50 protein-coding genes (1 of these 50 running past the window's edge) are annotated in these 57,671 nt (G+C 44.6%); 29 read left to right on the forward strand and 21 right to left on the reverse strand.

Going from position 1 to position 57,671, the window contains the following annotated elements; all coding sequences use genetic code 11:
- Window positions 1-75 precede the first annotated feature (75 nt).
- Both R7E51_RS14845 and rne read right to left on the reverse strand, forming a co-directional pair.
- Window positions 76-1,635, reverse strand: a complete 1,560-nt coding sequence (locus R7E51_RS14845; RefSeq protein WP_005380840.1) for a SulP family inorganic anion transporter — start codon at window positions 1,633-1,635, stop codon at window positions 76-78.
- Window positions 1,636-1,967: 332 nt separating this feature from the next.
- On the reverse strand, window positions 1,968-5,042 hold the full coding sequence (gene rne, locus R7E51_RS14850; RefSeq protein WP_042523100.1) for a ribonuclease E: 3,075 nt from the start codon (window positions 5,040-5,042) through the stop codon (window positions 1,968-1,970).
- 639 nt (window positions 5,043-5,681) lie between these two features.
- On the opposite strand from rne, the gene rluC reads away from it, so the two are divergent.
- Window positions 5,682-6,626 carry a 23S rRNA pseudouridine(955/2504/2580) synthase RluC gene (gene rluC, locus R7E51_RS14855; RefSeq protein WP_206957926.1) on the forward strand — a complete coding sequence of 315 codons (945 nt, stop codon included), beginning with the start codon at window positions 5,682-5,684 and terminating at the stop codon, window positions 6,624-6,626.
- 58 nt (window positions 6,627-6,684) lie between these two features.
- Here rluC and R7E51_RS14860 read toward each other — a convergent pair whose 3' ends face one another.
- Window positions 6,685-7,266 carry a Maf family protein gene (locus R7E51_RS14860; protein WP_054577644.1) on the reverse strand — a complete coding sequence of 194 codons (582 nt, stop codon included), beginning with the start codon at window positions 7,264-7,266 and terminating at the stop codon, window positions 6,685-6,687.
- Between the two features lie 149 nt (window positions 7,267-7,415).
- Here R7E51_RS14860 and yceD point away from each other — a divergent pair, with 149 nt between their 5' ends.
- From yceD to R7E51_RS14935, 15 genes are all read left to right on the forward strand, one after another.
- Window positions 7,416-7,940, forward strand: a complete 525-nt coding sequence (gene yceD / locus R7E51_RS14865) for a 23S rRNA accumulation protein YceD (protein WP_005387307.1) — start codon at window positions 7,416-7,418, stop codon at window positions 7,938-7,940.
- 59 nt (window positions 7,941-7,999) lie between these two features.
- On the forward strand, window positions 8,000-8,170 hold the full coding sequence (gene rpmF, locus R7E51_RS14870; protein ID WP_206957924.1) for a 50S ribosomal protein L32: 171 nt from the start codon (window positions 8,000-8,002) through the stop codon (window positions 8,168-8,170).
- A 10-nt stretch (window positions 8,171-8,180) separates the two neighbouring features.
- Entirely contained in the window at window positions 8,181-9,206 is a 1,026-nt protein-coding gene (gene plsX, locus R7E51_RS14875) for a phosphate acyltransferase PlsX (protein WP_206957923.1), read from the forward strand.
- Window positions 9,207-9,211: 5 nt separating this feature from the next.
- Window positions 9,212-10,162: a beta-ketoacyl-ACP synthase III gene (locus tag R7E51_RS14880; RefSeq protein ID WP_017821385.1), complete on the forward strand. Its 951-nt coding sequence runs from the start codon at window positions 9,212-9,214 to the stop codon at window positions 10,160-10,162.
- A gap of 75 nt (window positions 10,163-10,237) precedes the next feature.
- Complete coding sequence (fabD, locus tag R7E51_RS14885) at window positions 10,238-11,161, forward strand: ACP S-malonyltransferase (protein WP_005387313.1); 924 nt, start codon at window positions 10,238-10,240, stop codon at window positions 11,159-11,161.
- Window positions 11,162-11,206: 45 nt separating this feature from the next.
- Window positions 11,207-11,941: a 3-oxoacyl-ACP reductase FabG gene (fabG, locus tag R7E51_RS14890; RefSeq protein ID WP_031781117.1), complete on the forward strand. Its 735-nt coding sequence runs from the start codon at window positions 11,207-11,209 to the stop codon at window positions 11,939-11,941.
- A gap of 246 nt (window positions 11,942-12,187) precedes the next feature.
- A complete protein-coding gene (gene acpP, locus R7E51_RS14895; RefSeq protein ID WP_004406112.1) occupies window positions 12,188-12,421 on the forward strand; it encodes an acyl carrier protein in 234 nt (77 codons plus the stop codon).
- A 93-nt stretch (window positions 12,422-12,514) separates the two neighbouring features.
- A complete protein-coding gene (gene fabF / locus R7E51_RS14900; RefSeq protein WP_005372948.1) occupies window positions 12,515-13,765 on the forward strand; it encodes a beta-ketoacyl-ACP synthase II in 1,251 nt (416 codons plus the stop codon).
- A 107-nt stretch (window positions 13,766-13,872) separates the two neighbouring features.
- Window positions 13,873-14,688: an aminodeoxychorismate lyase gene (gene pabC / locus R7E51_RS14905; RefSeq protein WP_206957922.1), complete on the forward strand. Its 816-nt coding sequence runs from the start codon at window positions 13,873-13,875 to the stop codon at window positions 14,686-14,688.
- Window positions 14,685-15,701 carry an endolytic transglycosylase MltG gene (mltG, locus tag R7E51_RS14910; RefSeq protein WP_005372950.1) on the forward strand — a complete coding sequence of 339 codons (1,017 nt, stop codon included), beginning with the start codon at window positions 14,685-14,687 and terminating at the stop codon, window positions 15,699-15,701. The genes pabC and mltG overlap by 4 nt, the downstream gene beginning before the upstream one ends.
- On the forward strand, window positions 15,698-16,330 hold the full coding sequence (tmk, locus tag R7E51_RS14915) for a dTMP kinase (protein ID WP_005387350.1): 633 nt from the start codon (window positions 15,698-15,700) through the stop codon (window positions 16,328-16,330). Before mltG ends, tmk begins: the two co-directional genes overlap by 4 nt.
- Window positions 16,331-16,354: 24 nt before the next feature.
- The gene (locus R7E51_RS14920; protein WP_206957921.1) at window positions 16,355-17,317 is read left to right on the forward strand and encodes a DNA polymerase III subunit delta'; all 963 of its coding nucleotides are present in this window, start codon (window positions 16,355-16,357) and stop codon (window positions 17,315-17,317) included.
- A complete protein-coding gene (locus R7E51_RS14925) occupies window positions 17,308-18,075 on the forward strand; it encodes a TatD family hydrolase (RefSeq protein WP_005372957.1) in 768 nt (255 codons plus the stop codon). Before R7E51_RS14920 ends, R7E51_RS14925 begins: the two co-directional genes overlap by 10 nt.
- 444 nt (window positions 18,076-18,519) lie before the next feature.
- The gene (gene ptsG / locus R7E51_RS14930) at window positions 18,520-19,950 is read left to right on the forward strand and encodes a PTS glucose transporter subunit IIBC (RefSeq protein ID WP_005372959.1); all 1,431 of its coding nucleotides are present in this window, start codon (window positions 18,520-18,522) and stop codon (window positions 19,948-19,950) included.
- Window positions 19,951-20,162: 212 nt separating this feature from the next.
- Window positions 20,163-20,564: a hypothetical protein gene (locus R7E51_RS14935; protein WP_053349624.1), complete on the forward strand. Its 402-nt coding sequence runs from the start codon at window positions 20,163-20,165 to the stop codon at window positions 20,562-20,564.
- Between the two features lie 67 nt (window positions 20,565-20,631).
- Here the strand turns inward: R7E51_RS14935 and R7E51_RS14940 are convergent, their stop codons facing one another.
- The 3 genes from R7E51_RS14940 to R7E51_RS14950 all read right to left on the reverse strand — a co-directional run bounded on the left by R7E51_RS14940 (window position 20,632) and on the right by R7E51_RS14950 (window position 23,350).
- Window positions 20,632-20,727, reverse strand: coding sequence for a MetS family NSS transporter small subunit (locus R7E51_RS14940; protein WP_005372963.1), 96 nt, complete (start codon window positions 20,725-20,727; stop codon window positions 20,632-20,634).
- Window positions 20,724-22,190 carry a sodium-dependent transporter gene (locus tag R7E51_RS14945; RefSeq protein WP_005372966.1) on the reverse strand — a complete coding sequence of 489 codons (1,467 nt, stop codon included), beginning with the start codon at window positions 22,188-22,190 and terminating at the stop codon, window positions 20,724-20,726. Before R7E51_RS14945 ends, R7E51_RS14940 begins: the two co-directional genes overlap by 4 nt.
- A gap of 569 nt (window positions 22,191-22,759) precedes the next feature.
- Window positions 22,760-23,350 (reverse strand): outer membrane protein, encoded by a 591-nt coding sequence (locus R7E51_RS14950; RefSeq protein WP_005372968.1) that lies wholly within the window; start codon window positions 23,348-23,350, stop codon window positions 22,760-22,762.
- Window positions 23,351-23,477: 127 nt separating this feature from the next.
- Here R7E51_RS14950 and cydH point away from each other — a divergent pair, with 127 nt between their 5' ends.
- Both cydH and R7E51_RS14960 read left to right on the forward strand, forming a co-directional pair.
- Window positions 23,478-23,570: a cytochrome bd-I oxidase subunit CydH gene (cydH, locus tag R7E51_RS14955; RefSeq protein ID WP_005372970.1), complete on the forward strand. Its 93-nt coding sequence runs from the start codon at window positions 23,478-23,480 to the stop codon at window positions 23,568-23,570.
- 44 nt (window positions 23,571-23,614) lie between these two features.
- On the forward strand, window positions 23,615-24,766 hold the full coding sequence (locus tag R7E51_RS14960) for a patatin-like phospholipase family protein (RefSeq protein WP_017821664.1): 1,152 nt from the start codon (window positions 23,615-23,617) through the stop codon (window positions 24,764-24,766).
- Between the two features lie 108 nt (window positions 24,767-24,874).
- Here R7E51_RS14960 and pyk read toward each other — a convergent pair whose 3' ends face one another.
- Entirely contained in the window at window positions 24,875-26,317 is a 1,443-nt protein-coding gene (gene pyk, locus R7E51_RS14965; RefSeq protein ID WP_017821663.1) for a pyruvate kinase, read from the reverse strand.
- Between the two features lie 410 nt (window positions 26,318-26,727).
- Here pyk and mlc point away from each other — a divergent pair, with 410 nt between their 5' ends.
- Window positions 26,728-27,945 carry a sugar metabolism global transcriptional regulator Mlc gene (gene mlc, locus R7E51_RS14970; RefSeq protein ID WP_005372973.1) on the forward strand — a complete coding sequence of 406 codons (1,218 nt, stop codon included), beginning with the start codon at window positions 26,728-26,730 and terminating at the stop codon, window positions 27,943-27,945.
- A 363-nt stretch (window positions 27,946-28,308) separates the two neighbouring features.
- Window positions 28,309-29,262: a chemotaxis protein CheV gene (locus R7E51_RS14975; protein ID WP_005372976.1), complete on the forward strand. Its 954-nt coding sequence runs from the start codon at window positions 28,309-28,311 to the stop codon at window positions 29,260-29,262.
- Window positions 29,263-29,334: 72 nt separating this feature from the next.
- Here the strand turns inward: R7E51_RS14975 and R7E51_RS14980 are convergent, their stop codons facing one another.
- The 4 genes from R7E51_RS14980 to R7E51_RS14995 all read right to left on the reverse strand — a co-directional run bounded on the left by R7E51_RS14980 (window position 29,335) and on the right by R7E51_RS14995 (window position 35,413).
- On the reverse strand, window positions 29,335-32,409 hold the full coding sequence (locus tag R7E51_RS14980) for an error-prone DNA polymerase (RefSeq protein ID WP_206957920.1): 3,075 nt from the start codon (window positions 32,407-32,409) through the stop codon (window positions 29,335-29,337).
- Between the two features lie 27 nt (window positions 32,410-32,436).
- Complete coding sequence (locus R7E51_RS14985) at window positions 32,437-33,840, reverse strand: Y-family DNA polymerase (RefSeq protein WP_206957919.1); 1,404 nt, start codon at window positions 33,838-33,840, stop codon at window positions 32,437-32,439.
- 4 nt (window positions 33,841-33,844) lie between these two features.
- Window positions 33,845-34,537, reverse strand: a complete 693-nt coding sequence (gene imuA / locus R7E51_RS14990) for a translesion DNA synthesis-associated protein ImuA (RefSeq protein WP_005372979.1) — start codon at window positions 34,535-34,537, stop codon at window positions 33,845-33,847.
- 129 nt (window positions 34,538-34,666) lie between these two features.
- A complete protein-coding gene (locus R7E51_RS14995; RefSeq protein ID WP_005372980.1) occupies window positions 34,667-35,413 on the reverse strand; it encodes a YciK family oxidoreductase in 747 nt (248 codons plus the stop codon).
- Between the two features lie 254 nt (window positions 35,414-35,667).
- On the opposite strand from R7E51_RS14995, the gene sohB reads away from it, so the two are divergent.
- From sohB to R7E51_RS15035, 8 genes are all read left to right on the forward strand, one after another.
- On the forward strand, window positions 35,668-36,729 hold the full coding sequence (gene sohB, locus R7E51_RS15000) for a protease SohB (RefSeq protein ID WP_005385819.1): 1,062 nt from the start codon (window positions 35,668-35,670) through the stop codon (window positions 36,727-36,729).
- A gap of 208 nt (window positions 36,730-36,937) precedes the next feature.
- Entirely contained in the window at window positions 36,938-37,618 is a 681-nt protein-coding gene (cmk, locus tag R7E51_RS15005) for a (d)CMP kinase (RefSeq protein WP_021033981.1), read from the forward strand.
- Window positions 37,619-37,728: 110 nt separating this feature from the next.
- The gene (gene rpsA / locus R7E51_RS15010) at window positions 37,729-39,399 is read left to right on the forward strand and encodes a 30S ribosomal protein S1 (RefSeq protein ID WP_005385817.1); all 1,671 of its coding nucleotides are present in this window, start codon (window positions 37,729-37,731) and stop codon (window positions 39,397-39,399) included.
- A 213-nt stretch (window positions 39,400-39,612) separates the two neighbouring features.
- Complete coding sequence (gene ihfB / locus R7E51_RS15015) at window positions 39,613-39,894, forward strand: integration host factor subunit beta (RefSeq protein ID WP_005385816.1); 282 nt, start codon at window positions 39,613-39,615, stop codon at window positions 39,892-39,894.
- Window positions 39,895-40,175: 281 nt separating this feature from the next.
- Window positions 40,176-40,472: a LapA family protein gene (locus R7E51_RS15020; protein ID WP_206957918.1), complete on the forward strand. Its 297-nt coding sequence runs from the start codon at window positions 40,176-40,178 to the stop codon at window positions 40,470-40,472.
- 18 nt (window positions 40,473-40,490) lie between these two features.
- Entirely contained in the window at window positions 40,491-41,666 is a 1,176-nt protein-coding gene (gene lapB, locus R7E51_RS15025) for a lipopolysaccharide assembly protein LapB (protein ID WP_005376665.1), read from the forward strand.
- An 84-nt stretch (window positions 41,667-41,750) separates the two neighbouring features.
- On the forward strand, window positions 41,751-42,452 hold the full coding sequence (pyrF, locus tag R7E51_RS15030; protein ID WP_017821659.1) for an orotidine-5'-phosphate decarboxylase: 702 nt from the start codon (window positions 41,751-41,753) through the stop codon (window positions 42,450-42,452).
- Between the two features lie 499 nt (window positions 42,453-42,951).
- Window positions 42,952-44,790 carry an extracellular solute-binding protein gene (locus R7E51_RS15035; protein WP_017633867.1) on the forward strand — a complete coding sequence of 613 codons (1,839 nt, stop codon included), beginning with the start codon at window positions 42,952-42,954 and terminating at the stop codon, window positions 44,788-44,790.
- 60 nt (window positions 44,791-44,850) lie between these two features.
- Here the strand turns inward: R7E51_RS15035 and R7E51_RS15040 are convergent, their stop codons facing one another.
- From R7E51_RS15040 to dsrO, 10 genes are all read right to left on the reverse strand, one after another.
- Window positions 44,851-45,090: a hypothetical protein gene (locus R7E51_RS15040; protein ID WP_005376679.1), complete on the reverse strand. Its 240-nt coding sequence runs from the start codon at window positions 45,088-45,090 to the stop codon at window positions 44,851-44,853.
- 206 nt (window positions 45,091-45,296) lie between these two features.
- Window positions 45,297-46,070 carry a hypothetical protein gene (locus R7E51_RS15045; RefSeq protein ID WP_005385811.1) on the reverse strand — a complete coding sequence of 258 codons (774 nt, stop codon included), beginning with the start codon at window positions 46,068-46,070 and terminating at the stop codon, window positions 45,297-45,299.
- Between the two features lie 102 nt (window positions 46,071-46,172).
- Window positions 46,173-46,751 (reverse strand): PqiC family protein, encoded by a 579-nt coding sequence (locus R7E51_RS15050; RefSeq protein WP_017821657.1) that lies wholly within the window; start codon window positions 46,749-46,751, stop codon window positions 46,173-46,175.
- Window positions 46,751-48,397: an intermembrane transport protein PqiB gene (gene pqiB, locus R7E51_RS15055; protein ID WP_171342887.1), complete on the reverse strand. Its 1,647-nt coding sequence runs from the start codon at window positions 48,395-48,397 to the stop codon at window positions 46,751-46,753. Before pqiB ends, R7E51_RS15050 begins: the two co-directional genes overlap by 1 nt.
- Complete coding sequence (locus R7E51_RS15060; protein ID WP_017821655.1) at window positions 48,390-49,721, reverse strand: paraquat-inducible protein A; 1,332 nt, start codon at window positions 49,719-49,721, stop codon at window positions 48,390-48,392. The genes pqiB and R7E51_RS15060 overlap by 8 nt, the downstream gene beginning before the upstream one ends.
- Before the next feature lie 303 nt (window positions 49,722-50,024).
- Window positions 50,025-51,077, reverse strand: a complete 1,053-nt coding sequence (locus R7E51_RS15065) for a c-type cytochrome (protein ID WP_017821654.1) — start codon at window positions 51,075-51,077, stop codon at window positions 50,025-50,027.
- Between the two features lie 8 nt (window positions 51,078-51,085).
- Complete coding sequence (locus tag R7E51_RS15070; RefSeq protein ID WP_370687796.1) at window positions 51,086-51,649, reverse strand: c-type cytochrome; 564 nt, start codon at window positions 51,647-51,649, stop codon at window positions 51,086-51,088.
- 277 nt (window positions 51,650-51,926) lie between these two features.
- Window positions 51,927-55,019, reverse strand: coding sequence for a tetrathionate reductase subunit A (locus R7E51_RS15075; RefSeq protein ID WP_206957917.1), 3,093 nt, complete (start codon window positions 55,017-55,019; stop codon window positions 51,927-51,929).
- A gap of 17 nt (window positions 55,020-55,036) precedes the next feature.
- Window positions 55,037-56,167 carry an NrfD/PsrC family molybdoenzyme membrane anchor subunit gene (gene nrfD, locus R7E51_RS15080; protein WP_206957916.1) on the reverse strand — a complete coding sequence of 377 codons (1,131 nt, stop codon included), beginning with the start codon at window positions 56,165-56,167 and terminating at the stop codon, window positions 55,037-55,039.
- Window positions 56,164-56,931, reverse strand: a complete 768-nt coding sequence (dsrO, locus tag R7E51_RS15085; RefSeq protein WP_017821650.1) for a sulfate reduction electron transfer complex DsrMKJOP subunit DsrO — start codon at window positions 56,929-56,931, stop codon at window positions 56,164-56,166. Before dsrO ends, nrfD begins: the two co-directional genes overlap by 4 nt.
- Before the next feature lie 180 nt (window positions 56,932-57,111).
- Between dsrO and R7E51_RS15090 the strand changes: the two genes are divergently transcribed.
- Window positions 57,112-57,671: the 5' end (the start) of a sensor histidine kinase gene (locus R7E51_RS15090; protein WP_206957915.1), read on the forward strand. The gene runs 1,276 nt beyond the window's last position; only the first 560 of its 1,836 coding nucleotides appear in the window; it begins with the start codon at window positions 57,112-57,114; its stop codon lies off the right edge, out of view.

The following is a 57,671-nucleotide window of genomic DNA, read 5'->3' on the forward strand; positions in this document are numbered from 1 at the left end:
TTAAAATACAAAACGCCCGATGAAGTACATCGAGCGTTTTAGTTAAAAAGTGTCAACCCATATCAGGACGGGTCATTAACCCGCTAGTATGTCGGTTGCGACTTTGTAGCTTGGGTCTTCCTTCACGTTAATTTCAACCAAGCTGCCAGCTTTGTCCAAAAGTTTACGACAATCTGGGCTTAGGTGACGAAGGTGCAGCGTTTTACCTTGAGCATTGTAACGCTCAGCCAGTGTTTCAATGGCTTCAATTGCAGAGTGATCAGTCACGCGAGAGTCTGCAAAATCGACAATCACATCTTTTGGATCTTCAGGCGCGTTAAACAACTCCAGGAAGTTAGCCGCAGAGCCAAAGAAAATAGGGCCGTGAATCTTGTACTCTTTTGAACCTTCCTCGTTTAAGCACGTGTCGGCATAGATGTGCTTAGCGTGTTGCCATGCAAACATTAATGCAGAAACGATAACACCAACCGCTACGGCAACAGCAAGGTCAGTAAGAACAGTAACAACTGTCACAAGAACAATAACGAAGAAGTCTTGCTTCGGTACGCGGCGTGCTAGCTTAAATGTTGCCCATTCGAATGTACCAATGACAACCATGAACATCACACCAACCAGAGCAGCGAGTGGGATCATTTCAATTAGCGAAGAAGCGAATAAGATAAACATCAATAGAGCGATAGCCGCAACGATACCAGATAGACGACCACGACCACCTGAGTTTACGTTGATCATCGACTGACCAATCATCGCACAACCACCCATTGCGCCAAACACAGAACACGTCATGTTTGCCATACCTTGACCGATACATTCGCGGTTAGATTGACCACGAGTATTCGTCATCTCATCTAAAACTGTCAGTGTTAGTAGAGATTCAATTAGACCAATGGCCGCTAGAATGATCGCGTATGGAAGAATGATTTGTAGAGTTTCTAGCGTAAATGGCACCGCCGGAATAGAGAAGGTCGGCAGTGAACCTGCGAGTGTTGCCGCTTCATCACCAGACATTGTACGCAGGAAGTCAACAACAGTACGAGTTTCCAGATCCAAACCAACCACTAAAGCAGTCACCGTTACGATTGCAACAAGTGAAGAGGGTACAGCCGTTGTGATTTTTGGTAGAAAGTGAATGATTGCCATAGTTAGCGCAACCAAACCAAGCATTAGTAGCATTTGGTCTTGTGGTAGCCAAGTAAGCATGCCGTTGATATCTGGCGCTTTAAACTGACCCAACTGAGCTAGGAAGATAACAATAGCCAGACCGTTCACAAAACCAATCATCACAGGGTGAGGCACGATACGGATGAACTTACCCAATTTAAACATACCAGCGGCAATTTGAAGTATACCAGCGAGCATGATGGCTGCGAATAGGTACTGGACACCGTGAGTCGCGACAAGCGAAACCATTACGACTGCCATGGCACCTGTTGCACCAGAGATCATGCCGGGACGACCACCGAAAATGGAAGTAATAAGACCAACGATGAATGCAGCGTAAAGACCGACCATCGGATCTACGCCTGCGACGAACGCAAATGCGACAGCTTCAGGAACCAATGCTAGCGCAACGGTTAAGCCTGATAGCACATCATTTTTTACGGAGTGCTTAGAAAATTGGGGAAATTCGAACATGTTTGTTTTTAAGTTCTCTTTGCAATGAGTTAAACCCGACACATATTCGTATTTGCACAAGCCACTGAGTGGTTGATTTCTAATCAAACATTGCAGTGTAAACCGTAGTATTAAAAGAGCAGCATCAGAATGGTGTCGAAAACTTGAGTCGGCGCATGCTACCGAAAAGTGTGATTAAGTTCAAGAATGATACGAATAATGGCGTACAAATGTGATCACGAATTGGTATTTATATGAACAATTTATTGGGCAAATATGAAGATAAAAAAGGCTACCAGATGGTAGCCTTTAATTTATTTATGCCGTTAAGCAGTTGAACGTAATGATTTAGCCTAGTTAAAGTTAGGCTTTGTCATCTCTGCCGATGCACGGTTTTTAGCCACTTGGCTACCTGCACCTTTAGCTTGGTAACGTTCGGTTTTGAACGGCGCTGCTGCAACCGTGATTTCGCGTAGCTCTTGAGGGCCAGGTGCTTTCGTCATCGGTGCGCTAGCGTTTAGCTTAGCAGCAACTTTAATGGCTTCGACTTTAGGCTCTGGTTTATCTACTGGCGCTTCGGCTACAATCTCTTTTGCTGCTTCAACGATAGGCTCTTCAGTAGGTGCCGTTTCTACAATGGCATCAACCGGTTCAGCATGTTCAGTTACAGGAGTTTCAACGATAGGCTCTACCGATGCTGTTTCTACTACTGCCGATTCAGCTTTTTCTGCGATTACTGTTTCAACAACAGGTGCTTCTACTACTGGAGCTTCCACTTTCGCTTCAACGGTTTCTTGAACCTTGTGTTCAACAACTGGCGCATCTGTTACGACAGGTTGCTCGCGACGAATAATCACTTTACCCATTGCCATTTCTGGACACGCAAAGCCACCTTGGATTGTAGGTACTGCTGCTACAGCTTCTTCCTTAACTCGCTCTTCCTTCTTAGGTGCTGGTTTCGGAATGTAACGTGGCATTACTTTACCCATAGCCATTTCAGGAGAAGCGACACCTCCCTTACGTAGGCGGAACGGGTTAGGGCGGCGATCACGGCCACGGCGACGACGCTGGCCGCTTGCACGCAGGTGACGTGGCGAACGACGATTACGACGTTGCTTAGACTCTGCTTGCTTGTTGTCTTGCTGTGCCTCTACCGCTGCTTCTGTTGGCTTTTCAACTTTAGCTTCAACCGTTTCTTGAGTCTTAACCGCTGTTTCTTCGGCTTTCTTCTCAATAGCTTCTTGGTCCTTAACGCGTACAGACTTGTTCAATTTGCGACGTTGGCGGCGCTCTTTCACTTTTTCTGCTTTCGCATTTTGCTGCTTCGGTTTGCTCTCTTCTGGTTTTGTTTCAGTACGAGCTTCCGCTGCTAGCTGCAGACCTTTTTCCGCTACTTTTGCGTTTGCTTTCTGCTCTTGGGCTTTATCTGCCTGTTGAGCTTTAGGTTTACGCTTTTGGTTACGGTTTTGCGGTTTATTTGTTTGTTGTTGAGCTTCGTTTTGCTCATTAGCCTGCTCATCACGAGGCTTACGACGACGTCGGTTATCGCGATTGTCGCGGTTATCACGATTATCACGCTGGTTGTTATTGCGACGACGATCGTTGCGATCACGTTTGTTACGTCGATTATCGCGATTTGGTTTTTTCTCTTCCTGAGGTTTCTGTTCTTCTTTTGTTTCTTCAGAACCACCGAATAGGAAGCTACCAAGTGCTTTAAACAGACGGCTGAATAATCCAGGTTTCTCTTCTTGTTCAACGTTTTGTTCTTTCTTCTTCGCCTCAGGAGCTGGTTTAGCTGCTGGTGCAGGTGCGGTTTGAGACGGAGCAGCAAAGCCTTTAAGAACTGGCTCTTCAATTCGTTTTGGTTTTACGTCAACTTCCGCTGGCTCTTTACCTTCTGCTTCTTTCATTGCTTCCAGTTTCTTAGGAAGTAAGTAAGAAATCAGATCGAACTCTTCGCCTTCACGAACACGGATAACTTCAAAGTGCGGTGTTTCCATATCAGAGTTAGGAACAACCGTAATTTTCACTTCTTGAATGCGTTCGATATGGTTTACTGAACGACGTTTTTCGTTCAATAAGTAAGAGGCGATTGGCACAGGTACGACTGCAAGTACTTGTGCTGTGTTGTCTTTTAGCGCTTCCTCTTCAATTAAACGAAGTACAGAAAGTGCTAGAGATTCGTTGTCGCGAACGACACCAGTTCCGCTACAGCGAGGACAGATGTGATGGCTTGCTTCTGCAAGAGAAGGGCTCAAGCGCTGGCGTGACATCTCCAACAAACCAAAGCGAGAAATACGACCGATTTGTACACGAGCGCGATCAAGACGAACGGCTTCACGTAGACGGTTTTCTACTTCTCGTTGGTGACGAACTGGGGTCATATCGATAAAGTCGATAACCACTAAGCCACCCAAGTCACGTAGACGTAATTGGCGAGCAATTTCGTCGGCTGCTTCTAGGTTCGTGTTTAGAGCTGTTTCTTCAATATCGCCGCCCTTGGTTGCACGAGCAGAGTTGATATCGATAGACGTTAGTGCTTCAGTCGGGTCAATAACAATAGAACCACCAGATGGCAGACGCACTTCACGTTGGAAAGCCGATTCAATTTGGCTTTCGATTTGGTAGTGGCTGAATAGTGGAACTTCGCCTTCATATTTCTTAACGCGGTTAAGGAAATCAGGGCGCACCAATTGAATGTGCTCTTTTGCACGTTCGTAGATGGTGTTGCTATCAATTAAGATTTCGCCAATATCACGACGCAAATAGTCACGGATTGCACGAACGATAACGTTACTTTCTTGGTGGATTAAGAATGGAGCAGGGTTAGAGTCCGCTGCACCTTTGATTGCACCCCAGTGGTTAAGTAGTACATTCAAATCCCACTCAAGCTCTTCAGCACTCTTGCCAACGCCAGCAGTACGTACGATTAGGCCCATGCCCTGAGGCAGTTCCAAAGTACTTAATGCGGCTTTTAGTTGAGTACGCTCGTCACCTTCGATTCGACGAGAAATACCGCCAGCACGAGGGTTGTTAGGCATCAGAACAAGGTAACTACCAGCAAGAGAAATGAAAGTAGTAAGAGCTGCGCCCTTGCTTCCACGTTCTTCTTTTTCCACTTGAACGATAACTTCTTGGCCTTCCGTTAGCACTTCTTTGATGCTTGGACGACCTTGGTAGGTGTAACCTTCAGGGAAATATTCGCGGGCAATTTCTTTGAGAGGGAGGAAACCGTGACGCTCGGCGCCGTAATCAACAAATGCGGCTTCTAAGCTTGGTTCGATACGTGTGATACGTCCTTTGTAGATATTCGCTTTTTTAGATTCATGACCTGGACTCTCGATATCAAGATCGAAAAGTCGCTGGCCATCAACCAGAGCGACACGCAACTCTTCTTTTTGAGTTGCGTTAATTAACATTCTTTTCATTGAAAATTCTCGTTGTCTTTTCTTTTATATCTTTCTTGTCGACTTGCCACTGTTTTTTCGCTCTTTCACGGTGCCTGATCCCATGGCTTGTATTTTGCAGCCTCCCGGCTGGAAGGGGATGCTCTCGGGCACTTCAGTCATCACAAGCCTCTTGTGGTTTCTGTTGGAAACGTAGACTTGTGACCCGCTATTTGGGCGGTAGGTACTCAACGTGAATATGCGAGGAGTAGGGTGGCAAGAGTGTTGAATTCGATGTGTCTCACGCCAATGCTGCACTCGACCTTCAACGATCTACTCACATTGCTTGAGGATAAATGATTGGTAATGAATAAAATGTAACCAAACCTTCCTTAGCAGCTGTGAACTATAGCAGTGCGCGTGGCTATCAGCAATCTGCTTTCACGCAAACGATAGAAAATTTGCCGCTAAACTCAAAATTTCTATTTTATAACTGGCTGTTTCATAAGCAATTGAGATGTGCAAACTGTTCAAGACAGAAAACAAATTGAGAACTTGATTGAGAGTTTTAATAATTTAAACAAAAGCTTGGCGAAATTTAGACCAGTATGTGCCACGGAGTGTTTCTTTTACGACAAGAATAATGTGAAGTCGCACGAAATTGAGTTTACAATACCGCCCATGAACGAAATAAGAACAAAAGTCCAGTTCGTCGATATCGACGAAGATATGGCGGGTCAGCGCATTGATAATTTTTTGCGCAACCAATTAAAAGACATTCCTAAAAGCATGATTTACCGAATTGTGCGTAAGGGCGAAGTGCGCGTAAATAAAAAGCGTATAAAAGCAGAGTACAAGTTAAAAGCAGGCGATCTCGTTCGTATTCCACCGGTGACCGTCGAGAAAAAAGATGACGATGTCGCACCAAGTACGAAACTTAACAAAGTCGCTGAGTTGGAAAATATGATTATCTTCGAAGATGGCCATATGTTGATTCTAAACAAACCATCTGGCACCGCTGTGCATGGTGGCAGTGGTTTAAAGTTTGGTGCGATTGAAGCGCTTAGGGCTCTGCGTCCTCAAGCTCGCTTTCTTGAACTTGTGCATCGTATTGACCGTGATACTTCAGGGATTTTGCTGGTTGCTAAGAAGCGTTCTGCACTTCGTCACTTGCAAGCCCAGTTTCGTGAAAAGACAGTAAAGAAGTTTTACTTAGCTCTTGTCATGGGGCAATGGAAAAGCAGTTGTAAGGTTGTGAACGCGCCACTGCTCAAAAACGAAGTGAACAGTATTGTTCGTGTTAACCCTAATGGTAAGCCGTCAGAAACGCGTTTTAAGATTTTGGAAAAGTTCGAACAAGCTACATTGGTTCAGGCGAGTCCGATTACTGGTCGAACTCACCAAATCCGAGTTCATACGCAATACACTGGTCACCCAATCGCTTGGGATGATCGCTACGGTGATCGTCGCTTTGACGCTTACACAGGTCAAGTTGGTTTAGATCGTTTGTTCCTACACGCGGCAAACATCAAGTTCCAACACCCATCAAATGATGAGTGGATGGAAATCAACGCACCGATGGAACCGAAACTAGAAAAAGTGTTGGCGGGTTTAAGAAACGCGTAACCATGTTTTCCTCGCGGATGCAAAAGGGAGCCTGTGGCTCCCTTTTATCGTATTTGGGTTAAAGGACATCGAGTCCTTGAACATGCAACATATCAATCAAATCAATCAATGGTAGTCCGACAAGTGTGTTCGGGTCTTTACCAACTAATTTCGTAAACAAGCAAATTCCCATGCCTTCGCTTTTAAAGCTGCCTGCGCAGTAAAAAGGTTCTTCCCTGTCGACGTAGCGTTTGATTTGTTCAAGCGTTAAATCTCTAAAGTGCACCTCGAAAGAATCAAAGCCGACTTCTGTATGGTTTGTGACGGTGTTATGTACCGCAAGACCAGTATAGAAAGTGATGACTTTTCCACTTTGAGCCAAAAGTTGATTTATCGCGTTATCTCTATTTAAAGGCTTGCCAACGATTTCACCATTAATGACACAAACTTGGTCACTGCCGATAACTAAACTTGCTTTATCCGTCTGGCAAGATATTGCTTTCTCTTGGGCCAGTCTCTGCACAAGTTCAGTTGGCGTTTCTTGGTCAAAAGGTGTTTCATCGCAATCAGGTGATAAACAAACGAATGGTAGTGAGAGCTTTTCAAGCAGTTGTTTACGAAAAGGGGAAGTTGAGGCTAAAACCAGTTGGTAATTTTTCATTTTGAATTACAATTCGTGGGAGCATTTCCAATAGGATAATCGATCAAAAATGATTCTGGCTAATGCTCTGTATGTTAAGCGCAAAAAAGTACAACTTTTTTGCCTTTTTCTTTGACTAATTTTGATTTGGAAGATAATATTCGCGCCCTATGCAAAAGGTAAAAATACCGCGAACGGTTGACCCAGCTAAAGCTGCACAGAAACGATTGGATTACGATGGCATCATCCAAGCTAGTCTTTTCAAGCGCTTAGTGGAAACAACTGAAGGCGTAAAACGCGACGCAGAAGTCTCATTGTCATTTGGGATGGATGAACAGCGACTCGTTGTTATCTCTGGTAAAGCTAACATCGAAGTCGATTTAGAGTGTCAGCGTTGTAATGAGGTATTCGCACATGAGTGCGAAGTTGAATTCCTTTCTACTCCTTACTACGGTGAGAAAACAGAACAGGAAGCACCAGAAATTTATGATTTGGTAGATCTAAATGAATATGGTGAATTAGACCTCATACAACTTGTTGAAGACGAGTTCATCTTAGCATTACCTCAAATTGCGATGCACGATGAAGCGGATTGTAGCGTTGATTCAAATAACATGGTTTTTGGTGAGATTCCTGAAGAAATTGAGGAAGAAAAACCGAATCCATTCGACGTTTTGAAAAGTCTGAAAAAGTAATAGGTGTGGTAGCCGATTCTTCTTCAGGTTTTTAACCCAATAGTATAGGAGTAGGGTCAATGGCCGTACAGAAAAACCGTAAAACTCGTTCTAAGCGCGGTATGCGTCGTTCACACGATGCGCTAACTACAGCTGCTCTATCTGTAGACGCGACTTCTGGTGAAACTCACCTACGCCACAACGTAACTGCTGAAGGTTACTACCGTGGTGAAAAGGTTATCAACAAGTAAGGTTGAACCTTTGCAAAGTATTACCGTTGCACTTGATGCAATGGGCGGGGATTTCGGTCCACGCGTAACAGTGCCTGCCGCCGTGCAGGCACTGTCTCATTTCCCAGAGCTAAAAGTGATTCTTATTGGTGATCAATCTCTGGTCACGTCTCAATTATCTCAACTCGGTACCTCGACCAGTTCCCGCTTGACTATTCTTCACAGCGAGAAAGTTATCTCGAACTCAGAAAAACCTTCATTGGCGTTGCGTAATAGCCAAAATAGTTCTATGCGTATGGCTATCGATTTGGTTTCTGAGCAGAAAGCGGATGCTTGTGTTAGTGGTGGCAACACCGGTGCATTAATGGCACTATCGCGTTTCATTCTTAAGTTACTTCCCGGCATTGAACGTCCTGCTTTAGTTTCCGCTTTACCGACGATTACCGGAAAGCGCACTTGGATGCTAGATCTGGGGGCGAATGTATCGTGCGATGCTGATAGCTTGTTCCAATTTGCTGTAATGGGCAGTGCATTAGCTGAAGAACACTTGGGTCGTCCTCCTCGCGTTGCTGTACTCAATATTGGCGCAGAAGAGATTAAAGGTAACGATTTAGTCAAACGTTGCGCAGAAATGCTTTCTCAGACCGATGCGATTAACTTTGTCGGTTATATTGAAGGTAATCAAATTTTGCATGATGTTGCTGACGTCATTGTTTGTGATGGATTTGTCGGCAACGTATGCTTAAAAGCCAGTGAGGGAACAGCTCAACTTTTTATCGAAAAAATTAAAACCAGCATAATGGCATCAACGATAAAGGGTTGGATAGCTAGAAAGTTGTTTTCTAGGCTGTTTAATGAACTAAAAACACTGAACCCCGACCAGTATAACGGCGCAAGTTTGCTAGGATTGCGCGGCATTGTCATAAAAAGCCATGGAAGTGCGGATGTATCTGCGATTGTCAATGCACTTGGCGAGGCAGTACACGAGGTCAAACGACAAGTACCAAGCCGTATTAGCGATCGTTTGGAAGCGGTTTTACTCGAGAGGCATTATTAGTCTTCATGTATAGCAAAATTTTAGGTACTGGCAGCTACCTGCCATCTCAGGTGCGTACAAACGCAGATCTAGAGAAAATGGTAGATACAAGTGATGAGTGGATCGTTGCTCGCACGGGTATTAAAGAGCGTCGAATTGCTGCAGAAAACGAGACTGTAGCAGACATGGCATTCTACGCAGCTGAAAACGCTATCGATATGGCGGGTATTGATAAAAACGATATCGACCTGATTATCGTAGCCACAACGAGCAGTAGCCATACTTTCCCTTCATCTGCGTGTCAGGTGCAGGCAAAGCTTGGCATTAAAGGTTGTCCAGCTTTTGACTTAGCCGCTGCTTGTTCTGGTTTTGTGTACGCATTATCTGTTGCAGACCAACATATCAAATCTGGTATGTGCAAAAACGTACTTGTGATTGGTTCAGATGCTTTGTCTAAAACGTGTGATCCGACAGACCGTTCAACCATTATCCTATTTGGTGATGGTGCCGGAGCCGTTGTCGTAGGCGCTAGCCAAGAGCCTGGCATTATCTCTACCCACATATACTCGGATGGTCAATTCGGAGAGCTTCTAAGCCTACCTGTACCTGTGCGGGGGCAAGATGCGGATAAATGGCTTCATATGGCTGGGAACGAAGTATTCAAAGTCGCTGTCACTCAGCTATCGAAACTAGTAAAAGATACGCTTGAAGCCAACAACATGCATAAGTCTGAACTAGACTGGCTAGTGCCGCACCAAGCGAACTACCGCATTATTTCAGCGACAGCGAAGAAACTTTCGATGTCACTAGACCAAGTCGTGATTACACTTGATAAACACGGCAACACATCAGCTGCGACGGTGCCAACAGCACTAGATGAAGCGGTACGTGATGGTCGTATTAAACGCGGTCAAACTCTGCTTCTTGAAGCGTTTGGCGGCGGATTCACTTGGGGCTCGGCCCTTGTGAAGTTCTAAGTTTCACAAGAATTCAAAATTTAAGGTGCACTTGGTGCATCTTATTTCTTTTTACTTTGCTTAAAGGAAAACAACATGAGCAAGTTTGCTATCGTATTTCCAGGTCAAGGTTCTCAAGCTGTAGGTATGCTTGCAGAACTAGGCGAACAATATGACGTAGTAAAACAAACATTTGCAGAAGCATCTGACGCACTAGGTTACGATCTATGGGCGCTTGTTCAAAATGGACCTGCAGAAGATTTAAACGAGACTTTCCGTACTCAACCAGCTTTGCTAGCTTCATCTGTTGCAATCTGGCGTGTATGGCAGGAACTTGGCTTAGAGCAACCAGCAAACCTAGCCGGTCACAGCCTAGGTGAGTACTCAGCACTTGTATGTGCGGGTGTTATTGACTTTAAAGAAGCCATCAAGCTGGTTGAATTACGTGGTCAACTTATGCAAGAAGCAGTACCAGCTGGTACTGGCGCAATGTACGCGATTATCGGTTTGGCTGATGATGCGATTGCAAAAGCGTGTGAAGACGCAGCGCAAGGCGAAGTGGTCTCTCCAGTAAACTTTAACTCGCCTGGTCAAGTCGTTATCGCTGGTAGCAAAGACGCAGTAGAGCGAGCTGGTGCGCTATGTAAAGAAGCTGGTGCGAAGCGTGCGCTTCCTCTTCCTGTTTCAGTACCTTCACACTGTGCACTTATGAAGCCAGCAGCGGAAAAACTTGCTGTAGCTCTCGAGTCTATCGAATTTAACTCACCACAGCTGCCAGTTATCAACAACGTTGATGTGGTTGCTGAGACAGATCCTGCAAAAATCAAAGATGCGCTTGTTCGTCAGCTACATAGCCCAGTTCGTTGGACTGAGACAGTTGAACTGATGCACGAACAAGGCGTAGAAAATCTTCTTGAGCTTGGTCCTGGTAAAGTTTTAACAGGTCTAACAAAACGTATCGTGAAAACGCTAACTGCAGCCGCAGTGAATGATATCGCATCGCTAGACGCTGCGAAGTAATCCATCAAGCGATAAATTTGCGATAAGAAAAGGAAACACAACATGATGAATCTAGAAGGTAAGATCGCGCTAGTTACCGGCGCAAGCCGTGGTATTGGCCGCGCGATCGCGGAACTTCTTGTCGAGCGAGGTGCTACGGTTATCGGTACTGCTACTTCTGAAAGTGGTGCGGCTGCTATCAGCGAGTATCTTGGTGATAACGGTAAAGGCTTAGCGCTTAACGTGACTGATGTCGAGTCTATCGAAGCGACATTAAAAACGATCAACGAAGAATTTGGTGTGATCGATATTCTGGTGAATAACGCTGGTATTACTCGTGACAACCTATTGATGCGCATGAAAGATGATGAGTGGAACGACATCATCGATACCAACCTAACGCCAATCTACCGCATGTCTAAAGCGGTTTTACGCGGTATGATGAAAAAACGTGCGGGTCGTATCATCAACGTAGGCTCTGTTGTTGGTACCATGGGTAATGCTGGTCAAACTAACTACGCAGCAGCGAAAGCGGGCGTGATTGGTTTTACTAAATCAATGGCTCGTGAAGTTGCGTCTCGTGGTGTAACAGTGAACACTGTTGCTCCTGGTTTCATCGAAACTGACATGACTAAGGCGCTAAATGATGACCAACGTGCGGCAACTTTGTCGAACGTGCCAGCAGGTCGTTTAGGTGACCCACGTGAAATTGCATCAGCAGTAGTTTTCCTTGCTTCTCCTGAAGCAGCGTACATTACTGGTGAAACTTTGCATGTAAATGGTGGCATGTACATGGTTTAATGCGACAGTTTATGCAAAATAAGCTATTTTACATTGTGAAAAATAGCCTATAGTTGCAGTTAACTGTCATGAACTTGTCATGCTTATGCGCAAGATTTGTGCATGATTTAAGTCAAAAATGTATTGAAATTCGGTTAAATTCGCTAATTTTGTGGTTTGACCAGCAAGGACCCCCTTGCAACTTTCAATAGTTCGAATAAACTACGGAATCATCGCATTAGGCGAAATCTGTAAAGGAAAAGAAAAATGAGCAACATCGAAGAACGCGTAAAGAAAATCATTGTTGAACAGCTAGGTGTAGACGAAGCAGAAGTTAAAAACGAAGCTTCTTTCGTTGACGATCTAGGTGCTGATTCTCTAGACACTGTAGAACTAGTTATGGCTCTAGAAGAGGAATTCGACACTGAGATTCCTGACGAAGAAGCTGAGAAGATCACTACTGTTCAAGCTGCAATCGACTACGTAAACAGCGCTCAGTAATTAGCTCTCCCAGGCGGTCTCCTAGACCGCCTGTGTTCTTTCTAACTTCTTCTATCCTCTCATAGAAATATTCAATTCCCGGAGAATTATATCGTGTCCAAGCGTCGTGTAGTTGTCACTGGCATGGGTATGTTGTCACCGGTAGGCAACACAGTAGAATCATCTTGGAAAGCCCTGCTAGAAGGTCAAAGTGGTATCGTAAATATCGAGCACTTTGATACTACGAACTTCTCAACTCGTTTTGCAGGTCTTGTTAAAGATTTCGATTGCACAGAGTACATGTCTAAAAAAGATGCTCGTAAGATGGACCTTTTCATCCAGTACGGCATTGCAGCGGGTATTCAAGCTCTTGATAACTCTGGCTTACAAATTACCGAAGAAAATGCGGCTCGAGTTGGTGTTGCTATCGGCTCAGGCATTGGCGGTCTTGACCTTATCGAAACTGGCCATACTGCATTAGTAGACAAAGGCCCTCGCAAAGTTAGCCCATTTTTTGTTCCTTCGACCATTGTAAACATGGTTGCAGGTAACCTATCTATCATGCGTGGTCTTCGTGGTCCAAATATCGCGATTTCTACCGCATGTACTACTGGCCTGCATAATATCGGCCATGCAGCACGTATGATTGCCTACGGCGATGCAGATGCGATGGTTGCTGGTGGTGCAGAAAAAGCTTCTACGCCTCTTGGCATGGCTGGCTTCGGTGCAGCTAAAGCACTATCTACTCGTAATGAAGAGCCTCAAAAAGCGTCTCGCCCATGGGATAAAGGCCGTGATGGTTTTGTTCTAGGTGATGGTGCTGGCATGATGGTGCTTGAAGAGTACGAACACGCAAAAGCACGTGGCGCGAAGATTTACGCAGAACTGGTTGGTTTTGGTATGTCTGGTGATGCTTACCACATGACATCTCCAAGCGAAGACGGCTCTGGTGGTGCACTTGCGATGGAAGCGGCGATGCGTGACGCTAACATCACAGGTACTCAAGTAGGTTATGTGAATGCTCACGGTACTTCTACTCCTGCTGGTGATGTTGCAGAAATCAAGGGCGTGAAACGTGCTCTTGGTGAAGAAGGTGCGAAGCAAGTTCTTGTGTCTTCAACTAAGTCTATGACGGGTCACCTATTAGGTGCTGCTGGCTCTGTTGAAGCAATTATCACGGTTATGTCTTTGGTTGACCAAATTGTTCCGCCAACCATTAACCTTGATGATCCAGAAGAAGGTCTAGACATCGACCTTGTGCCGCATACAGCGCGCAAAGTTGAAGGTATGGAGTACGCTATCTGTAACTCGTTTGGCTTTGGTGGTACAAACGGTTCTTTGATCTTCAAGAAGTTCGCTGAGTAACACTATCTAACCTAATTTAGATAAGCGAAACTTGTATTCTAACGGCTCGATGCTTAGCATTGAGCCGTTTTGTTTTATTTGTTGTCTGCTAATTTGAAGGTACGTGAATGTTTTGGGTAAATGGAGTTCCGCAAACGCATGTAGAGCTAGGTGATCGCTCATTCCAATACGGTGATGGAGGCTTTACCACCATCCTGACCCAAAATGGAGAGTTGGTTTACTGGCAGGAACATACTGAGCGCATGAGTGCTTGCCTTGACGCTTTGAAGATCTCTTCACCTGACTGGAAAGTTGTGCATGATTGGGCAAGCAAAGCGGTTTTATCTGACGCACGAGCAGGGGTGAAGATTCACGTTAGCCGCGGTATTGGCGGGCGAGGGTATAGCCCTAATGGGATTGAAAGCCCTATCGTGACGATTTCCAATTTTGCGTTTCCTTCTCATTATTCATCTTGGCAAGAACAAGGTGTGGACTTGGGCGTTTGTAATACTCGTCTAGGGATTCAACCTTTACTTGCGGGACATAAGCACAACAACCGTTTAGAGCAGATTCTCGCCAAGGCTGAAATCGACAATACAGAGTTTGCAGATGCAATAACGTTAAATGTGCAAAACCATGTCATTGAAACTACAATGGCCAACCTTTTTTGGGTTAAAGGTAATAAAGTATTTACGCCGGAGCTGACCTTATCAGGCGTTACGGGCGTAATGCGTCGTAAGGTGCTTGAGTTACTTAAAGTAAGTCATATTGAAGTCATCGAGCGGCGTTTTATACTTCCAGATTTGCTGAGTGCTGACGAGGCTTTCATGTGTAACTCAATATTAGGTGTCGCACCTATTCGCAGCATAGTGACATCGAACTCTAAGACTATATTTCCGATAGGAAAATTGACTCAACGACTGCAAGGGAATTTAACTACGTGATTAAAAAACTGTTGGCTTTTGTTGTGCTGATCGCAGTGATAGGCGCAGCAGCTGTTTTTTATATAATTTCACAGGCTAAACAATACGTTGAAAAGCCTATTCTATTGGAACAACCTCAGCTGTTTACTGTAGAAAGTGGTACAAGCTTTCATCATGTCATGCGCGCCTTAGTTGAAGATGAGGTGATTGAAACATCGGAGTATATCCGTTTAATTCCTCACTTATATCCAGAATTGTTGCAAGTGCGAGCGGGTACTTACCAACTTGAGCCTGGTATGTCACTTTCGCAAACATTGGAGCATCTGAATACTGGAAAAGAATACCAGTTTGCGATCACTTTTGTTGAAGGCAGCCGCTTTTCTGAATGGGTAGATCAACTAAAAAGTGCTCCTTATTTAAAGCATGATTTAACCGATCTTTCAGAAAAAGAAATGGCTGCGAAGCTCGGAATTGAGAGAGAAAAGCTAGAAGGGTTGTTTTTAGCAGAAACCTACCATTACACAGCGGGTGCGAGTGAAAGCCAGTTATTAAAACGAGCGCATCGAAAACTCAATAAAATACTGGACGCTAGCTGGGAAGCTCGTCAAGAAAAGCTGCCATTACAGGATAAATATGAAGCCTTGATTCTCGCGTCTATCATCGAGAAAGAGACGGCTATTGATTCTGAGCGTGAGCGCGTCGCTTCTGTGTTTATCAACCGATTGAACAAACGCATGCGGTTACAAACTGATCCGACAGTTATTTATGGTATGGGTGATGCATACGATGGCAATATTCGTAAGAAAGATTTGCGTACGCCGACACCATATAACACTTATACCATCAATGGTTTGCCACCAACACCGATTGCGATGGCTGGTGAAGCTTCCATTGAAGCGGCTTTGAATCCAGAAAGCAGCAACTATTTATATTTTGTAGCAAGTGGAAAGGGCGGACATGTATTTTCGAAATCCCTTGCTGAGCACAACCGTGCTGTTCGTGCCTATTTAAGAGAACTAAGAAAGAACAAATGATGAAAGCAAACTTTATTGTCGTTGAAGGCCTAGAAGGCGCGGGTAAAAGCACTGCGATTAAAACCGTTTTAGATACGCTAAAAGCGGCAGGTATTGAGGATATCGTAAATACCCGTGAGCCAGGAGGCACACCGCTAGCAGAAAAAATGCGCGCTCTGGTGAAAGAAGAGCACGAAGGCGAAGAACTTAAGGACATGACGGAGTTGCTTCTTCTGTACGCTGCACGTGTTCAGTTGGTTGAGAACGTGATCAAACCAGCTTTGGAAAACGGTCAGTGGGTGGTTGGTGACCGACACGATATGTCGTCGCAAGCTTATCAAGGTGGTGGCCGTCAGATTGACGCATCGTTAATGAAAAATCTCCGGGATACAACGCTTGGTGATTTTAAACCTGCTCTCACTCTCTATATGGATATTGACCCTCGTGTTGGGCTTGAGCGTGCACGTGGGCGTGGTGAGTTAGATCGTATAGAGAAGATGGATATTAGTTTCTTCGAGCGTACACGTGAGCGTTATTTGGAGATTGCTCATGCCGATCCTTCCATCGTTATCATTAACGCAGAACAGACGATTGAAGGCGTGTCGCGTGATATTCGGGACGCTCTAAACGAGTGGCTAGCTCGTCAATAAGTGAAACGTAAATTTAGGTGACTCATGTTAAATGATTATCCATGGCTACAGCCAATATGGGATAACCTCAAAGTAGGGTTAGAGTCGGACAGAATACCAGGTGCGCTTTTATTACAAAGCGAGCAGGGCTTGGGCATCGAAAAACTTATCGAGTTTTTTAGCCAAGCACTTCTTTGCCAAAATTACGCGAGTGAAGCATGCGGTTTTTGTCATAGCTGCCAGCTAAATCAATCTCAAAACCACCCTGATTTACACTGGACCAAGCCAGAGAAAGAAGGAAAGGCGATAACGGTGGACCAAATTCGCGCTTGTAACCGTCTTGCTCAGGAATCATCTCAGCTTAATGGTTACCGCCTATTTGTAATAGAACCGGCGGACTCTATGAACGAGTCGGCATCGAATGCGCTGTTAAAGACGCTAGAAGAGCCTGGGGCAAAGTGCTTGTTTTTGCTCGTTACCCACAATCAGGAGCGTCTGCTCCCAACGATTCGTAGCCGTTGCCAACACTGGGTTGTTGCGCCTCCGTCAGCGGAACAAGCGATGCAATGGATGCACGAACAAGGGGCGAAGCAAGTTCCTGCTTATGCCTTAAAACTGAATATGGGCTCTCCAATAAAAACATTGGATGCGTTAAATAATGGTGAGCTCGAAGCTTACTTGGCTTTTGAACGCAGTTTTATTAAGGCAATGTCTTCGCCTGTTTCAGACGTTTCTGAGTGTGCTTCTTTAATCGCTAAACACTCAGAGCAATCACTAGACTGGGCATGGTATTTACTGACAGATGCTCAGAAAGCGCAGTTTGGTGTATCAGAAGCTCAAATGCTTCCGGGCGCGACAAAGTTTCAACCGGACAACTATAACGGTTTGTACTCATCAGCGAAGGCGCTGATGAACCTGAAAGCTCAGGTGCAAGCCTTTCCTGGCCTGAACCTTGAGCTACTATCAATGAATTGGTTAATTGAATCACGAGAGGCATTATGTTCGTAGATTCTCATTGTCATTTAGACAAATTGAATTACGACGATCTCCACATCAATGTGGAAGACGTTATTAACAAAGCTAAACAAGCAAACGTAACTGAACTACTTTCTGTTGGAGTAACGCTGGATTCTTTCCCGAAAATGATGGAAATGATCGAGCCTTATGACAATGTTTATGCTTCGTGCGGTGTGCACCCACTTGATGTTGAAAGCGACTTTTCGATGGACGTATTGCGCCACCATGCGTCGAATGCAAAAGTCGTCGCTATTGGCGAAACGGGTTTAGATTATCATTACAAGCCCGAAACGGCCGCGTTACAGAAAGAGCGCTTTGAGCAACACGTTGATCTTGCAGTGGAGCTCAACAAACCTTTAATTATCCATACCAGAAACGCACGTGCGGATACTCTAGATATTTTGCGTAAGGGTGGGGCAGAGAAATGTGGTGGTGTTATCCACTGTTTTACAGAAGATCTTCCATTTGCTGAAGCTGCACTGGAGCTGGGGTTTTATATTTCTATCTCGGGGATTGTTACTTTCCGTCAAGCTACAGAGTTAAAAGAAGTGGTGAAGACTCTACCTTTAGAGAAGCTTCTTATTGAGACAGATTCTCCTTACTTGGCTCCTGTCCCTCATCGTGGCAAAGAGAATCAACCCGCTTACGTTGTCGAAGTCGCTTCTTATATTGCGCAACTCAAATCGTGCTCTCTTTCTGAAGTGGCACAAAAAACCACCGAAAACTTCCGAAATCTTTTTTTGCGATGAAAAAATAATAAGAGCATAAAAAAGGAGCTTAGGCTCCTTTTTTGTTGATAAAAACAACAGATACGCTCACGAGTTTAATGTTTACTAAAAATGTTGATTTAATAACATTCAAAAATCACAAATGTAATTTTGTTACTAAAAATAACATTGAGGCGTATTTTATTTACGCCTTAAAATTAATTATATAAATAATTAATTCTTTATAAAACAGTAATATAAGTGCAATGCAAACCTTTTCATCGGCTGTTTTTGGGTGTGATCCAAGACTTGTTTTGAAACTAAATTTCGTAACTGTGTGGAAAGTTTGAGGGTCATCAATATATATTTAGAGCCGGAAAATATAATGCAGTTGTGGTTACATTTTCATTGGGTGCTAACCTTTAGGCTACGGGGGTGTGCCGTTAGTGCCCAAATAATACTTATAAATTTATCAGGAGCATAAACATGTTTAAGAACCTTTTTGCTAACCTGCAAAAAGTTGGTAAGGCTCTGATGCTTCCAGTATCAGTTTTACCAGTTGCAGGTATTTTATTAGGTGTGGGTGCTGCCCATCTAAGCTTTATTCCAGAGATCGTTTCTAATCTTATGGAACAAGCTGGTGGTTCAGTATTCGGCCAAATGGCACTTCTATTTGCAGTAGGTGTAGCTCTAGGCTTCACTAACAACGACGGTGTTGCAGGTCTTGCAGCTATCGTTGGTTACGGCATCATGACGGCAACGCTAGGTGTAATGGCGGGCGTTATGGGTGTTGAGAAAATCGATACAGGTGTACTAGGTGGTATCCTTGTCGGTGGTGTGGCTGCTTGGGCATTCAACCGTTTCTTCAAAATCCAACTTCCAGAGTACCTTGGCTTCTTCGCTGGTAAGCGCGCAGTGCCAATCATCACTGGTTTTGCTGCGATCATCCTAGGTGTTATCCTTTCTGTTATCTGGCCACCAATTGGCGGTGCAATTTCTGCATTCTCTGATTGGGCTGCACACCAAAACCCACAGCTAGCATTCGGTATCTACGGTGTTGTTGAGCGTTCTCTAATCCCATTCGGTCTACACCACGTATGGAACGTACCGTTCTTCTTCGAAGCAGGTTCTTGTGTTAACGCTGCCGGTGAAGCTCAAAATGGTGTACTAACTTGTTACCTAGTTGCTGATGAAGCATCTCGTGCTGCTGGTAATGGCTTCGGTCAGCTAGCGGGTGGTTACATGTTCAAGATGTTCGGTCTACCAGCTGCAGCAATCGCAATTGCTCATTGTGCTAAACCAGAAAACCGTGCAAAAGTAATGGGTATCATGGCGTCAGCTGCATTGACTTCATTCCTAACTGGTATTACTGAGCCAATCGAATTCTCATTCCTATTCGTTGCTCCACTACTATACGGTATCCACGCTCTACTAGCTGGTTCTGCATACATCGTTTCGAACACTCTAGGCTTTGTACACGGTACTTCTTTCTCTCACGGTCTGATCGACTTCCTAGTTCTATCTGGTAACGCTCAGAAGATGGTGCTAATGATTGCCGTTGGTCTAGTTTACGCAGTAATTTACTACGTAGTGTTCCGTGGTGTAATCACAGCGCTTGACCTAAAAACACCTGGCCGTGAAGATGAAACGGAAAGTGCAGCTGTAACTTCTGGCTCTGATATGGGCGGTGAACTGGTTGCAGCGTTTGGCGGTAAAGCTAACATTACTGGTCTAGATGCATGTATCACACGTCTACGTGTAGCAGTTGCAGATACAGCAGCTGTTGACCAAGACAAGCTAAAACAACTAGGCGCTGCTGGTGTTGTAGTTGTAGCTGGTGGTGTACAGGCTATCTTCGGTACTAAGTCTGATAACCTAAAAACTGAAATGGATGAGTGGATTCGTAACCACGGTTAATCGCAGTCATTCATAGTAATGCATAAAAGGAGGCTTCGGCCTCCTTTTTTAGTTCCTATTTTATTAACTGACAGTTCCTTTTTAGTGTGATCCTAAACTCATCTTTACTTTTGTCAGCTTTTTCATACATCGAGCTTACCCATCGTTGACATATTGATATGCCATTATGTTTGAATAGTGAATAATGTTTTTTTGAATAATTGATAACGTGTATGAAGAACAAATTCATTTTATTTTTGGGACTAGTTTCAAGTACGGCAATGGCGGCAAGCGAACCAACGGATCTATCAGTTGGTATGGCTGTCGATCAACAATTAAGTGTTGTTGTAGAGTTAGATAACAAATATCGTGGCATTATCGGAAACGATGGTATGGCGTTTGATTACATCGCTAAGCGTGGAACATTCGATCAAAACATGCCTGTGACTTGGTATGTCGGCGTTGGTGGCTGGTATGAATGGGATGACGAGTTTGGTGTGAGAGTACCACTTGGTGTGAACTGGGATTTATCACGCGGCTGGGACCTTTATGGTCAAATACACCCAGAGCTAGATCTTTACAAAGGTGCTGACTTGCAACTTGGCGGCGCCGTTGGCATCAAGTACAGTTTCTAGAATTGAACTAATGTATGTACAAAAAACGCCGGTAACTACCGGCGTTTTTTATGTGGAACTTAACGTTCTATTGTTTATCCATGGCTCGCTTGATGCAAACGGCAGCGCCGCCCCAAGTGATACCTAAACCAATAACCATCATAATAATTGCGCTGATTGTCATTTTGCTGTCTCCTTGCGGTTCACTGCGTTGATCACTAGACCAAAGATAAAGAGTGCGGCGATAAGTGCCCAGCCTAAAGTTAGATCATAGCCACCGTAGCCTTCAGTAATTAGGGCGTATAGCTTGGTCGCTAAGATAATGGCGAGCATGATTGGTGTAACGAAGCGTAAGCAGATCTCGAACCATTGACCAACAGAGAAATCAGAGCGCTCGTTAACGTAATTACGTACTTCTGGCACGCGCTTCAATAGCCACGCCATCAAGACAATCTCAACCAGACCACCAACCATGATGCCAACGTTGTTTGCAAAGTGGTCTACTAGATCGAGTAGCAGCAGACCGCCATTGGTAGCAAACGCCATAGAGACAACGAAGCCAATACCAATCACAACATTTGCAGCTTTTTTACGGCTCCACTTCAGCTTGTCGATAATGGCTGAAGTTACGGCTTCCATAATTGAAATATGCGAACTTAGACCAGCAACCACCAGTGCAAAGAAGAACAGTGGACCAAGAATATATGGGGCAGGTAGTAGGTTAATTGCCGCAGGTAAAGTAACAAAAGCCAAGCCAACGCCTGCAGATACCACCTCTGTTAACGGCTTACCTTGCTCTTGAGCCATGTAACCCAATACTGAGAAGATCATGATGCCGGCTAGGATCGAGAAGCCACAGTTGATCAACACGGTCATAAACGCGTTATTCGTTATGTCCGACTTTTCTGGTAGGTAGCTAGAGTAAGCTAGCATGATGGCGAAGCCGATACTTAGCGTAAAAAAGATCTGACCATATGCCGCTGCCCATACTTTCACATCCCAAATTTTGCTGAAATCGGGTTCGAACATGTAGTTCACGCCATCTAGAGCTCCTGGCAAGAAAATCATACGTCCGATTAAGAAAATCACCATCAAGAATAGGATTGGCATCATAATTTTAGATGCTCGTTCAATTCCTGATTTCACGCCTTTGGCAATGGCGGTGTAAGTAATTGCCCAAGCAATTACCATGGATAAAGCAATCTTCCATTGAATACTGCCTAAGTCTGTTGGTGAGTTGTCACCTAGCTTTAGGTATTCACTAAAGAAAAATGCGTTGGTATCGGTTCCCCAACCTTGAGTAAACGACAACCCAAAGTAAGAAATCGACCAACCGATAACAGCCACATAGTAAACGGCAATAACTGCAGCCACACCAACTTGGAACCAGCCAAGCCATTCAAATTTAGAATGAATTTTCGCAAGTGTTTTTGGTGCCGAGCCTCGGTATTTTTGTCCCATACTGAACTCAAGGATCATAAATGGAATACCGGCAGTGATCATGGCAAAAATGTAAGGAATAAAAAATGCGCCGCCACCGTTTTCATAGGCCATGTATGGGAAACGCCAAATGTTTCCCAAACCGATAGCAGACCCAACTGCTGCTAAGATGAATCCCGCCCGGGATCCCCATTGTTCTCGCTTCATATTTGACTCCTATAAGACTCCCTGAGGAATGAAGCTCTCTACGTAACACAGTAATAATTGCGCAAACAGTTGGAAGAAAGGACCGCTGTTATCCATCAGCTTTTCTATCCTTAATTCTAACTTCTTATAATTTTATAGAGCTATATTCTGGCTACTGTAAGAGAAAGTAGATTATTAATCTTAAAATTTTGATGTGTGTTTGATAAAACTGAAATATTTATCTGTTTTCACTGATCAGACTAACTTCTAATAATACTTAGCGCAATAGAATCTAAATGTTAATTCAGATGCGTTGTCTGGTTTTAATCTTGTTAAATTTGAGTTTGATTGTGGTTTTATGTGGGTGTGTGGTTGTTTGTCTGGAATAAATGACTGGGATCTAATAATTGCTTTGGTGTTTAAGACTATTTTGATTAATTAGGGCGTACGGCTATCTTTTGTGCACCTATCTAGATGATGCTTCGTTACTTTGCCAAACAATGGTGTTTAGACGATGTCCTTTATCGGCTCTGTGCAGGACTCGTTCAGCGTTCTTTGTGACGAGTCCTATAAAGGAACATGCATAAAAATTAGAAGCGGAAACTAAAACCGACATTTGATTGGAATTGGTTCATCCAATCAGTATCGAACTTAATGATACAGTTTGAGCCGTCATTAGGTAGAGTACAGGCGCCAGATGTATCGTTATCAACGACCGTTCCTAACCATCTCAGTTGGGCTGTTAATGCAAAGTTCTTTGAAAATTCATATTCCAGCCCTGCAAAAGCGCTAGCCGAAAATCCGTATTTTTTGTCTACCCAATCCACATCGGCGTAAGAAGCGCCCAAACCTACACCGATATAGGTTTGCCATTTTTCTGCGACAGGATAGTACATGCTGCTTTGGAAGTGCAGATAATGGATATCTGCCGAGTTGGACAGCTTTTCAAGTTCCGTCGATTGATTGGAGTAAAACAATCCGATCCTTCCTTTTTCTAAGGGAGTCTCGACTGAAAGAGCGTAATTCACTGCGGGGTCGAGATCGTATGTATTACCACTTTCATCCTCTACTTGGCCGCCTCCTGTATAGCCTATGTATGGTGTAACGATGATATTCGCTTGTGCATTGATAGCAGTACTCATCATCATGATTCCTACTAGCCAGCTGAGTTTTTGGTTCATCCCCTATCTCCTTATTATGACTAAGCTAATTGTGATGGGTTAGTCAAAATTGCGCGACTAAATTAAGCAAATCTTGAACATATTTCACACCGGTGTTATTAATTTGTTACATATTAAGGAGGTGTTTATGGAACACGATCTAAAATCCGCATTAATCATTGTGGTGACTGTTTTTGCAGTGCTTTTGTCATTTGGCATCATTGCTATTACAACAGCTTAAGATAACCACTTTTACCAAACGTTTTAACAAAACGGCGTGAGCCTATGATACGTAACAGCGGTATAATCACAGAAAGCCATGCAGAGCTTGATGTAAAAGTTTATGAGCACTTTAGGCATGGTAAAACTGCTTTAGTCACGCAAGGTGGAGGGCAGAGAGGGATTTTTACCGCTGGCGTTTTAGACGCCTTTTTACTTTCCAACTTCGATCCTTTCGATGAATTCTATGGCACCTCTGCCGGAGCACTTAACTTATGTTCTTACTTGTGTCGTCAACATGGCATGGGCAAAGCTTTTATTACCGAGCTGACAACGTCTCCTGAATTTTTTAATCTGTTTCGCTATATCCGAAAGCAGCAGTACTTAGGTTTAGAGTGGGCATTAGAACGGATTCAAGATTTCCCATACAAGCTTGACCTTGATTTAGGTCGCAGCGCATTGGGAAAACGAGGAGCGTTTGCTGCGGTAACGAATATAGAGACGCTATCAGATCAATATCTACCAATCTTGGATGACTCGTGGTTTAACACTATGCTAGCGACATGTGCGATTCCCAAGTTGTACCACGGACCTGTCGACGTAAATGGCAATAAGTTTGTTGATGGCGGCGTGTCTGCCTCTATCCCTGTTCAAGAAGCGTGGCGTCAGAATGCTCGCAACATTATTGTCATTCGCACAGAGCCGTTTTCAGAGATTGAAGCGAGAGCCCAAAGTGAAGTGGGGGATGTGCCTGTCGAATGGTATCGAGAGTCTATCAACTCAGTACAGCAATCATGGCAGCAAAAAGTGAATCAGTGGAAGCTGGATTGGGCGTCGTTCTTCCAACAAAAAATTAATGCAGCACATCAATCGAAGCTTGCAGGGAAAATGCTGTTAAATGGAGGCCGTTGGTTGTTCGGTGCCGATAACTTGTATCGTTTAAGTCATCTGATTGGTGAGAATTTTGATTCAGGTTTAGCCGACATGCTGATGATTCATTATCAAACATTTGAGCTCACTCAGGCCTTTATATCTGCTCCACCTGACGACACTTTTATTTTACAAGTTGCGCCTAAAGAGGGACTTCGTTCTTCTTCTTTGTTAAGTGACCAAGAGTCACTAGAGCATGACTATCAACTTGGGCTTCAAGCTGGGTTTAACCTAGTTCAACTCTATGACCAGCTGGATGTTGAAATTGATGGTAGAGAGACTGCATAAACCTTCTTACGTTCACGATGTGCGCAATATACAAAGCATATAAATAAGGCTCCATTTTCGGAGCCTTATTTGCGGGTTCTTGTGGTTAATTCCAGTTAGGTATAACGACTACGCTTGTAGAATGCGCATGCAGTTGGTTGAGCCAACAACATCCATTACATCGCCTTGAGTAATAATGACTAAATCACCTTTGTGCAAGAACCCTTGCTCTTTAAGGCTAGTAATCGCTGCTTGAGCTGTTGGTAAACCCGCATCACTTTTTGACTCGAAATATACAGGTGTCACGCCTCGGTATAATGCTGCTCGATTTAGTGTCGATTCATTCCGTGATAAGGCAAATATTGGCAAGCCAGAGCTTAAGCGAGACATCATCAACGCAGTCCTGCCAGACTCAGTTAACGAGATCATCGCTTTAATTCCTTCCATGTGATTCGCAGAGTACATGGTTGCCATTGCGATGGTTTCTTCAGCGGTTTCGAAGGTTCTATCTAAGCGATAAGTAGATAGACTTGCCTCCGACATTTTTTCTGCCCCCACACATACTTCGGCCATGGATTTGACCGTTTCTACAGGATATTTACCTGCAGCAGTCTCTCCAGACAGCATCACCGCGTCAGTGCCGTCTAGAACCGCATTGGCCACATCCATCACTTCAGCACGCGTTGGCATTGGGCTAGTAATCATGGATTCCATCATTTGTGTCGCAGTAATCACGATACGGTTTAAACTGCGTGCGCGACGAATCAGTTTTTTCTGGACACCAATGAGCTCAGGGTCACCGATTTCTACACCAAGGTCACCACGTGCAACCATCACCACATCGGATGCGAGAATAATGTCGTCAATAGACTCATTGGTCGCGACGGTTTCTGCTCGTTCGACTTTAGCCACTAACATGGCTTCAAGGCCTGCATCTCTGGCTAAGCGTCGAGCGTAATGCATGTCTTCGCCGTTACGTGGGAATGAAATAGCAAGGTAGTCCACTTGAATTGCTGCGGCGGTAAGAATATCAGCTTTATCTTTCTCTGTGAGCGCATCCGCTGACAATCCGCCGCCTTTTTTGTTGATCCCTTTATTGTTGGACAATGGACCACCGACAATCACACGGGTATGAACTTTATTACTCTCTACTTTAGTAACTTGCAACTGAACGCGTCCATCATCGAGTAATAAAATGTCATTTGGTGAAACATCTTGCGGTAGTTCTTTATAATCTAACCCTACAGATTTTTGATTGCCTTCACCTTTTGGTAAATCACTATCTAATGTGAATTTATCGCCCACATTCAAAATGACTTGGCCGTCTTTAAACGTTGATACACGGATTTTAGGGCCTTGTAAGTCACCAAGAATTGCAACCTGACGCCCAAGTCTTGCTGCAATGGTACGGACTTTGTTCGCACGTTGAATGTGGTCTTCACTGGTTCCATGTGAAAAATTCATACGGACAACGTTTGCACCGGCTTTGATGATCTCCTCAAGTATATTGTCCTTATCCGTTGAAGGACCCAGCGTAGTGACAATTTTTGTTCGTCTTAATTTGGAAGTCATAGATTCTCCGATGAATGTGTGTGTAAAGGTAACTTGAACTCTATCCTTACTTTACGCAATCGCTCTCAAGGTTAGCCTCGTTGCTGAGCCCACACCTTAAAGCTACTTGAATATAAGTATATGCACAGAATGTTTACATTAAGAGTAACCCCGGTAAAACAGACAGATATTCGACAGGCAATGGCCTTATTGATAAAAATACGCTGCTTTAAAGGCATTACTTCATAATTTAGTGAATAAAAATAAGTTATTTTTCAAACAATTTAACAGGAGTAGATTCTTCGTTATTTGATTGAATACACAAACAAACAGGTTTATACGTGATGCTTGTCACGGGGATTTATTAATTCACTTCACAATTAGTTCGCAAAGTAAAAAAATTGTCCCGTTATAGAATTTCGGAGTGCAAGATGTACATGGCTCAACCGGGCCATATTGATCATATCAAACAGGTCAATGCTGGTCGTGTATATAAACTAATTGACCTAAAAGGTCCTATTTCTCGAATTGATTTGTCCAAGCAGAGTGAGCTTGCTCCTGCTAGTATCACCAAAATCACTCGAGAATTAATTGAAGCGCACTTGATTCATGAAACGACAGTACAAGAAGCGACGAGTCGTGGTCGACCTGCTGTCGGTTTGCAGGTCAATAATGAAGGCTGGCAATTTTTGTCAATGCGTTTGGGGCGAGGTTATTTAACCATTGCTTTGCATGAGTTAGGCGGTGATGTACTGATCGATACTAAAATCGAGATACACGAGCTTGATCAAGACGATGTGCTTGAGCGCCTGCTTTACGAAATTGATGAATTCTTTCAGACTTACGCGGATCAACTTGATCGTGTTACCAGTATTGCCCTTACGCTGCCTGGTCTCGTGAACTCAGAGCAAGGTGTCGTTTTGCAGATGCCTCATTACAATGTCGAAAATCTTGCTCTTGGACCAGAGATATACAAAGCAACAGGCTTGCCAGTTTTCATTGCCAATGACACGCGAGCTTGGGCATTAGCAGAAAAGCTTTTTGGTCATTCTCAAGATAATGACAACTCCGTTCTTATCTCTATCCACCACGGTTTAGGTGCGGGCATCATTCTGGATGGGCGCGTTTTGCAAGGCCGTCACGGTAACATTGGTGAACTCGGGCATATTCAAATTGACCCAAATGGAAAACGTTGTCATTGCGGCAATATTGGCTGTTTGGAAACCGTTGCCAGTTCTCAGGCAATTCGTGAAGAAGTCGTAAGACGAATCGCTGATGGCGAAGACTCTATTCTTGCTAAACAAGAAGAAATGAGTATTGAGAGCATTTGTGAAGCCGCTGCAAACGGTGATCCTTTGGCCGTCGATGTGATTGAAAAACTTGGAGGCTACTTAGGCTCTGCAATTGCTATTGTGATCAACTTATTTAACCCTGAGAAAATCTTGATCGGTGGTGTGATTAACCAAGCAAAAGATGTGCTTTATCCTGCGGTTCGTCGCTGTATCGAAGAGCAGAGTTTACCTGTTTATCACCAAGATCTTGAGCTGGTGGAGTCTCGTTTCTATAAGCAAGCCACAATGCCTGGTGCCGCGTTGATTAAGCAAGCGTTGTACGATGGTCAACTATTGATGAAGGTTGTGGAAGGTTAAGTACTTTTTAACATGATGATGTGCCTGGCTGTTGAGACTACATTTGTAGGTGATTTAGGGTGAGACTTAACGGCTCACCCTTTTTGATCGCCTATTACTAGAATGGGAATTTGAGTTATGTTGCATTGCTATATCTGCGCCATTCATGTAATTTCCTAAAAAGCTCAAGTAAATAAACAAAATGGCTTTCAATGTGCTGCGTGACTTTGCGTCTGATGCAAAGAGAAGTAATACGCTAAAACTGTTGTACTTTAAAGCTGTGCTCGAAAAGCCAAATATTTTAAGGTTATTTGGTTATATAATCTTGCTGTGTCTGTACTGATTTCGAGTAAAATAAGAATTATCCATAATTTAGGTAGTAGTATGTCCGGAGTGTTAAATACGGTTGACCAGCGTACAAACTTGGTTGGTGAAAATCGACTAGAGCTTCTGCTGTTCACTTTAAATAGTCGCCAATTATTTGCGATTAATGTGTTCAAAGTGAAAGAGGTCATCAAGCTTCCACCGTTAACCAAGCTCCCTGGATCGCACTACAATATTCGTGGGGTTGCTTCTCTACGAGGTGAAGCGGTACCAGTGATTGATTTACGAGGCGCAATTGGTTTTCCTGCTTTACGTGGTGAAGCGGAAGAAGAAAATTTGATCGTGACAGAGTACAACCGCACGGTGCAGGGCTTCTTAGTCGGTCCGGTTAAAAACATTATTAATACGGCATGGACTGAAATTCAGCCGCCTCCTTCCACGTCTGGTCGCTCGAATTACCTCACGGCTATCACGCAAATCAAAGAGGGGGATGCCTCTCAAATTGTCGAAATTATTGACGTTGAAAAAGTTTTAGCAGAGATCGTACATTACGACGTGACTATCTCGGAGGACATTCTCGATCAAGAATTGGCCCAAGCAATGGTCGGGCGTAATGTTCTGATTGTGGATGATTCCTCTACAGCTCGTAATCAAGTTCGCGATACGCTTTCTCAATTGGGTATGAATATCATCGAGTGCCGTGACGGGCTAGAAGCGTTAACGGTTTTAAAACGTTGGTGTGATGAAGGTAAAGATGTAGAAAAAGAGCTGTTGATGATGATTACGGATGCTGAAATGCCTGAAATGGACGGTTATAAACTGACCCATGAAGTGCGCCAAGATCCACGTATGTCTAAGTTGTTTATCACATTGAACACTTCTCTGAGCGGTAGTTTTAATGAAGCCATGGTACAAAAAGTAGGCTGTGATCGCTTTATATCTAAATTCCAACCGGATCTGCTGGTTGAAGTTGCTCAAGACCGATTACGCCAGATGCTTTCTAAAAGTGCATGATTAGATCTAGTGAAATCAGAGGGAGCGCACCTCTCTCTGATTTTTAACATTTCTCTCCTTAATTCCTCTGTACTAATGGAAATCCCGAGATTTACTTTGTAGATTGTTCAAGTAGTGCGTGCAATCCATCAACTTGCCAGCAATAACGTGTGTGACTTCTCCCTCTCTTTCAAGAATGCCTTTCACCATTAATACTTTAGCACCTAAATACGCTTGCTTTTGGGCTCGTGCTGTCGCTTGCCAAACGACCACATTAATGTTGCCCGTGTCATCTTCTAACGTAAAAAATGTCACGCCAGCGGCGGTGCCTGGAGATTGTCTTCCTGTTACCACACCTACCACTGTGACCAGTGACTTATGCGGTTTCTCTGTCAGTTGCCTCATGCGGGTAAAGTGAGGGAGTTTGCCCGTTTCTTCTAATAATTTAATTGGATGGCGGCTAAGAGATAGTCCCGTGCTTGCGTAATCCTCAATTAAATTTTCATATTCAGAAGGTTGAGTCTGGTAGCTAACATTGGGTTCTTCGACCTTGTGAAACAATGGTAGGTCAGATAAGGAATCCATTGCTGCCCAGCGAGCGTTATAACGATTTCCCGATAAGGCTTGAAATGCATTGGCTGAAGCCAATAATTCAATGTCACTTCGGCTTCTTAATATCTGCTTTACTTCTTGAATCGATCGGTAACCATTAAGTGGTTTGCGCTCAATAAGCCTTTGTGCGCTTTCTGCGTTAAAGCCTTTCACCAAGCGAAAACCAAGTTGCACGCCGAGCCTGCCATTCGGACGTGAGACGAGATGATGTTGATATTTTGAATGATTGACGCACACCGGCAATACTTCGACGCCATGTCGGCGAGCATCTTGTACTAATTGCGATGGGCTATAAAATCCCATTGGTTGGCTGTTCAACAATGCAGTGTAAAATTCGGCTGGGTAATAATATTTTAACCATGCAGAACAATATGCCAGCACTGCGAAAGACGCTGAATGACTTTCAGGGAAGCCGTACTCACCAAAGCCGCAAATCTGATCGAAAATGCGCTCAGCAAACGCTAAGTCATAACCTCTCTCTTGCATACCATTGATCAGTTTTGGTCTGAATTTAGCGAGATCGCCATTCTTTTTCCATGATGCCATCGCTCGACGGAGTTGATCGGCCTCGCCGCCGCTAAACCCTGCGGCTACCATGGCTAGCTTGATGACTTGCTCTTGGAAAATAGGGACGCCCATAGTCCGCTCAAGAACGCTTTTTACTTCTTCCGATGGATAACTGACAGGCTCTTTGTGATCTCGTCGTTTTAAAAAAGGATGCACCATATCACCCTGAATAGGGCCTGGACGAACAATTGCAATTTGAATCACTAAGTCGTAATAACAAGCAGGCTTTAGGCGAGGAAGCATGCTCATTTGTGCACGAGATTCTATTTGGAATACGCCTATCGTGTCAGCTTTTTGGATCATGCGATACACGTGTGGATCATCTTGTCGGCGAGTGATTTCGGAAATAGAGAGGGATCGCTGGTGATGTTTCTCGACCAGCTGAAAGCACTTTTTGATGGCGTTTAACATGCCGAGTGCGAGCACATCGACTTTTAGTAGCTTCAAGCTTTCTAAATCGTCTTTATCCCATTGAATGATAGTGCGATCTTCCATCGAGGCATTTTCAACAGGTACCAACTCATATAAAGGGCCAGATGAAATTACAAAGCCACCTACGTGCTGAGATAAATGGCGTGGGAAGCCAATGATCTCGTTGACCAATTGGATAAACTGCTGCCCTTTGAGAGATTCTGGTTGTAAGCCAAGTTCAATAATTTGAGCTTGCCAGCCTTGGCTGCGATCTCGGCGATTAACATTCTTAATGAAAAAATCTAATTGGGTCTCTTCAATCCCTAGTGCTTTACCGACTTCACGCACGGCACTTTTAAAGCGATAGCTGATCACTGTTGCAGCAAGTGCTGCACGCTCACGGCCATATTTTTTGTAAATATACTGGATAACTTCTTCACGGCGCTCGTGTTCAAAGTCCACATCAATATCCGGCGGTTCCTTACGTTCTTTACTGATAAATCGTTCGAATAAGACAGCGATTTGTCGAGGATCGACGGCGGTAATTTCCAGGCAATAACACACCACAGAGTTTGCAGCGGAACCTCGCCCTTGGTAAAGAATGCCTTGCTGTTTCGCGAACATTACGATGTCGTGAATAGTAAGGAAGTAGTAGTGGTATTTCAGCTCTTGAATAAGCGCCAGTTCATTCTCGATGGTTTGATTGACTTCTGCTGGCACGCCTTCAGGAAAACGCAGCCTTTTACCACGTTCGACCAACATACGTAAGTAAGAGTCGGGTGTATAACCATCTGGGATCAGCTCGGTAGGATATTCGTATTTTAAATCGGAGAGCTTAAACTCGCATAAATCGGCGATGTAAGTACTTTCTTCCAGCCATTCTGGTTTGTAAATCCGAATCAACTTTTTAAAAGGACGAAGCGCTCGCTCAGTATTCGAAATACGGCCAAAACCGAGTTTATCGACGCTACACCCATGCTTTATAGCAGTAAGTACATGCTGCAATGGCAAGCGTTCAACATCATGCATGAGAACGCCTCCGCAGGCAGTTATAGGTAATTGAAATTCATGTGCTAACTGCTCGCAGTGCGCAATGTACTCAGTATCGTTGTTACTCAAATGGCGCTGAATCGCTACCCACAAACGATTAGCGTGGTGTTGATTGAGCCAGCGCCCCCAATAGTGATCACTCTCTTGATGTGTGGGCAGCCACAATACCAAACAATGTCGAACCGACATCAAATCCCATTCGAACAGTTGATAGTTGCCTTTTTCACTACGTCTTCTTGCGTTTGTGATGATACGACACAACTCGGCATAAGCCTTGCGACAAGGGCAAAGCAGTACGATTTGGCATTCATCATTTAACCAAAACATACTTCCAACGATTTGTTTGATATCGAGTTTATGTTGTTCGATGGTCGCATGGGCTTTGACAACGCCCGCGACTGAACATTCATCCGTTATAGCTAGAGCTTGATAGCGATAGAAAGCAGCTTGGAGTACCAGCTCTTCTGCATGAGAAGCTCCAGTCAAAAAAGAGAAGTTAGACTGACAAAATAGTTCCGCGTAACTCATAATGACCCAACAAAAATAACTGTCGATTTAACAAAAATAGCCATGAAGAAACCAGTGCTTGTGCTGATCGCGAAATATCCATAACCAGCGGCCTTGCTTGGTGTGTGCAATGTAGTAATCACGCATGATCTCATCACCATCCCACCACCCAGAAACTATTCGCTCAGGTCCGTGGACCAAAGAAACTTGTTCTTGCAATACAATGGGAGTGGGTAATTGCATTGCGGGGCGTAGTATGGAGGGTATGGCGTGCCCCTTTTTATCTGGAGCATCAGCAGGGCGATACTGACTGGCCTTTTCTGGTCTAGGATCGCAAGCAATATTGGGTTTTAAAACGGCACTTTTCCCCAATTTAGCTTGCAGTAAAGAGAGCAGCTCTAAAGCATTCATGTTTCCTTTCTGCCCAGCAAAGAGATCGCGTGATGCACTAAGAGGCTCACCTTGACGGATGACTTTTAACGTTAGCCCTGTGACTGGGCCATTAAGCGAGAGTGACTCTAAGCTCAAACTCGCTAACTGTTGCCAACGCTGACATAGGTAATCACCTTGCGCAGAAGTGAGTTGAAGGTGTTGCTCTTGTTTCTCACGCTGGTGGAGTGTTAAACACAGTTCAAAAGCGACCTTATCTCTTAATTTAAGAAAGGTTTCGAGTTGACGAAGTAATTTGGCCAACGGTTTTTCAATCCACTGAACGTTTTCGATCTCAAACAACAGCTCTAAATAAACTTGGAAGGATTCGGTAGGGTGATAAAGGTCGACAGGGTGTTTAAACTGCCCAGTCAGTCGACCAACGTAGTTCACCAAATCGATATCAAAGCGTCGTGCGATGTCTTGCAATGGCAGTTCAAGCAGGTTTTGCAATGTGGTGACGCCTACACGTTGTAACTTCTCTACTGTAGCGCTTGATAAATCTGCCAGTGTTAACGGTAATGGTGATAGGACTTTTTGTATGGCAGATTTGTCTTCACTGATGACGTTCGCTCCTGATATTGCCATCAATTTGGCAGCAAAAGGCGAAAAACCACATCCGAATTGAAAACTCAGTTTCAGCTCCGATAAGTGAGCTCTGACTTTATTCCAATAGTTTTCAAGCCCTTCATACAGAGCGAGCATTGGAGTAGCACGCAGTAAAATACCTTGGTTTGGCATCAACACAACGTCAGATGTGATCAAATACAGCCATTGAGCAATTTCTTGTAACTTGCTCCATTCGGTGTGCGGATGATAAGGATGCACTTGTAAATCTCGACACAAGGACGCAGCACTGCCTAGGCCCATACCTAGTTTAATGCCTTGTTGTTCGGCAATCTCGTTGTATTGAATAATCTGGCAACGTTGGCTTTCGACAATCACCACGGGTTGTTCTTGGTTATCACCAAAGAGTGCGTCTAGCTGCAGGCGAGGGAAGTGCAAGTAAATCCACAGAGCCATATCACTAACCTTGGTTCGCCAGTGGGAAATTGACCACAGTCGAGTGCACAGTTTCAGATGATGGTTTCACCAGTTGCGGATAATGGTGTTGGAAGCCGATACTAACGCTACCTCTATTCCAGCCTCCTTTCCTTTTCAGCACTTCAACATGAATCCCTTGCTCGTCGCCTTTCAGTTTTAAACTGAGTGACACAGGCAAAGACAAGCGGTTGATAGTATCTGTTTTAAGCATAAAGAGAGGGCAAGTACCTTGTTCACTCGCTACCTGTAAGCGTTTCACTTGGTGTATTTCAAGCTCTTCTTGCCATAACAAAACATTACTGCATACCCCACTTTTCAGACATTGCTCTGCAGCCCAAAGAGCATCTTTGGGGTGAGTTGGAGTAACAACCCACACTTGGTTTATATCCAACCCGATGTAGTGTAAAAACAGAGAATTCACTAGCGCAGGTGGTTGAATAAATGCGGTCATACCATTGGTCTGAGTGGCTTTTAAATAGGGAGCGAGCAAACGCAATTCACCAATACTACCAATAGATTCCATCTCCACTACGCCATGAGGTGGAAAGCCTCCGCCGAGCAAATCATCTAATTCAGAAAAACCGGAACTAGTCTGCAACTGCTGAGGATCTGCTTTCGTTAAATTTGCTTGCCAAACAAGGTGTTGGCTTTTTAAGTTCTGAATAATATCTTGCATAATAAATACCTGTATATATGTACAGTATATTTCTGTGGGAGAAAGTCGCAAGATTTTTATGAAGAGAGAAATGAAAAAAGGCAGCGTTTGCTGCCTTTTCAATCGATTATGTGAGGTAACCTGAATGAGTTATTTACGCTTCGGTTGAGCGTCGATGCACTGACCGTTCACATCGGTAACCGCAGGATCCATTAAGTGCAAATATAGCGGCATGATATCCAGTGGCGTTTTGAGAGTATTCGCATCTTCACCCGGATATGCTTTTTCACGCATGCGAGTACGAGTGGCACCAGGGTTAATTGCGTTAACGCGGATCGGTGTATCACTCAGCTCGTCAGCTAAAACTTGCATCATGCCTTCTACGGCAAATTTAGAGATAGCGTATGGCCCCCAGAATGCGCGGCCAGAGTGGCCGACAGTTGAAGAGGTAAAGATAATACGCCCAGCTTCTGATTTACGCATCACAGGCAGTAATGCTTGAGTCATTAGCACTTCGGCTTTCACGTTGATCTGCATGATATCGTCGAAGTCTTCCTCTTTGATTTGATCAAATGGACACAGCGAACTCAAGACACCTGCGTTGTGTAATAGACCATCCAAGCGACCAAACTGTCCTTCGATTGTCTCTGCCATATCAATGTAATTCTGCTGAGTTGCACCCTTGAGATCCAATGGAATGATAGCAGCTTGTGGATAGCCAGCAGCTTCAATCTCATCATAGATAGATTCAAGGTTTTGCACATTTCTACCCAAGAGAATAACAGTTGCACCGTGCTCGGCATAAGAAAGCGCGGCTTGACGGCCGATGCCATTACCAGCGCCAGTAACAAGAATGACTTTACCTTTTAGAGCATCAGCTGAAACGGAGTAGTTCACGGCGATAAATCCTTATTATTGTAAGAGGGTCCATGATAGTTAATTGACGCTAAAAAACGCCTGTTTCTCAATGGAAAATCTTGGTAATCGTGACAAGATGGTTACAATACACCAATTCATGTGTTATACCAATTCCAGAACTTTCGTTAGGTATGCTATCAATCAGAACAAGTGGTTACAAACCGCGCTGCCTTCTCGCTGATGTTTCTGCGTAACATACTAACGTCATCTGAAATGAGATAAAGGAGCTCTCGTTGGAATTTTTATTAGATTATGGTCTGTTTCTGGCCAAAATTATCACGGTGGTTGCTGCGATAATTGTTCTGCTCATTATTGCAAAATCGGCTGGTGGCAAATCGGGTGCGGCGAAAGGGGAGTTAGAGATTACCAACCTTTCAGAGCAACACAAACAATCTGTTGAGCAGTTAGAGCATCATTTGCATGACGATGCTTTCATCAAGGCTCGAGATAAAGCCGTCAAGAAAGAAGAAAAAGAGAAGAACAAATCTCGCGAGAAAGAAATCAAACAAGCGAGCAAAGACGGTTCATTAGATAGCAAGCGTGAACCACACCTATTTGTTCTTGATTTCAACGGTAGCATAGACGCAAAAGAAGTCGCGTCTCTACGTGAAGAAATCACCGCTATTTTGGCTGTCGCACGTGAAGGTGATGAAGTGTTACTTCGCTTAGAGTCTGGCGGTGGTATGGTTCATGGTTACGGCCTTGCCTCTTCTCAACTGGACCGAATCAAAGCTGCGGGTCTTCCTCTGACCATCTCTGTTGACAAAGTTGCGGCAAGTGGTGGTTACATGATGGCATGTGTAGCAGATAAGATTGTTTCTGCACCATTTGCAATTGTGGGGTCTATTGGCGTTATCGCACAAATTCCTAACTTCAACAAACTGTTGAAGAAACATGACATTGAGTACGAACAACTAACAGCGGGTGAATATAAACGCACGCTAACGATGTTCGGTGAGAATACCGATAAAGCGCGCGATAAGTTTAAGCAAGAACTTGAAGAAACACATGTCTTGTTTAAAGACTTCATCCGTGAGCGTCGTCCTAGTTTGGACCTAGACAAAGTAGCCACTGGTGAGCACTGGTTCGGTACACAAGCGAAAGAGCTTGGTTTGGTGGATGACATTAGTACATCTGATGATATCGTTGTTGCGGCATGCAAAGATAAAACCGTACTTTCTGTGCATTATGTGCAGAAGAAAAAGCTGGCAGACAAGCTAGCAGGTGTCGCGGGCAAAGTTGCTGACAGTGTGATCTTAAAGTTAGCTGAGCGTGGTCAAAAACCGATTGTTTAATCGAGCTTAAGTTCATGACATTTAAAACGGCGAGGGCAGAAGCTCTCGCCGTTTTTGTTGAACTTTATGTTTATTGATGAATCCAATTACGCATTAGGTGTAATGCTTTACACGACATTTTTCCTCGCTCCAAAGACTGATTACCCGTATAATGTGCGCCTCGAAAACCGAGCAAATTGCTGAAAAGAAACTATTGGTGGAGAAGAACATGTCCTCTCAAACTCCGGTTGTAACCGTAGATGGACCTAGTGGTGCAGGTAAAGGCACTTTATGTATGTTGCTGGCGAAAAAGTTGGGTTTCCAACTCTTAGATTCTGGCGCAATTTATCGTGTACTTGCACTCGCTGCGATTCACCACGGTGTCGACACCGAGTCAGAAGATGCTCTTGTCCCACTAGCAACCCACCTAGACGTTCAATTTATCGCGGAAGGTGACTTAGTTAAGGTCATTCTAGAAGGCGAAGACGTGTCAGGGGAGCTTCGCAAAGAAGAAACAGGCATGGCAGCATCTAAAGTTGCGGCTTTGCCACGTGTTCGTGAAGCATTACTACGTCGTCAGCGTGCATTTGAGACCGCTCCGGGTCTGGTTGCTGATGGTCGTGATATGGGCACAATTGTATTCCCGAGTGCGCAAGCAAAAATCTTCCTTGATGCGAGTGCTGAAGAGCGTGCAAATCGACGCCTTAAACAGTTGCAAGAGAAAGGGTTAGATGTTAGATTTGCTGACCTTTTAAGCGAGATCCAAGAGCGTGACGACCGAGATCGTAACCGCCCAGTGGCGCCATTACGCCCTGCTGAGGATGCGCTTGTGCTAGATTCTACGTCGATGACTATCGACGAAGTAGTAGAAAAGGCACTACAATATATCGAATCGAAGCTAGCTGAGTAATAATACTCGACTAGGCTAAGAGCGTTGGTCGCAAGGATGATGACTGGCGAATTTAATAACCCCATGCGGTAGGATACCCGTGGAAGTTTAATTTATTGAAGATTAATTAAATGACTGAATCTTTTGCTCAACTCTTTGAAGAGTTTCTAAACGAAACAGAATTCCAACAAGGCAGCATCGTTAAAGGTACTGTAGTAGCTATCGAGAACGGTTTCGTTCTTGTTGACGCTGGTCTTAAGTCTGAATCTGCTATCCCTGCTGAACAGTTCAAGAACGCTGCTGGCGAACTTGAAGTTGAAGTTGGCGCTGAAGTAGACGTAGCTCTAGACGCTGTTGAAGATGGTTTCGGTGAAACTCAACTTTCTCGTGAGAAAGCTAAGCGTCACGAAGCTTGGATCGTACTTGAGAAAGCTTACGAAGAAGCTGAAACTGTTGTTGGTATCATCAACGGTAAAGTTAAAGGCGGTTTCACTGTTGAACTAAACGGTATCCGTGCTTTCCTTCCTGGCTCTCTAGTAGACGTACGTCCAATCCGCGACACTGCTCACCTAGAAAACAAAGAGCTAGAGTTCAAAGTTATCAAACTTGACCAAAAACGTAACAACGTAGTTGTTTCACGTCGTGCAGTTATCGAATCAGAGAACAGCGTTGAGCGTGACGAGCTTCTAGAAACTCTACAAGAAGGTTCTGAAGTTAAAGGTATCGTTAAGAACCTTACTGACTACGGTGCGTTCGTTGACCTAGGTGGCGTTGACGGTCTTCTACATATCACTGATATGGCTTGGAAGCGCGTTAAGCACCCATCTGAAATCGTTAACGTTGGTGACGAGATCCAAGTTAAAGTTCTTAAGTTCGACCGTGAGCGTACTCGCGTATCACTAGGTCTTAAGCAACTAGGCGAAGATCCATGGGTAGCAATCGCTAAGCGTTACCCAGAAGGTCACAAACTAACTGGTCGCGTAACTAACCTAACTGACTACGGCTGCTTCGTTGAAATCGAAGAAGGCGTTGAAGGTCTAGTTCACGTTTCAGAAATGGATTGGACTAACAAGAACATCCACCCTTCTAAAGTTGTTAATGTTGGCGACGAAGTTGAGGTTATGGTTCTTGAAATCGACGAAGAACGTCGTCGTATCTCTCTAGGTCTGAAACAGTGTAAAGCTAACCCATGGCAGTCATTCGCTGAAGCACAAGCTAAAGGCGACAAAGTTACTGGTAAGATCAAGTCTATCACTGACTTCGGTATCTTCATCGGTCTAGAAGGCGGCATCGATGGTCTAGTTCACCTATCTGACATTTCTTGGAATGTTGCTGGCGAAGAAGCTGTACGTGAGTACAAGAAAGGCGACGAGATCTCTGCAGTTGTTCTAGCAGTAGACGCTGAGCGTGAGCGCATCTCTCTAGGCATCAAGCAAATGGAAAATGACCCATTCAATGCTTACGTTGCTGACAACAAGAAAGGTGTTCTAGTTAACGCTACTGTAACTGCTGTTGACGCTAAAGGCGCTACTGTTGAAATCGCAGAAGGCGTTGAAGGTTACATCCGTGCTTCTGAAGTATCACGCGATCGCGTAGAAGATGCTTCTCTAATCCTAAGCGCTGGTGATGTTGTTGAAGCGAAGTTCACAGGTGTAGACCGTAAGAACCGCGTAATCAACCTATCTATCAAAGCTAAAGACGAAGCTGACGAGCAAGAAGCAATGGCATCTATCAACAAGCAAGATGACAATGCATTCGGTAACGCAATGGCTGACGCTTTCAAAGCTGCTAAAGGCGAATAATATACTCGCTTAAGCAAAAAAGGAGCCGCAAGGCTCCTTTTTTATATTTGGTCATATTTAAGTAGTAATACTAATGACAGTAAACTATCTTAATAAAAGGCATTTCTTCATTGCGCATTTTGCATAAAATTTGTCTAGAATTGTCAGCAAGTGTTTGTTGGAATTAGTATTACTTACTATAATAAGTGATAAAGATACTCAAAGAGGGCAACTATGACTAAGTCTGAACTGATTGAAAGACTCTGCGCTGAGCAAACACACTTATCAGCGAAAGAGGTAGAGGATGCTGTAAAAGATATTTTAGAGCACATGGCCTCTACACTAGAGAGCGGTGACCGTATCGAGATCCGTGGCTTTGGTAGTTTTTCTCTTCATTACCGCGAGCCTCGCGTAGGTCGTAACCCTAAAACGGGCGATAAAGTGGAATTGGAAGGTAAATACGTTCCACATTTCAAACCTGGTAAAGAACTTCGTGAGCGTGTAAATATTGGTTAATGCACTCTTATTAGTTTGAAAAAAGCGGCATACGTTTGTGTATGCCGCTTTTTTGTAATGTATCCAAGTTAGTCATACATCCAAGATCGTTTACTAATCTAATTGTGGATTCAGCTGTTTTCTTTGCTGCTTTCTATACCCAAATAACTTTAACTTCTAAGCATGTCTACAAACTAAGCATCTTGAGGTTACTTGGGTATAGATTATTGCTAATATACGTAGTCTGAAGAAGCATTTTCCTGCATAATCTTACCGACTTACTCCTAGAAGGGTGATGTAACATGAAAATTATAAAAATCGTTGCTGTTTTAGCTCTCTTTTTAATTGCATTGGCGTTAGGTTCCCAAAACCAAGAGCTCGTGACTTTTAACTATCTTCTAGCAAAAGGAGAGTTCCACTTATCTACGCTATTAGGTGTAGTATTTGTGGTTGGCTTTGCTTTAGCGTGGGTTATCTTTGGTAGCATCCAACTGAAAACTCAGCTACAGGTCCGTCGTTTAAAGAAAAAACTGAAAAAGTACGAACCAACTGAATCAAGCAACGCTGCTGATAAGCCAGCCATTGAAAAACAGGCATAAGGATAAGGCTTAACTTTAATGCTTGAACTACTCTTCTTGTTGTTGCCTATAGCTGCTGCGTATGGCTGGTATATGGGGCATCGCAGCGCTCAGCAAGACAAGCAGAAGCAATCTCATCAAATCTCTCGTCAGTATATGACGGGTCTTAATCTGCTGCTCTCTGACCAATCAGATAAGGCTGTCGATCACTTTATTGAATTGCTCCAAGTTGATAACGAGACCATCGATACTCACCTTGCGTTGGGTAACCTGTTCCGGTCTCGTGGTGAAGTCGACCGCGCAATCAGAATTCACCAAAATCTTATTTCTCGTTCAGGCTTAACACTGGACCAAAAGAACCTCGCCCTTCAACAGTTAGCGAAAGACTACATGGTCTCTGGTTTTCTTGATCGTGCAGAGAAAATCTTTGAACAGTTAGTCGAAGAGCCAGATTACAAAGAGGCGGCTCTTCAACAATTAGTGACCATTTATCAGCAAACACGAGAATGGGAAAAGGCGATTTATTACGCGAACCAATTGGCTAAGTTAGGTAATAAACGCTCAAGGATGCGTGCAAATATTGCCCATTTTTGGTGTGAAATAGCCATGCTCGACCAAGCTGATGGGAATACTAATAAGGCAATACAGCATTTTAAAAAAGCGTTAGCGGAAGACCCGAAGTGTGTTCGAGCAAGTATTGCTTTGGGACGAATTTACCTAGAGTCTGAAGACTATAAGCACACCATCAAATATCTGACGGGGGTACTTGAGCAAGATAAAGACTTTATCAGTGATGTCTTGCCAACTATTGCAGAATGCTATCATCATCTGGGTCAGGAAGATGAACTTGTCGAGTTTCTGAGAGCTTGTATTGATAAGAAAGCAGGCGTATCAGCCGAGTTGATGTTGGCTCAATTAGTTGCTCATCACGAGAACGTTGGGGCTGCTCAAGAGTTACTGACGAAACAATTGCTGAAAAACCCAACCATGAAGGGCTTCTACCGTTTAATTGACTACCACATTGCAGAAGCAGAAGATGGTCGAGCGAAAGACAGCCTATCAACACTACAAGCGATGGTGGGTGAACAGTTAAAAGTGAAACCGCATTACCGATGCCGGAAGTGTGGATTTTCTACCCATTCCCTTTATTGGCATTGTCCGTCCTGTAAAGGATGGGGGACGATCAAGCCAATCCGCGGATTGGATGGTGAATAATTCTTAATGCAGCTGGCAGAGTTTCTGTCCGCTGCATTTTTTTAACTTTTTATTTAATAAGAACCAAAACAGTTAGGAGATGAAATGATCGACCAAAAAGTTATTGTCGCACTGGATTATGATAACCAAGCAGATGCACTTGCGTTTGTAGATAGAATTGATCCTGCGTCATGCCGACTAAAAGTTGGCAAGGAGATGTTTACGCTATTTGGTCCTGATTTTGTACGTGAACTCCATAAACGTGGTTTCTCTGTATTCCTAGATTTAAAATTTCACGATATTCCAAACACCTGTTCGAAAGCAGTTCGCGCTGCGGCTGAAATGGGTGTATGGATGGTGAACGTACACGCGAGCGGTGGTGAGCGTATGATGACGGCATCACGTGAAATTCTTGAGCCATATGGTAAAGATCGTCCACTTCTTATCGGTGTAACGGTACTAACCAGTATGGAACAAAGTGATTTAGCTGGTATTGGTTTGAATGTTGCGCCTCAGGAGCAAGTTATTCGTCTAGCAACCTTGACCAAAAACGCAGGCTTAGATGGTGTCGTATGTTCAGCGCAAGAGTCCTCATTACTGAAGAGCGAACTAGGCCAAGAATTTAAATTAGTGACCCCTGGTATTCGACCTGCTGGCTCAGAACAAGGTGACCAACGCCGTATCATGACGCCAGTAGACGCTATCCAATCAGGTTCAGATTATCTTGTGATTGGTCGCCCTATCACTCAAGCGTCAAATCCTGCAGAAGTGCTGAAGTCGATCAATGAGAGCTTATCTAAAATGTAAGCACTGTCTCGATTGTATGGAGAAAAGTGAGGCTAAGATGCCTCACTTTTTATATCGAATGAAAATACTAATCGCGGTAAAAAACCATTCCTTTTAACCAGCTATGTCTGATCATTTACTCGCTGTAACAGGTATATCGGGGCCAATTGAGATAAAGGTTCTGCGGTTTACTCTGAGTAAAGTAGGGCTTGGTACTATGCCGATCACACTTTTGTAACATAACTCACTGTGATGCCTCGAAAATGCAACCATGTGTTATTGATGGCTTGCGTTACAAATGTCTAAAGAATACTATGGCGAAGATGCATTCACTGCGTTGTAAGGTCTAGGATGACCTAGTGAAACTCTTTGAAATTAATATAGAAGCTGGCAGGACGTCACTTCATATTACGTTCCTATTATTTCCTATCTGCGTATTTTAAATCGCAGCTTTCTGTGAGCTTTCACACGCTGTCTTCCTTGTTACGACCTTAGTGCGCAAACACAACAAGGAAGAAACATGACTAAAAAACTGCCATTTTCAGTACTAGCAACACTGACCGCTGCCAGTTTTCAACTGAGTGCGGCAGAATTGCCAGCTGATATCGAATGGATTTCAAACAACAACGAACCTCTATTTGCCTCTGAAGAGGCGGTACGAGGGGGCACCTATCGCACTTACATTCAGAGCTTTCCGCAAACATTACGAAGTGTTGGTCCAGATGCGAACTCAGGTTTGCGCCAATACTTAATGGATGGTTCACCAAAACTGGCTCAGCGTCATCCAAATACTGGCAAATGGATCCCTCAACTTGCTAAGTCATGGGCATTTGGAGAAGACAACAAAACCGTATTCTTTAAACTCGACGAAACGGCCGAGTGGTCAGATGGTGAAAAAATTACAGCAGATGATTACGTCTTTATGATGAAGTACTACACGTCAAAAGACATTATCGACCCGTGGTACAACGACTTCTTCACAAACAGTATTGTGAGTGTTGAAAAAATTGATGACTACACGATCAAAGTCAATCTTGCTGTAGCTCAAAGTCATGACTCACTTATGGTTATGATTAACATGCCAAGTAATGGTTTTCAGCCTCGTCCTGAACACTTCTTTGAAGGAGAAAAGGACGCAAATAACGATGGCATGCCTGATAACTTCGTCAGAAAGTTTAACTTTAAATCTGAGCCAACCGCAGCGCCTTACTACATTGATCAAGTGAAGAAAGGTAAGAGCGTAACATTCAAACATGTCGGTGAAGATTGGTGGGGATACAACAACCGCTACTATAAAAACCGTTATAACGTTGAAAAGGTTCGCATTAAGGTGATTCGCGATCCTGATATTGCCATGAAGCACTTTGAGAAAGGCAACTTAGACTACTTTGAGATGGTGCTACCAAGCTTTTGGCATGACAAGACCAATAGTGATGTGTACAAAAAAGGCTATATCCAAAAGTACTGGGGCTTTAACGAAGCACCGCAAGGAGCTGGTGGTCTTTGGATGAACACAGCGATGCCGATGTTGGATAACCTAGAAGTGCGTAAAGGTGTTATGGCAGCCACTGACTATGACGGCATGATTGAAAACATCATGCGTGGAGATTATTCACGTAAACCGCATGGACTCGGCTTTGGTCATGGCGAATACGATGATCCTAACAATACACCGCCAAAGTTTGATGCTGATGCGGCGGTTAAACACTTCGAAAAAGCGGGCTTTGACAAAGTGGGCGCAGATGGTATTCGTGTTAACGACAAGGGCCAACGCTTGAGCTTTGCTATCACCTACGGATACAACTCTTGGACACCGCGTATTGCATACCTGAAAGAGCAAGCGAAACTTGCTGGTCTTGAGTTCACGTTAAACTTGGTGGATGGCTCATCTGCGTTTAAATACATTCTTGAGAAAAAGCATCAGCTAGCGTTTTTGAATATGGGCTCTGGTGAGATCCCTGCGTATTGGGAATACCTACACTCGGATAATGCAAATCGACCACAAACGAATGCTCACACCAACTACAGCAGCCCTGAGCTAGACAAGTTAATTGAAGCGTATGATTCTGAGTTTGATCAGGAGAAGCGTTACGACTTGTCGCATCAAATCCAAAACTATGTCAGCAAAGCGAACATCATCGTTCCTGGCTACATGGTGCCTTATTCTCGAGTTGCTCATTGGCGCTGGGTTAAAATTCCTAAAAACGGCATGACAAAAGCGACAGAATGGGTGCTTCATCCAATGGATATCGGTAATTTCTGGATTGATAACCAAGTAAAAGAAGAGACAGAAGAAGCGATGGACGAGGGTAAAACCTTCCCAGAATTAACGGTAATTGATGATCGTTACAAATTGTAAATCAGTAGTTTAGATAGAAAATGATAGCCCCGGTAATGAATTTTATCGGGGCTTTCTTTTTTACTTAATAAGGTAAGACGCTTCTAAAAGGTAGGTTTTTGCATCACCAAGCAAAGAGAACGCTTTATCGATGGTTTTAAATCGATCATCAAGCGAGTCGCTTGATATCAGCTGGCTGAATGTTTGCAACGAGAAAGCTTCGTTTGCTTTGAAGAACTGATGTACGTTTTCAAGCTGCACTTTATGAATATGCTCCACCTTATTTAGGGCGGTGGTTAAATCGGAAATGTTAATCGACATTGCTACTCGGGAACCTTATCAACAAGACCTATATGAGGTCATAGAGTGGGGTTTTATATTTTGTGACAGAGAGTAGCACCGAAGAGCAATTTATAGTCTGATGAAGATCAATTTGCCTTATTTAAGCATCTGTAACGTGGCACTAGACGTGTACCTAGAGCTAGTACACGTTACAACGCTTGAATATAGGCTAGGATTTCACCTGATCAAAAGTAAAAGCCAAGTCCGACTAAAAGCCCTTGAGAAGCTGTATCATATTCAAATACTCCCTCATTTTTGTAATCAACCCAGGTCGACTTGTAAGCTAAGTTGAGATCAGACCATTCGTTAAAACGATAACGAACACCAGTTTGAATGGCATAAGTGAAGTGAGTATCGTTGCCAAGTCCGGCGTCGATGCTGGCATGAAATCGCCAGTTTTCGCTCAATTCATCAATGAGTCGCAAGCCAACTAAAAAATCGACCCAATCTTCTTGTAATGACAGTCTATCTTCTAGTACCCGGTTGTCATTACGATACAGCTTGCCGGTGATGTCATTGTCCCACCAACGTAATCCAAACATATAATCCAGTTTACCAAATGAATATTGTTCGCGTTGGAATGCCTTTGCTTCTAGAACACCTTGCCGTATTTCGATGTCCGCACGATAACGAGCGTTAGGCAGAGCGCCCTTGATATTATTAACATCACCACTTAAGTTCATGAAACTATAATCTATGTAGTAGCCCCACTTACTTTGGTAAATACTCTCGAATCGCAACATCGCCCCAATATCGAGGTGGTCTACGATGAACTTAGGATCGACATCCACCTCTGATGAAAAGCGACCAATACTGGTATCCCCGTGGATATTCAGTCCTAGCATGTACACTTCTATGCTATTTCGCCAACGAGATTCTTGTGTCTCAGCTGAGAGCGCTACTGATGTAGGTAATACAAGAATGAGTGAGGAGAGTGATAGCAGGTTACATGGTTTCATCCAATTTCCTTTTCGGCTTTTCGTCAGCTTTCAGCTTAGTAGAAGTCGCTACACTCTGCATAAAAAAGGGAAGCAACTTGCTTCCCTGTAATTAACATTGACTTAGAGTTGTTTGGCAATGTCTGAGGTTAGGCTTTCTAAGCCTATGGATAAAGCGTTGACGAGCGCTTCATAGCCCTCATCTTGAAGCGGCTGAGAGATTTGTATTGGCGCGCTGTTTTCTACCTTACCTTCGGCATTAATGAGTAACCATTCCCCCTCAATTTCGATATTACCTTTGTAGCTGCCATTAAATTTATTTAACGTAAGCTGGAGTTTGGCTTCACCGCTTTGATCCAACAGATTATTCATTTCAGTCGGCCAGTAATGACTTTGCTTGTGACGTAGTTCCGCGACGACTCTCTGAGTGATTTGCTCAGAAATACTGTGCGCCCATTGATTGTGCTTCGCCTGAATAACTTGGGTCTCAGAGGTTCGATAAACAATGCCATTATCATTCAAATAACTCGCCAATGTCACTGGACGAACAACTAAAGTTGGGCGCTGAGCGATATCAGAAGAGCTCAGCGTCACTGGTTCCGCCTTAGGTAGAAGGTACATAGCTCCTTTAGTTTGCGGAGCGCTACTGCAACCCGTTAGACCGACAAATAGCGCGATAGACAGAAAGAATACTCGTTTCATTAGTTTTTGCCTTTAACTGGTATTGGGTCACTGATTTCATCTTCTCCAAACACGAGAGAGTTTGGCTTTTCGTTTAGCTGTTTAAGTACGGGTTTAAACTCTGTCATTACGCTTTCTAATTCTTTTAGCGTGGCTTCCATTTCGCTGTACATGGTTGAGTTGGGCCCATAACCATCGAGTGTTTTTTGTAATTGCTGTAAGCTTTGGCGAATATCTGTTGGGATCTCTTGCGTCTCTTTTTGATTCAAAAGTTTATCAATACTGTCCGCCACGCGTTCTGCTGAAGCTAACGTTTTTTCGGACGTTTTTAACGTTGAATTGAGAGAGTCTAGTGTTTCTTCCATCGGTAAGTTATTAATCTTATTTAGGAAGTCGTTCACTTGGCGCTGAACCTGCGCAAAACCACCACGCATGGTTGGGAAAACATCTAAATCAGCAAACTTACTCGGTACGTAAGGCTCGTCATTTGGATAGAAGTCGGCGTCAACATACAGTGCGCCTGTTAATAAGTTACCTGTTTTTAAAGTACCACGTAGGCCTTTAGCAAACTCACTCTTCAATTTATCTTTTAACATTGGTAAAGATTGGGATTGGAAATCGCCATAAACACGGCCGAGCTCGATACGTACCAATACAGGGATTTTTTTCGCAGAAAAGTTCTCTTCTGGGGTTGGAAGTCGCATTGGTACACGCATCACAGTACCAATTCTCAAGCCTCGATATTCGACAGGTGCCTTACGTTTAAGTCCTCGTACCGATTCATCAAAAAGCATAACGAATTCAATATAATCATCGTACATGCCTTCTCGAAGTTGTTTAATATCATCGTACAAGCGGAAGTTGACCATATTTTCAGTGAGCTGTTCACCGGATTCAAGACCTGGAACGGTATCGAAGGTAACACCACCCGTTAGCATGCTCTCTAATGAGCCAAACTTGACTTCGAACCCTTCAGCGTTGAGCTGTAAATCTACGCCAGAATTCAGCCAGAACTTGGTACGAGTGCGCACTAAGCTGTCATAAGGCTTGAAAATAAAGAGTTGGTATAACGCTTTGCGAGTGTCAACATCAAAGCTGGTTTTCTCTACACGACCAACCGTAAAGCCTTTATAAATGACGGGGTCACCAACGCCTAGCTTACCAGCCTCGCGGTGTGTTAACACAAGGCGTAACCCCTCTGCATCAGGAGAGGCGACTGGGGGAACATCTAAGACCGTAAAGCGCTCTTTCTCTATCTTAGATTTACCCGGCTGAAGTTGGATATAAGCGCCAGAGAGCAAGGTCTCTAAACCTGAAACGCCATCACGGCCAATACGAGGCTTCACAACCCAAAACATGGTGTCATCTCGCAGCATGCGTTCTGCATCCTTGTTCATTTGTGCCTTAGCGATGATGTGATCGTAATTTTCACTGAGAGTGACTTCAGTAATCAGTCCGACTTTTACATTCAATGCTCGGATTTCGGTTTTGCCAACCTCAATCCCATCTGCGGTTGGCAGTTGGAGAGTAATTTGTGGGCCTGTACTGTTGATATATTGGAACAGCATCCACGCTCCCATGGCTAGCGCAAGGATCGGGACAATCCATATCGCAGAAATCTGCTTTTGCGGTTTTATTTGAGCGGTTACGTTGTTCTTATCACTCATATTTGGCTTTCTCGTTTAAGTTGTCAGAAATCGGCTCCTGCACTTCGTTTTGTGGCAATTGCCACAACAAACGTGAGTCAAATATCATTGCAGAAAGCATAGTAAAAATGACCACTGCCGCGAAAGAGAGCGCAGCAGGACCTGGATAAATCGCCATTAAGTTTTGCAGCTGAACCAGTGCAACTAAGATCGCGACGACGAAGATATCGATCATGGACCAACGGCCAATAAACTCAGTTATGCGGTAGATCTTTAAGCGTGAAATACTCTCTTCGTGCGGAAGATATCGCGCTTTTTGCGCATTGTAATACAGCCACGCGAGTGCCAGCATTTTCGCCATTGGAATAAATACGCTAGCAAAGAAAATTACCATCGCAATAGGGTAAGAACCTAAATGCCAAAGCAATATTACCCCCTCCATGATAGTCGAACCTTCTGCATGTCCAAGACTTACGGTGTACATCATAGGGTAGAGGTTTGCAGGGATATAGAAAATGACTGAAGCAAACAAAAGCGCCCAAGCTTTTTGTAAGTTGTCTGCGGGGTTGTATTTGTGAATAGGGCTTTTACAACGAATGCAGTGTTGGTGTTTTTTAGCTTCAATAGGGTTGAGCTGGTGACACGTATGACAACCAATATGGTTGTGGTTATGGTGCGTATCACCCTCTTTTACATTAGATAGCTCGATAGCTGGAATAAAGTGCCCCCAGAGCCAGCTTTTGTCGACCATTGATATGCATTTGACTACCAGAACGGTATATACACAAAACGCCCAGAATGAAGTGCCCATTCCTATGTCTGCGAGGGAAGCGATTTTAATTAAGCTGACCAACACGCCAATCAAAAAGACATCCACCATTAACCAGGGTTCGACTCGAAACAGAAGACGGCATAAAACTTTTGCCATTCGTTGCTGCTTTCTAGAGGGGGTATGTTTACGTGCTTTTAATGCTTCAAGGTGAAGAAAGAGAATGAGACCAACATAGATTGCAGGCAAAACGATAACTGTTGCGAGTAGCAGCACACCCAAAAGCACATTTTGAAACTCAGCCAGCATTTTGGCAGCGTGCAACAAGGTGATTTCTTGCGACAACCCTTGCACGCTGAACGACATAAAAGGGAAAGAAATGCTTAGCACTAACATGATCAAACATGCCGATGATATGGCGATCACGCTTTGGTAAGGCTTGGCATTCACTTTAGTCAGCGAATGCGAACATCGAGGACATTGTGCTTTTTGCCCCTGTTCGATATCGGGAATGCGAACAACAAGGCCGCACTCTTCGCATGAAATTAACTGACGGGAATTAGGTTGAATACTCATCGGGTAGGTTTTAGATTCATTTGCTTTAAGAATACTCTTTTTTCACTAGGCACGCTTGTTTTGATTCAGGAGTTTACGAGTTTCTTACTTTTGGCATTAGAGGATATGGGAGATCTAAGACATAAACGAAGTCGCGTTTGGTACAAGATTTTACGGCGAAGATGAGTATGTTGGAAGTCGAAAATAATGTGATATTGCTTGTCTGTGGAGGGGGGTAATTACTTGTTTTTAAGGGTAAGTAACCCTGCCCAGATAATCAGAGCAGGGAAAAAGAGCATTTTATTTAAGGTACTTAGTTGTACTTTACTTGACCGTTCCGCTCTTAAAGGCATTGGAGCCGACTTGCGTACCGTTGAGCGTTTTGCCGTAATAGCCTTGGTGCTGGTGATATTTCTCCGCGTTTGCGGTGACATTGCCTTTGAATCGAGGATCTTGTGGACGCTCATGGCTGTTGACGTATGCTGCGACATCCCAAGCTTCTTGCTCTGTCAGCTGTACACTTTTACCAAGCGGCATGTTTTCGTAAATAAAATAGGCCGCTGTGTTAATCCGGTGCATACCTGCGCCCCAGTTATACGCATATTCGCCCCAAAGTGGTGGAATGTATGAATGGTCGTTGGTGTCTTTGATGCCTGAACCGTCGGCGCGATGGCAAGTTTCACAGTTCTTTTCGTAGACCAATGCGCCTCGCTCTATTGATGGTTCTTGCTCAGGGGCGGCGATTTTTGGGTAGCCACGCCCAGAGAGATTACCCCGCTTTTCAATTGGTAATGCTTGTGCGATGGCTTCGGGCAACGGGAAGTCTTTTGCTTTTCCACCAATTTGCAACGTTTTTGCGTCTAGTTCTGGAATGGGTTCATCCGCCATACCATGTTTGTCAAGCAAGCCGCCCATCGCTAACCAGTAGGCGTAAGCACTAAGGGCAACAATTTCTGTCGAATCGTAAGCGGGCGCTTTACCGTTCATGGAATACTCGAAACAACCTTGGATACGGTCAGCATAGCTGTTTACGCGATCGTTTTTCTTACGATATGCAGGGTATGCCATGTAAGCTGCCCACAGTGGCGCAGCGTTTGCTTTTCGTCCTGCCTCCATATGGCAGTTCACACAGTTTTGTTCGTTGCCAACGTATTTTCCGCGCATTTGTTGTGAGTTAACAAAGAGCGAGTAACCGCGTTTTACTTGCTCACCAAATGCGGTGTTTGGGATTGTGCTGAGATCACGCGATTTTAAGTATTCACCGTGCTTTTCTTTTTCTATCGCAGGTAGCTCTTTCTGGCGGTCCGGTAATGGATCGTTAGCTAGTACGAGCGTAGAAATGAAAGGCAGTGCGAACAAAGAATAGAAACGTTTCATGACTGCTCCTAGTAACGTAATGAGGCAAAGTAGTAAGCAAGATTTTCGATCTCTTTGTCAGTGAGATTTTTTGCGATGGTCCCCATCATATTGAGCGGGTCGCCACTGCGAGTGCCGTTTTTCCATGCCATCAATTGCGTTTTTAAGTAATCAGCATGTTGGCTTGCGAGGCGAGGGAACTTGTCGACGCCCATACCGCTGGCTCCATGACAAGTTGCGCAAGCTGGAATATTTCTATCCCAATCGCCTTGGAAAATTAATTTACGATACGGGTTACGAATATCAGCTTGGTCGCCGCGTTGTTCTGGATTCGTGAACTCATAGCTCGGGAGGTTAGCAAAGTACTCCATAACTTCCTTACGGTCTGCGGGATCGCTGAGTTCCTTCGCCATGCCTTGCATGACCACATTTTGGCGTTCGCCACTAAGGAATAGTTCGATTTGAGTGTTGAGATAATTCGCGTTTAAACCAGCGATCATCGGCGCGATATTTGGCTGTCCCATGCCATCTTGGCCGTGACAACCGCTACATACGCTGGCTTTTTCCGGAATAGACGAGGCGCTTGCGCCCATAGTGGTTGCTAACAAACAGGCCACCACCACTGGAAGAATTTTTGACATGCTGACTCACTTTAATTTTTATTAATATGTCTAAGTGCTACTTGGTAGTCACTTGGACAATATTGTCGGCCTTGTCAATAATGAAAGGTATTGTGGATTTCCACATATTTAATAAGTGTAAATGGCCGTATTTGTTTTTATTGGTTGTTCTATAAGCGATAAAAACAAAGTGGTGAAGAGCTGCACAAATCGGCAGCTCTAAGTGGTAGAGACGTCTTAACGTGCGGCGTTACGCTTTGCGGATTTTGGCCGGCAGGGACTGACGTGCCGCCGCGCCCACGACCCAATCCAACAACACGCCTTTGCCTTCTCGAGTAGGGTCAATTAAGCCAATGTCGTTAATATTGACGCCATCTTGGCTGCGCGTTTTTACGGGTTGTTGCTTATCGCCGATCCAGTGCGAGCGTTGTCCTAGCTCGGTATGGCCAAACCCATGTTCAAATCCGAGTGTGCCAGGGCGAATCCCGCTGACTATCATCGCAAGTGCTTTGGTGCTTGCAGATGGTGTCTCGATAACAAACTCATCACCCGTTTTAATGCCTGCGCACTCGGCATCGATTGGATGGATGTACACTGGGTTTACGCCTTTAATCGAGTTCAACCTTGGCGATAGATTGGATACCGCACTGTGAATGTTGGATTTAAAGTTCGTCAGGCTGAAAGGCCATTCTGAGCTTGGGAACTGGTCTTCCATTGATGTGCCATCGGCCAGTTTTTGTGGATGCCATGTTGGGCAACCCGTGTAGAAATCACCGGTCATGGTGTTTCTTGCGCTGCCGACACGTTCATTCCATATCGCGACAGGTCGTGTCCATTTGTGCTTCATTTGCTCACCTTGATACGCTTCGGTTGCATTTTCAAAACGTCCACCGCGAGCAAAAATAAACGCCACACGTTTCATCTCATCCGCTGTCAGCGTCTTCTGCATGGCTGGCATTAAACGCTCTAGGCCGGACCACGCAATGTCTTCTGCCGAAACTTCAGGCACCCCGCCTTTCACATAAGCCAAGTTTGCCGCGGAACGTAAGTAGAAATCTTCAGCGCTGTGGAGAGCGTGCCAATTCCCTTGCGCATCTTGAATCGCGTTGTCACCAAAGCCGCCTAGTTGCATTTTCTTGGCGACATCAATCAAAAAGTTTTCTAAGCAAATTGAACGACCATCGGCGGTTTTCTCTGTTCGCGCTCCCACAATCGGCCAACGAGCGGTGACGGTTTTCACCGGAACGTCGTGCCAAGGCGTTGCCATACCCCAGCTTTCGTAGGTGACCGTGTCCGGCACAATATAGTCCGACAATGCGGTGGTTTCGTTAATGAACGCATCAACAGACACAATCAAACCGAGTTTTTTTGGATCTTTAAGCTTGTCTTCCAGCAGAGCTTTCAAACCGGGTACACCATACATTGGGTTCGCCATGTGATTGATCCACGCTTTAACGCGGTATGGATAACCATCAATAGCCGCAGATAGGTGCTCTGTCAGCAGTGGCGCGGCAAACGGATACCAAGGCGCGCGAGTTGGATAAGGGGATTCACCAGCCTCAACGCGACGTTTGTATTCGCTTGTTTTGTGGTAGGGGAATTTACTGCGCGACAAAAAGACGCCTTTCGGGCCGACTTTGCCAGCAAATTTGGTGAAGTCGTAACGAGGACCCGCAGCGGAAGTTGGGTAGCCACCCGCTTTGGCCATCGCGCCGCCTTTCATATTTATGTTACCAATCAACGCATTGAGCATCATGATGGTAAACGAGTTATAGAACCCATTGGTGTGCATGTTGCCACCGTGGGTATCGACCACCGCTTTTGTTCCGTGACTGGTGAAGCGCTTTGCTAGTTCAACAATTTGTTCGACAGGGATTTCACATTGTTGGCTGTAGAACGCAAGGCTGTATTTGAACGCCTCTTCTTTGAGTCTTTGTAGAGACGATTTTACGCGCACTTCGCCCGATGCAAGCGAAACCGTTTTATCGACAAACAGTGCCGCTTCCTCTTCTTGGGTATGAACACCAAATTCGCCGCTTTGCTCATCCACGATGACGTATGGGTCGGAGTCAGACAACGCTTCGCCCTCGAATGGCAGATTCAAGTCCGACGCGCGTAAAAACGTGCCGTTTCTCGGGTGCTGATTATCGCTTATCACGAGATGCGTAGCATTACACCAGTGCGCGGTGCCGGCTCGCTTCATCGCGTTTGCCCCCGGCTGCGCCAAGAAGGTTTTGTTGTAGCGTTGGTTTTCGATGATCCACTGGATCATGCCAAGCACGAGGGCAGAGTCGGTGCCTGGTTTGATTGGTACCCAGCGGTTTTTGTCACCGGCAGCCAAGCTCGATGAACCAGCAGGCAAACTTGGTGTGATGATGGTGTATTCCAAGCTACCTTCTGTTCGCGCATTGGCGAGTTGGCGCGCCTGACGCTTAAAAGGGTTACCCGCTTGAGCTGGTGACATACCGATGAAGATGATGTATTCCGCGTTATCAAAGTCTGGCTTCAAGTGCGCGTTCTTATCTAAATCGTTCATGAATGCGCCGCTGCCAGCACGAAATGCGTAGCCGCAGTAAGAGCCATGATGCCCAAAGTTACGCGTACCATAGCTGTTGAACGCGAAGCGTTTGAATATGTCGTCTCGGCCTTCGTTACCGGCGTTGGTCATTAACAGTTGGTTGGCTTTCGGTCCATATTCTGGGTTTTCAGGATCAACGGGCGTTGTTAAATCGCGAATGTCGCGTAAGCCATCCACATGACCTTCACCAAATAAATCACCGCCCTCGACGACTTCTTCTATCAGTTGTTCGTAACTGATCGGAATCCATTTTCCTTCGCCGCGTTTTCCAACTCGTTTCAGTGGCTGAGTAATGCGGTACGGGCTGTTGCGAATTTCTAGCATCCCATTGCCACGTGCGCATGCTGTTGAACGACCGTCAAGGCCCGCTTCTCCTGCCAAACTTAAATAAGCACCTTTGACTGGCGTTTCGAACGGAATGTGTTGCTGATGAGAGAGTGGGTGATATGGGTTGCCAGTAATACGCAAAATCTCGTCGTTGCGGTTATCAATGCGTACACGCAATCCGCACAGTGACCAACAACCAAAGCACATCGATGGTGCAACGCGCTGATTTGGATTAGGGATTAGGTTGCCTTTGCTGTTGACCGTGTACTCTGGTTCAAGCGAGTTACCGTGGTGAATATCACGCGTTTTTTCTCCCGCAGTGCCTTCGAGCGCACCCTCGACCATGTGTTTGGTGGTGGTGGCGTAACCCGCAGCGAATGCGCCAAGCCCACCCACTGCAATGCCTGATTTCAAAAACTGACGGCGTTTGTTATCCATGATGAAATCCCCTTTGATTAGCGTTCAGTTAAGGTGGGTAATGAGGCTTTTACTTCGATCTTTTGTTTTGGCTGAACCAGCTCCGAACCGAGCAGTGCCAGTGCAAGCCATAATCCGAGCATGCCGATAATGCCTATCCAGCCATTTCCATCCATAGTGAGTTGGTATGGATACAGCCCTGCATCGAACTTGGCGATGGTTTGCACTTCCATGATGGTAAACCAGCGAATCAGCCATGCACTTTCCAGTGCGGCAGCAGACACAAAACTGAGCCCTATGACGTGACGAAATCTGGCTGATGCGGACTTTTTGGTATCGCGCAAGAAGATGAAAGCGAGCAAAACACAACCTAAAACGACAAAAGTGAGCAGGGCAATGTTGTGCATCCATTGTTCGCTAGAATAGAGCGAAAATGCGGAATTGTTGGATGCCCAAATCGGTAGCAGTATCAGCGTTAATACACCGCTGGTAACCACTGATTTTTTCAGTAAATTAGTATCGCCAGATGTCAGCGTCTTTGACTGACTAGGCAGCAGTAACCAAATCAGCAGAGAAAATCCGACAGCGCCCATAAATGCAGTGACAAACCAAAGAATTGGTGACGCGGGTTGGTGCCATAAAGAGCGCGATTTAACGACCGCAATTTCAGCGCCTGTGTAGACTGCAATGGTGATGCCTGATAGCACCGTGATGGCAGACACCATAAGCATGACTCTACGAGAGAGCGCCCAGTCACCCAGTGACAGCTTTGAAATTAGAGGCAGTACTTTCCCTGGCTGATTACGTAAGTTGATCAGATCCTCGCGGAGATACAGCCATGCAGTCACTACCGCTAAACCTGAGAAAACAGGCAAGAAAAGCGACCCTAAAGACATCCATGACCACGGAGTGATGTGTGCGTAGAAATGCCATGCGCGTCCCGGTTGGTGAAGGTCGCCAGTTAACGCTAATGGCCCCACGATGGCGCCGATGGCCAGCGTCAGAACAAGCGCAGCGCGCAGTCTGTGACTGGTGTGTTTTTCAAATAATAGGGCGATTAGGAATAAAACAGCAGCCGCATAAGCTGAGCCGATGTAGAAGAAATACTGCACTGCCCACGGGAGCCAAGCCATTGCTTGAGGTTGGACTAACACTTCGGTGATGTTCATGCGCGCTCTCCCTGTGGGTCGTAAATAGCAGGTTGTCCGTCGATGTGGCTGGTGAAGCGTTCATCCATGCCGATGTAAAACACGTGTGGCTTGGTGCCTTCATTGGGTTTTAGCACTTTGATATCGTCTTGGTGCTTCGCAATTAAGCGGCGGACTTCGCTTGATGGATCATTCAAATCACCAATTACACGTGCACCGCCAACACAGGTTTCCACGCAGGCAGGCAATAGACCTTGTTCTAGACGGTGAGCACAGAAGGTACATTTATCTGCGGTGAGGGTGTCTTCATTGATAAAGCGAGCATCGTAAGGGCAAGCTTGTACGCAGTACGCGCAGGCGACGCAGCGGCTGTTATCCACCATGACAATGCCATCTTTGCGCTGAAAGGTTGCTTGAACCGGACACACTGCCACGCAAGGTGGGTTGTCGCAGTGGTTACACAGGCGCGGTAGCATAAAGGCTTTTGCTTCTCGCGTGGCTGTAGAGCCATCATCTAACGTAACTTCGTATTGCTTTACGGTGGTTCGGAACTGACCGATTGGCGCTTGGTTCTCGATGCTGCAACCCACAGTGCAAGCCTGGCATCCGACACATTTACGCAAATCTATCACCATGGCATAACGCTTCCCGACTTGTCCTTTTCGGTCAGCGGACTGGTTATTTCGAATAATGTTTCCCGCAGTTGCCGTGCCAATGCCAGCGACTGGAATTAACGCGGCTCCGGCTGTGACCGCGCTGAGAAAGCGACGTTTGGTGGAATCCATAACTCACCTGCTTTTTTTGTTGTATTTGAATTGACTGATTCCATTGTGAGAAATGCACTGCGAGGCTTATATTGTGGATTTCCACATACCCAGATCAAACTTGATCTAAAACAAATGTGGTTTACCAAGGGTAGCTGTTATTCTTGCTCCATTACTTTCGAAGGAACGATTCTACTCATCATGAACAAAACGCCACGGTTGCTTCAGTTTTGGGTTCTTTGCTTAGTTGCCTTTGCATCTTTGGCTCAGGGCGCAGTTTCTGAACAAGAATATCTGCAAGAAATGCAAGAGCAAAAGGCAGTGCAGCCAGAGGCCAAGCAGAAAGTCGAAGTGGGCGTGTTAGCGATACGTGGTCACCTTTATGCTGAGCAGAGATGGCAACCGACCATTGATTGGCTCAATCAGCAAATTTCTGATGTGCATTTTGTTCTTCATCCCCTTAACTTGGATGAAATGGGCGAAGCGGTGAAGTTTCAGACGATGGATTTCATCTTAACTAACCCAGGTCAGGCAGTGCGATTGGGTAGGCAATACGCGCTATCGTGGATGGCAACGCTAACCAGCCGAGCGCCGCAAAATTCGAACTACGGAATTGGTTCGGCGCTGGTGGTTCGAGCCAGTTCAAGCTATCAAACATTGCAAGATGTCTCAGGGCTTCCCGTTGCTGCTGTATCAGAAAAAGCCTTTGGCGGTTACTTAACGCTGCGTTACCAGATAGTCGAAATGGGTCTTAATCCTAA

It is taken from the genome of Vibrio sp. Vb1166, from assembly GCF_033338695.1.
GTDB lineage: Bacteria > Pseudomonadota > Gammaproteobacteria > Enterobacterales > Vibrionaceae > Vibrio > Vibrio alginolyticus.

What these genes read in the sequence shown, in the direction of transcription:
- R7E51_RS15040 (WP_005376679.1), bottom strand. Translation starts at nt 45,090, where the DNA reads ATGTCGATTAACATTTCCGATTTAACCACCGCCCTAAATAAGGTGGAG.
- rluC (WP_206957926.1), top strand. Translation starts at nt 5,682, where the DNA reads ATGAACGAAATAAGAACAAAAGTCCAGTTCGTCGATATCGACGAAGAT.
- R7E51_RS15020 (WP_206957918.1), top strand. Translation starts at nt 40,176, where the DNA reads ATGAAAATTATAAAAATCGTTGCTGTTTTAGCTCTCTTTTTAATTGCA.
- ptsG (WP_005372959.1), top strand. Translation starts at nt 18,520, where the DNA reads ATGTTTAAGAACCTTTTTGCTAACCTGCAAAAAGTTGGTAAGGCTCTG.
- R7E51_RS14925 (WP_005372957.1), top strand. Translation starts at nt 17,308, where the DNA reads ATGTTCGTAGATTCTCATTGTCATTTAGACAAATTGAATTACGACGAT.
- rpsA (WP_005385817.1), top strand. Translation starts at nt 37,729, where the DNA reads ATGACTGAATCTTTTGCTCAACTCTTTGAAGAGTTTCTAAACGAAACA.
- R7E51_RS14920 (WP_206957921.1), top strand. Translation starts at nt 16,355, where the DNA reads ATGTTAAATGATTATCCATGGCTACAGCCAATATGGGATAACCTCAAA.
- tmk (WP_005387350.1), top strand. Translation starts at nt 15,698, where the DNA reads ATGATGAAAGCAAACTTTATTGTCGTTGAAGGCCTAGAAGGCGCGGGT.
- R7E51_RS15045 (WP_005385811.1), bottom strand. Translation starts at nt 46,070, where the DNA reads ATGAAACCATGTAACCTGCTATCACTCTCCTCACTCATTCTTGTATTA.
- R7E51_RS14940 (WP_005372963.1), bottom strand. Translation starts at nt 20,727, where the DNA reads ATGACAATCAGCGCAATTATTATGATGGTTATTGGTTTAGGTATCACT.
- ihfB (WP_005385816.1), top strand. Translation starts at nt 39,613, where the DNA reads ATGACTAAGTCTGAACTGATTGAAAGACTCTGCGCTGAGCAAACACAC.
- pqiB (WP_171342887.1), bottom strand. Translation starts at nt 48,397, where the DNA reads ATGAGTGATAAGAACAACGTAACCGCTCAAATAAAACCGCAAAAGCAG.
- R7E51_RS14960 (WP_017821664.1), top strand. Translation starts at nt 23,615, where the DNA reads ATGATACGTAACAGCGGTATAATCACAGAAAGCCATGCAGAGCTTGAT.
- imuA (WP_005372979.1), bottom strand. Translation starts at nt 34,537, where the DNA reads ATGCAAGATATTATTCAGAACTTAAAAAGCCAACACCTTGTTTGGCAA.
- cydH (WP_005372970.1), top strand. Translation starts at nt 23,478, where the DNA reads ATGGAACACGATCTAAAATCCGCATTAATCATTGTGGTGACTGTTTTT.
- pyk (WP_017821663.1), bottom strand. Translation starts at nt 26,317, where the DNA reads ATGACTTCCAAATTAAGACGAACAAAAATTGTCACTACGCTGGGTCCT.
- mlc (WP_005372973.1), top strand. Translation starts at nt 26,728, where the DNA reads ATGTACATGGCTCAACCGGGCCATATTGATCATATCAAACAGGTCAAT.
- rpmF (WP_206957924.1), top strand. Translation starts at nt 8,000, where the DNA reads ATGGCCGTACAGAAAAACCGTAAAACTCGTTCTAAGCGCGGTATGCGT.
- R7E51_RS15060 (WP_017821655.1), bottom strand. Translation starts at nt 49,721, where the DNA reads ATGAGTATTCAACCTAATTCCCGTCAGTTAATTTCATGCGAAGAGTGC.
- R7E51_RS14845 (WP_005380840.1), bottom strand. Translation starts at nt 1,635, where the DNA reads ATGTTCGAATTTCCCCAATTTTCTAAGCACTCCGTAAAAAATGATGTG.
- R7E51_RS15075 (WP_206957917.1), bottom strand. Translation starts at nt 55,019, where the DNA reads ATGGATAACAAACGCCGTCAGTTTTTGAAATCAGGCATTGCAGTGGGT.
- rne (WP_042523100.1), bottom strand. Translation starts at nt 5,042, where the DNA reads ATGAAAAGAATGTTAATTAACGCAACTCAAAAAGAAGAGTTGCGTGTC.
- pabC (WP_206957922.1), top strand. Translation starts at nt 13,873, where the DNA reads ATGTTTTGGGTAAATGGAGTTCCGCAAACGCATGTAGAGCTAGGTGAT.
- fabG (WP_031781117.1), top strand. Translation starts at nt 11,207, where the DNA reads ATGAATCTAGAAGGTAAGATCGCGCTAGTTACCGGCGCAAGCCGTGGT.
- R7E51_RS15050 (WP_017821657.1), bottom strand. Translation starts at nt 46,751, where the DNA reads ATGAAACGAGTATTCTTTCTGTCTATCGCGCTATTTGTCGGTCTAACG.
- acpP (WP_004406112.1), top strand. Translation starts at nt 12,188, where the DNA reads ATGAGCAACATCGAAGAACGCGTAAAGAAAATCATTGTTGAACAGCTA.
- R7E51_RS14985 (WP_206957919.1), bottom strand. Translation starts at nt 33,840, where the DNA reads ATGGCTCTGTGGATTTACTTGCACTTCCCTCGCCTGCAGCTAGACGCA.
- cmk (WP_021033981.1), top strand. Translation starts at nt 36,938, where the DNA reads ATGTCCTCTCAAACTCCGGTTGTAACCGTAGATGGACCTAGTGGTGCA.
- R7E51_RS14950 (WP_005372968.1), bottom strand. Translation starts at nt 23,350, where the DNA reads ATGAACCAAAAACTCAGCTGGCTAGTAGGAATCATGATGATGAGTACT.
- R7E51_RS15065 (WP_017821654.1), bottom strand. Translation starts at nt 51,077, where the DNA reads ATGAAACGTTTCTATTCTTTGTTCGCACTGCCTTTCATTTCTACGCTC.
- R7E51_RS14935 (WP_053349624.1), top strand. Translation starts at nt 20,163, where the DNA reads ATGAAGAACAAATTCATTTTATTTTTGGGACTAGTTTCAAGTACGGCA.
- R7E51_RS14975 (WP_005372976.1), top strand. Translation starts at nt 28,309, where the DNA reads ATGTCCGGAGTGTTAAATACGGTTGACCAGCGTACAAACTTGGTTGGT.
- R7E51_RS14980 (WP_206957920.1), bottom strand. Translation starts at nt 32,409, where the DNA reads ATGAGTTACGCGGAACTATTTTGTCAGTCTAACTTCTCTTTTTTGACT.
- pyrF (WP_017821659.1), top strand. Translation starts at nt 41,751, where the DNA reads ATGATCGACCAAAAAGTTATTGTCGCACTGGATTATGATAACCAAGCA.
- R7E51_RS14945 (WP_005372966.1), bottom strand. Translation starts at nt 22,190, where the DNA reads ATGAAGCGAGAACAATGGGGATCCCGGGCGGGATTCATCTTAGCAGCA.
- R7E51_RS15035 (WP_017633867.1), top strand. Translation starts at nt 42,952, where the DNA reads ATGACTAAAAAACTGCCATTTTCAGTACTAGCAACACTGACCGCTGCC.
- R7E51_RS14860 (WP_054577644.1), bottom strand. Translation starts at nt 7,266, where the DNA reads ATGAAAAATTACCAACTGGTTTTAGCCTCAACTTCCCCTTTTCGTAAA.
- yceD (WP_005387307.1), top strand. Translation starts at nt 7,416, where the DNA reads ATGCAAAAGGTAAAAATACCGCGAACGGTTGACCCAGCTAAAGCTGCA.
- lapB (WP_005376665.1), top strand. Translation starts at nt 40,491, where the DNA reads ATGCTTGAACTACTCTTCTTGTTGTTGCCTATAGCTGCTGCGTATGGC.
- dsrO (WP_017821650.1), bottom strand. Translation starts at nt 56,931, where the DNA reads ATGGATTCCACCAAACGTCGCTTTCTCAGCGCGGTCACAGCCGGAGCC.
- R7E51_RS15070 (WP_370687796.1), bottom strand. Translation starts at nt 51,649, where the DNA reads ATGGGCGCAAGCGCCTCGTCTATTCCGGAAAAAGCCAGCGTATGTAGC.
- fabD (WP_005387313.1), top strand. Translation starts at nt 10,238, where the DNA reads ATGAGCAAGTTTGCTATCGTATTTCCAGGTCAAGGTTCTCAAGCTGTA.
- R7E51_RS14880 (WP_017821385.1), top strand. Translation starts at nt 9,212, where the DNA reads ATGTATAGCAAAATTTTAGGTACTGGCAGCTACCTGCCATCTCAGGTG.
- nrfD (WP_206957916.1), bottom strand. Translation starts at nt 56,167, where the DNA reads ATGAACATCACCGAAGTGTTAGTCCAACCTCAAGCAATGGCTTGGCTC.